This is a genomic window from Pseudomonas sp. W3I7, assembly GCF_030816095.1.
Classification (GTDB): domain Bacteria; phylum Pseudomonadota; class Gammaproteobacteria; order Pseudomonadales; family Pseudomonadaceae; genus Aquipseudomonas; species Aquipseudomonas salomonii.
In genome coordinates this window covers 1546540-1602079 of sequence record NZ_JAUSXP010000001.1, presented here as the reverse complement: position 1 = coordinate 1602079, position 55540 = coordinate 1546540, and the positions used below count along the sequence as shown (strand labels likewise).

Here is a 55540-nt window from a genome sequence, read left to right as displayed (position 1 = left end):
TGGGCAACGCGCCGGGGTTGAGCAGTACCACCACGCTCGGGGCTTCTTGATACGCCTCGGCCACCGCCTGGCGAATCGCTTTGATCAAGGCCTCGGGCGGCAGGATTTTCTGCACGCTGCGGCTGATTTCTGCGGCGATGCCGATGCCTTCCAGGCCTTGGTGATTCACTGCGAACGCCGCGACCCGGCCTTTGCGCACCACTTCGACTTCGCGCTCGACGGTCTGCTCGATGTCCTGCGGATACAGGTTGTGGCCGCGCACGATCAGCAGGTCTTTAAGGCGGCCGGTGATGTACACCTCGCCGTCGCGGATAAAGCCCAGGTCGCCGGTGCGCAGCCAGGTGCGGCCGGCGTGTTGTACGAAGGTTTTGGCGCTGGCTTCGGGGTTGCGCCAGTAGCCGTGGGCGATGCTGGGGCCGGCGGCCCAGAGTTCGCCGACACGGTTGTCGGGCAATTCGGTGAGGGTGTGCGGATCGACGATCAGCACCGCATGCTCCGGCTGGCTTGTGCCGCAGCTCATGATCGCGCTGCCCTGCCCCGGTTCGGCACGGTTGGCGGCCAGCGCCTGCGAATCCACACGCAACGCGGGGATGCCCTGACCACGGCAGCCACCGGCGACGAACAAGGTCGCCTCGGCCAGCCCGTAGGAGGCGAAGAAATTGTTCGGCGTGAAACCACAGACCGCGAACTTTTCGGCGAAGCGTTCCAGGGTGTCGAGGCGGATCGGCTCGGAGCCCGAATACGCCACGCGCCACTTGCTCAAATCCAGACGTTCCAGCGCGGTTTCACTGACCCGCTCACTGCACAGCCGATAGGCGAAATCCGGCCCGCCGCTGATGGTGCCGCCGTATTCGCTGATCGCTTCCAGCCAGCGCAATGGCCGGCCGAGGAAGTACGCCGGCGACATCAACACACAGGGCACGCCACTGAAGATCGGTTGCAGCAAGCCGCCGATCAGGCCCATGTCGTGGTACAGCGGCAGCCAGCTGACGATCACATCATTCGGGTTCAGATCAATGCCAAAGCCGCGACGGATCAGCACTTCATTGGCCACCAGGTTGCCGTGGCTGACTTGCACGCCTTTAGGCAGTGCGGTGGAGCCGGAGGTGTATTGCAGGAAGGCGATGTCGTGCGCGTGCAGCTCGGGTTCGACCCAATTGCCGGTGGTCTGCAGGGTATCGACGCTCAACACCGGCGGCGCGTTCTCGATCTGCGCCAGGCCGTCGGCGAGGCTGGCGATGGTCAGCAGCAGGCGCGGCTCGGCATCGCTGATGATCGACAGCAGGCGCTCCTGATGATGGCGCTTGGTCGACTCCGGCGGATACGCCGGCACCGCGATAACCCCGGCGTACAGGCAACCAAAGAACGCCGCAACGTAATCCGGGCCGCTGGGGAACAACAGCACCGCACGGTCGCCCAATGCCGCATTGGCCTGCAAGGCGGCGGCGATGGTGCGGGCGCGCTGGTCGAGGTCGCGGTAACTGAGCACAACGCTGTCTGCGGCGGATTCGGCCAGGAAGCGCAGGGCGACCTGGTCCGGGGTCTGCGCGGCGCGGTGTTGAAGGGACTGGACCAGGGTGCGGGGAAGTTCGAAGGCGTCCATCATGGGGTTCCTGCCTGAAATCGGCTTACGGGAAAATCGGGAATTAGGGCCGTGCTAAACGTCAGCCAGTTGACGCGCCGCATCATTGCGCCAGCGGGCCAGGTGCTCGTCGGCATAGCGGCGCAGGCAGCGCAGCACCGCGCTTTCGTGCTGCACGAGGAAGAAGTGGTGGCCGTCGAACATGTCGAGGGAAAAGCCGCTGGCGGCATCGAGCTGCCAGTCGAGCAACTGGTCGGCGCGCACACTGTCCTGCTTGCCGCCAAACACATGGATCGGCATGCCCAGCGGCGCGCGCTCGCCATAGGTGAAGCTGCCGCACAGCAGGAAGTCGGCGCGCAGAATCGGCAGCATCAACTGCATCAACTCCGGGTTGGCCAGGGCCTCTTCGGCGGTGCCCTGCAGTTCGCGCAGGCGGGCGATCAGTTGCTCATCGGTTTTTTCGATGGCGTATTCGCTGACATCGCGGCGGGCCGGGCCGGCCGTACCGGAGGCAAATAACGCCAGCGGCGCAGGCAGATTGCGCGCCTTCAGCGCATGCACCAGTTCAAATGCCAGCAGGCCGCCCAGGCTGTGGCCGAACAGTGCATAGGGAGCATTGAGGCCGCTCAGATCGCGACTGATCTCATCCGCCAGTTGCGCCGCCAGGGTTTTGATATCGCGCTGCAACGGCTCATCCATGCGCATGCCGCGACCCGGCAACTCCAGCGGGCACACCTGCAACCAGTCAGGCAGCGCCCGGCGCCAGCGTGCATAGACCATCGCGCTGGCACCCGAGTAGGGCAGGCAGAACAGGCGCAATCGCGTGGAAACGCTCATTGGTCGCGGCCTCCAAGCTGAAACACGCTGCCTGCACGGTAAAAACCCATTTCGCCCTCCTGCGGGTGCTGATCCTTGGCCGTTCGCTAACGGACCTGTCACCCAGAAGAACGGACGGCCCCGGCAAATAATTAGTCGCCGGGGGCGAGCGAGACGTGGTTCACACCCAACAAGAAAGCATAAGATTAGTTCGTCTTCTCATTTGACAATCATTATCATTAAGCATAATTTGTTGCCCGGTGTGTAGGAGGCCTCAGCCAGGACGCCCTCCCCCAACTCTTTCGCGACAAGGTGATTTCCATGACGGAACAAGTATCCACAGGCAGGTGCGACTCACCCCTTTTGCAGGCATTCGTCGACAATCGTCTTATATTGGTGAAGATCGCCGCCCGGATTACCGGCTGCCGCTCGCGTGCCGAAGACGTCGTGCAGGACGCCTACTTTCGGCTGCAATCAGCGCCGACCATCACCTCGTCGTTCAAGGCGCAATTGAGTTACCTGTTCCAGATCGTGCGCAACCTGGCGATCGATCACTACCGCAAGCAGGCCCTGGAGCTCAAGTATTCGGGGACGGAAGAGGAAGGCTTGAATGTGGTTATTCACGGCGCTTCACCGGAAACCTCGCATATCAACTTCAACACCCTGGAAAACATCGCCGACGCCCTGACGGAGTTGCCCCAGCGCACCCGCTATGCATTCGAGATGTACCGTTTGCATGGCGTGCCGCAAAAGGACATCGCCAAGGAGTTGGGCGTATCGCCGACCCTGGTGAACTTCATGATTCGTGATGCGCTGGTGCATTGCCGCAAGGTGTCGGGCAGCCATAGCGATACGTTTGCACGCAGGGTGTGAACCTGTAGGAGCGGGTTTGCCCGCGATAACGGGCGGTCGGGCGGGGGGCATATCCGTTATTTAGGTAACGGCTGCTATTGGTTCCGCTCTTACAGCGGCTCACTTTTGGAAAGACCGGAATGCCGGCCCAGCCAAAAGTAAGCAAAAGGTCTTCGCCCCAACACTCGGTGCCTCGCTGTGGCTCGGCATGCCCGCAATCCGACAGGGATGCCGGTTTACCCCCCAAATCACTGTCAGATTCCGGCCATCGTGTTTGACGGGGCGATTTCAGATCAAGATCAAGGTCAAAAGCGCAGATCAAAAGACCGCTGACTTCGTCATCGAAAAGGATGTAAGGGCCAGAGCAACAGCAACAGCAGAGCCATACTCGGTTAAAGGTGGGAGCTGGCTTGTCGAATCGTCGCACCGCTGCGATGGCATCAACTCTGTGTACCTGACACACCGAGGTGTCTGCATCGCAGGCAAGCCAGCTCCCACAGAAAAGCAGCTCTTCAGTGCATGCAAATCCGCAGCCGACCTCATTTTCAAAACCACATGCGGTCAACTGTGGGAGCGGGCTTGCTCGCGAATGCGGTGGGTCAGTTACAGATGAATTGACTGACCCACTGCATTCGCGAGCAAGCCCGCTCCCACATTTAGACCGAGTTGCATCAGGTAGATAGGCTTTTGCTTTGCACTTGATCTGGCTTTTGATTCAACCACTCAGGTCGGCTTTCAGGCCGCCGTGCTCTGCTTTTGATCTTGCTTTTGATCTGAGGCGCCCCGTCAACCACGATGGCCGAACGCAGGCTTGAATCCGTGGGTAACCCGGCAGGACGCCGGGTTAGCCGCGCTGGGCCAGGGATGGCCCATCGCGGCGGCCCACGGATTCAAGCCGGAGTGCGGGCACACCGAGCCAGAGCGAGGTGCCGAGTGGTGGGGCATAGACCTTTTGGTTACTTTTGGGGCGTTTGCCAAAAGTGACCCGCTGTAAGAGCGGAACCCTAAGTAGCCGTTACCGCAGCAACGGATATGTACTCCGACAAACCGCTATCGCAGGCAAGCCAGCTCCCACATTTGGACCTGTACAGGACGCTAAAGCACCGGCATCACATCAATGCGATACGGCTCGAAGATCTTCAACATCTCCCCGCTCTCACGCAGGTGCTTGAGCAACTCGGCGAACGCCGCGCCGGTGATCGGCGCTTTGGGCCGTACCAACGCATAGTGGTGATACACCTGGTCAATCCGCTCCGAGACCAGGAATTGCCCGGCCATGTCCGCATTACGCACCATGAAATCACTCAGGTACGAACGCGTGACCAGCGCAATATCGGCACGCCCGCGTGCCACCATCAGCAGGTTGCTGTCATGGGAGTAGGTCAACGTGGCGTTGAAGTGTTCGGCCATGTTCTTGGGGTCGGGATTGAAACCGGCGAAGGCGTAGTGATAACCGCTGAACACCGCCAGGCGCTTACCGGCAAGGTCGGTGAAATAGCCTTGGTCGCGGCCGGGTTTACGTTGGGCGACGAAGATTTCTGCATCTTCCAGGCCCATGTCGACACTGGTGTGGGGAATACCCTGCCAACCCCAGTCGGGGTTTTCGAAGATGGCCATGTCGACCCGGCCTTGCTCGAAATCACGAAAGCGCCGTGGAATCGACGTAGGCACCAGCACAAACTGGTAGTCGGTTTGCGCAGCGTTCAGGGCTTCTATCAATTGCGGCAACAAACCGGTGTCGGCGCCCTGCTCGGGTCGAACGGTGTAGGGCGGGAAGTGTGCGGCGCCGATCCTGACCAATTGCGCCGCCGACGCCGGCAGCCACCACGCGGTGCCCAGTGCCCATATAGTCAGTCCTGCAGCCAGCCGCCATGGCGAAAACATTGAGGCACACACCGTTTAACACTCTGATGGCAATAAGCTAGGCGTTTTTGTCAGGTGAGACAACTTTCCGTCGGCAAATTAATAGCTTGCGCCTCAATCGGCTTTAAGCACCATCAACAGCGCCTCCTCGGCCAACTGCTCGAGGGTCAGGCTGCCTTCGGCACGAAACCAGGTGGTGGTCCAGGACAAGGCGCCGGTCAGGAAACGCCGAGTGATAAACACATCGCCGCGGATGTAACCCGCCGCCTTGGCCTCGCCCAGCACCTGCAACCAGATATCCTCATACACATCGCGCAGCGCCAGCACTTGGGCCTGGCCCTCGGCCGACAGCGAACGCCATTCATAAACCAACACCGCCATCGCCTCGCCACTGCCGCCCATGATCGACTGCAACTCGCAGCGGATCAGCGCCAGCACGCGTTCGCGCACGTTGCTGGCCTCTTCAAGTGAAGCGCGCATCATCGCGGTGTTGTAGTGGATGGTTTCCTCCATCACGGCACGCAGGATCTCGTCCTTGCTCTTGAAGTGATGAAAGATACTGCCGGACTGAATGCCCACGGCACTGGCCAGGTCGCGCACGGTGGTGCGCTCGAAACCCTTGTTGCGAAACAGGTGAGCCGCGGTTTGCAGCAACTTGCCCCGGGCACTGTCGGGGTCGGTCAACTGGCCGCCGTCGACCATGGTGCGCATCACCCGCAGGGCTTTGTGCTCATCCATGCTGCTCTCCTTCATCTCTACTGACGTCTTGGGCGGCAATTTAGGCCGTGGCCGCCAGCCAAGCAAGCGCTTGGGCAAAACTTATCTCAACCGTTTACAAACCAAGCGCTTGCTTGGTAGTCTCGACACCAGCCATCGGAGGAAGGATTTCTCATGAGCAAGACGGTTCGTATCGGCTGCGCCAGCGCCTTCTGGGGCGACACCTGCACGGCTGCCGCCCAACTGGTGCACGGCGGCGCCCTGGATTACCTGGTGTTCGACTACCTGGCGGAGGTCACGATGTCGATTCTTGCCGGTGCGCGGATGAAAGATCCCCAAGCTGGTTACGCCACGGATTTTGTCGAGGTGCTCACGCCGTTGCTCGGCGATATCCAGCGCCAGGGCCTGCGCGTGATCAGCAACGCCGGCGGCATCAACCCCCACGCCTGCGCCGCCGCCCTGCAAGCGGCCTGCGACAAGGCAAGTGTGCCGCTGAAAATCGCCGTGCTGCTGGGCGATGACCTGCAACCTCAACTCAAGCAACTGCACAACATTACCGATATGTTCAACGGCGCGCCCCTGCCGCCGGTGTGCGTTTCGGCCAATGCCTACCTCGGCGCCCCCGGCATTGCCCAGGCACTGGCGCTGGGCGCCGATATTGTGATTACCGGGCGGGTGGTCGACAGCGCCGTGGTCAGCGCTGCCTTGGTGCATGAATTCAACTGGTCGTGGCAGGACTACGACCGCCTCGCTCAAGCCGCGCTCGCCGGGCATATCATCGAATGCGGCGCGCAGTGCAGCGGCGGTAACTTCACCGATTGGCGTGATGTACCGGACTACGAGCACATCGGTTTTCCCATCGTAGAGGTCAGCGCCGACGGCCAATTCAGCGTGAATAAAGTCGCCGGCACCGGCGGGCTGATCAGCGAACTCAGCGTGGCCGAACAGTTGTTGTATGAAATCGGCGACCCGCGCGCGTATTTACTGCCCGATGTGATCTGCGATTTCAGCCAGGTCAACCTGCAGCAGCACGGCCCAAACTGCGTGCGCCTGCACGGCGCCAAGGGGTTGCCGCCCACCGACCAGTACAAGGTCAGCGCCACTTACCCCGACGGTTTCCGCTGCACCGCCAGTTGCCTGATCGCCGGTATTGATGCGGTGGCCAAGGCGGAACGGGTCGGCGAGGCGATCATCAACAAAACCTCGGAACTGTTCAGTCAACGCGGTTGGGCACCTTACACCGAGGTCAATATCGAACTGCTTGGCAGCGAAGCCACCTACGGCGCCCACGCCCAGCGCCAGGATTGCCGCGAGGTCGTGGTGAAATTGGCGGTACGCCACCCGAGCAAGCAGGCATTGGTGCTGTTCGCCCGCGAGATCGCCCAAGCGGCGACCGGCATGGCGCCCGGCTTGACCGGCATCGTCGGCGGGCGGCCGACGGTGTACCCGCTGATCCGGCTGTTTTCATTCCTGATCGACAAGTCATCCTGTACACCGCTGGTCGACTTCCAGGGCGAGCGTCACGCCGTTGCGCTGCCTTCATCAGCGCCCATGCGCACACCCGTCGCGCCGATCGATCCGCCCAAGCCCGAAGGCCGCGCCGACGCCAGTGTGCCCCTGGTGAAACTGGCCGTGGCGCGCTCCGGCGACAAGGGCAACCACAGCAATATCGGCGTGATCGCCCGCCACCCCGACTACCTGCCATGGATCGCCGAAGCACTTACGCCAGAGGTGATCGTCGACTGGATGAGCCACGTGCTCGACCCACTTCACGGCCGTGTCGAGCGCTGGTACTTGCCCGGCAGCCACAGCTTGAATTTCCTGCTGGAAAACGCTTTGGGCGGCGGCGGCATCGCCAGCCTGCGCATCGACCCTCAAGGCAAGGCCTTCGCCCAGCAGTTGCTGGAAATCCCCATCGCCGTGCCGCAACACCTAGCCGATCAACTTTCCTAAAGGACCGTCGCCGTGGCCTTCGACTCGATCTTCAAAGCCGACCTGTTCCAGGGGCAAACCGTGATTGTGACCGGCGGCGGCAGTGGCATTGGCCGCTGCACCGCCCATGAACTGGCGGCCCTTGGCGCCAGCGTGATACTGGTGGGGCGCAAGCCGCAGAAGCTGCAAAACGTCGCGGCCGAAATCGCCGAAGACGGCGGCACCGCGCACTGGCACGCCTGCGATATTCGCGAGGAAGAAGCGGTGAAAGCGCTGGTCACGCAGATCCTCCGCGAGCATGGGCCGATCCATGGGTTGGTCAACAACGCCGGCGGCCAATACCCGTCGCCACTGGCGTCGATCAATCAAAAAGGCTTTGAAACCGTGCTGCGCACCAACCTGGTCGGCGGTTTCCTGATGGCCCGGGAAGTGTTCAACCAGTCGATGAGCAAGCACGGCGGCGCCATCGTCAACATGCTCGCCGACATGTGGGGCGGTATGCCCGGCATGGGCCACTCGGGCGCAGCACGCTCTGGCATGGACAACTTCACCAAGACCGCCGCCTTCGAATGGGGTTACGCCGGTGTGCGCGTCAACGCCGTGGCGCCGGGCTGGATCGCGTCCAGCGGCATGGACACCTACGAAGGCGCGTTCAAGGCGGTGATTCCCACATTGCGTGAACACGTACCGCTCAAACGCATCGGCACCGAATCGGAAGTCAGCGCGGCCATCGTGTTTTTGCTCAGCCCCGCCGCCGCCTTTATCAGCGGCAGCACCTTGCGCATCGACGGCGCCGCCAGCCTGGGCAGCCGCGCCTGGCCGCTGCACAAGGCGCAGCCGCCGAGCGAGGCGTTCAATGGTTTCCACCGTGCGTACTTGCCCGATGTGCTGAAGACGGAGCACTAAAACCATGCCGGTGATTGAAAGCCTGATCGACGCCCACAGCCCACAATTCGCGCGCAATCGTGAAGCCATGCTCGCAAGCATCCAACAGTTGCGCCAACTGGAGCACAACCTGCTCGCCAAAGCCCAGGAAGCCAAACCCAAGTTCGACAAACGCGGCCAGTTGTTACCCCGCGAGCGCCTCAACCTGCTGCTGGACCCCGGCGCGCCGTTTCTGGAGTTGGCCAGCCTGGCCGGCTACAAACTCCACGATGACAAAGACGGCAGTGCCGCCGGTGGCGGCCTGATCGCCGGCATCGGCTACGTCAGCGGCGTGCGCATGCTGGTGGTGGCCAACAACAGCGCGATCAAGGGCGGCACCATTTCGCCGTCCGGCCTGAAAAAATCCCTGCGCCTGCAACAGATCGCCATGGAAAACAAACTGCCGGTGGTGACCCTGGCCGAAAGCGGCGGGGCCAACCTCAATTACGCCGCCGAGATTTTCGTCGAAGGCGCACGCAGCTTCGCCAACCAGGCGCGCATGTCGGCCATGGGCCTGCCGCAGATCACCGTGGTACACGGCTCGGCTACCGCTGGCGGCGCATATCAGCCGGGGCTGTCGGATTACGTGGTGGTGGTGCGCGGCAAAGCCAAGCTGTTTTTGGCCGGGCCGCCGCTGCTCAAGGCCGCCACCGGCGAAGTGGCTACCGACGAAGAATTGGGCGGCGCCGAGATGCACGCGCAAACCGCCGGCACGGCCGAATACCTGGCGGAAAACGATGCCGATGGCGTGCGCATCGTGCGCGAAATCGTCGGCCTGCTGCCTTGGGATGATCGCCTGCCACCCGTTGCACAACGGGCTTACAAGGCGCCGCTGTACCCCGCTGACGAGCTGCTGGGTTTGATCCCCGATGACCCGAAAAAGCCCTATGACGTGCGCGAAATCCTCGCACGCCTGGCCGACGGCTCACACTTTCTGGAGTTCAAAGGCGAATTCGACGCCCATACCGTCTGCGGCCACTTGCATATTCAGGGCCGCGCCGTCGGCGTGATCGGCAACAACGGCCCCATTACGCCCAAGGGCGCAAGCAAGGCGGCGCAATTTATCCAACTGTGCGACCAGAGCCGCACGCCGCTGCTGTTCCTGCACAACACCACCGGCTTTATGGTCGGCACCGAATCGGAGCAACAAGGTGTGATCAAGCACGGCGCGAAGATGATCCAGGCGGTGGCCAATGCGCGGGTGCCTAAACTCACAGTAGTGGTCGGCGGCTCTTATGGCGCGGGCAACTATGCGATGTGCGGCCGTGGCCTGGACCCACGGTTTATCTTCGCCTGGCCCAACAGCCGCACCGCGGTAATGGGCGGCGCGCAGGCGGGCAAGGTGCTGCGTATCGTGACTGAGGCCAAGCAATTGAAGGACGGTTTGGTGCCCGACCCCAAGGTGCTGGACATGCTCGAACAGGTCACCGCACAGAAACTCGACAGCCAGTCCACCGCCCTCTATGGCAGCGCCAACCTGTGGGATGACGGGCTGATTGACCCACGCGATACCCGCACGCTATTGGGGTTCCTGCTGGACATCTGCCACGAGGCCGAGGTGCGGCAGTTGCAGCCGAACAGCTTTGGTGTGGCGCGTTTCTGAATTTCACCCGTGACGCTCTGCGTCGCGATAAAAGGGAGAACAACAACAATGATCTTCACCCAGGAACACCAGGAACTGCGGCGCACCGTGCGTGCCTTCGTCGACCGCGAGATCAACCCGCACGTGGACGAATGGGAAAAAGCCGGGCGTTTCCCCATTCACGAGATCTTCCGCAAGGCCGGCGACCTCGGCCTGCTGGGCATTTCCAAGCCGGAACAATTTGGCGGCATGGGCCTGGACTACAGCTACTCCATCGTCGCCGCCGAAGAGTTCGGCACCATCCGCTGCGGCGGCATCCCCATGTCCATCGGCGTGCAGACCGACATGTGCACGCCCGCCCTCGCCCGCTTCGGCTCCGATGAACTGCGCGATGAGTTCCTGCGCCCAGCCATCAGCGGCGAGCAAGTGGGTTGCATCGGCGTCTCGGAAACCGGCGCCGGCTCCGACGTGGCGGGGCTTAAAACCCACGCGCGCAAGGACGGCGACGACTACGTGATCAACGGCAGCAAAATGTGGATCACCAACTCGCCCAGCGCCGACTTTATCTGCCTGCTGGCCAACACCTCAGACGACAAGCCGCATATCAACAAATCACTGATCATGGTGCCAATGAACACCCCAGGCATCAGCGTCAGCCCGCCACTGGAAAAGCTCGGCATGCACAGCTCCGAGACCGCCCAGGTGTTTTTCGATGGCGTGCGCGTGCCGCAACGCAACCGCATCGGCCACGAAGGCGCGGGGTTCATGATGCAAATGCTGCAGTTCCAGGAAGAACGCCTGTTTGGCGCGGCCAATATGATCAAGGGCCTGGAGCACTGCGTCGACAGCACCATCGAGTATTGCAAGGAACGCCAGACCTTTGGCAAGGCGCTGATCGACAACCAGGTCATCCACTTTCGCCTGGCCGAGCTGTCCACCGAAATCGAATGCCTGCGCGCGCTGGTCTACCAGGCCACCGAGCAATACATCAAAGGCCAGGACGTGACCCGCCTGGCCTCCATGGCCAAACTCAAGGCCGGGCGCCTGGGCCGTGAAGTCAGCGACAGCTGCCTGCAATACTGGGGCGGCATGGGCTTTATGTGGGACAACCCGGTGGCCCGCGCCTACCGTGATGTGCGGTTGGTGTCGATTGGCGGCGGCGCCGACGAAATCATGCTGGGCATCATCTGCAAATTGATGGGCACCCTGCCCGGGAAAAAATCATGAACACCCTGCTGCTCGAACCACACAACGGCGTGCTGCACATCACCCTTAACCGCCCCGCCAGCCGTAATGCGATGAGCCTGGAGATGGTCAACGAACTGCATGCGGTCTTGGCACAATTGGACAGCCAGGTGCGCGCCGTGGTGATCAGCGGCGCCGGCGGGCACTTCTGTGCCGGGGCGGATGTGAAAGACATGGTCACGGCGGGCGGGCAGTTGCAGGCACTGAACCGCGCCTTCGGCACCCTGCTGCAAGCCGTCGAAGCCGTGCCGCAAGTGGTGATCGTGGTGCTGCAAGGCGCCGTGCTGGGCGGTGGCTTTGGGCTGGCGTGCGTGAGTGATATCGCGATTGCCGACCACCAGGCACAGTTCGGCCTGCCGGAGACCAGCCTGGGCTTGTTGCCGGCGCAGATTGCGCCGTTTGTGGTCAAGCGTATCGGACTGACCCAGGCGCGGCGACTGGCGCTGACGGCGGCGCGGTTTGATGGGGTAGAGGCGCAGCGATTGGGCGTGGTGCATTACGTCGAGCGCGATGCGCAGGCGCTGGCAGAGCGGTTGGATGAGGTGCTGGGGCAGGTGTTGCGCTGTGCGCCGGGGGCGAATGCGCGGACTAAAGCGCTGTTGCTCGCCAGTGTGGAACAGCCGGTGGGCCCGCTGTTGGATCAGGCCGCAGAATGGTTTGCCGAGGCGGTGAGCAGTGAGGAAGGGATTGAGGGGACGCAGGCTTTTGTGCAGAAGCGAAAGCCCAGGTGGTGCAAATGACGCTATCGCAGGCAAGCCAGCTCCCACACTTGGAATGCATTTCAAACTGTGGGAGCTGGCTTGCCTGCGATAGGGGCCGAACATTCACCCAATGTGCCAAGGGATAACCCCATGCCTGCATTCACCAAAATCCTGATCGCCAACCGCGGCGAAATCGCCTGCCGCATCCAACACACCGCCCAAGCCCTGGGCTACCGCACCGTCGCCATCTACAGCGACGCCGATGCCCAGGCCCTGCACGTGCAAATGGCCGACGAAGCCGTCCCTATCGGCCCCGCCCCCGTCAACCAGTCGTACCTCAACATTGCGGCCATCCTCGACGCCGCCAGACGCACAGGCGCCGACGCCATCCACCCCGGCTACGGTTTCCTTTCCGAAAACGCTGGATTCGCCCAAGCCTGCCTGGATGCCGGCCTCATCTTCATCGGCCCCAGCGTGGCCGCCATCGAGCTGATGGGCAGCAAACGCCAGTCCAAACTCGCCATGCTCGACGCGGGTGTGCCGTGCATTGCCGGTTACCAAGGCAATGCCCAGGATGACGCGACCTTGCAGCAAGAGGCTCAGCGCATCGGCTACCCGCTGATGATCAAAGCCAGTGCCGGCGGTGGCGGGCGTGGCATGCGCCTGGTCCACGACGGCAGCCAACTGCTCGACCAACTGCGCACCGCACGCTCCGAAGCCCTCAACGCGTTTGGCAGCGACGAACTGATCCTCGAACAAGCCCTGATCGACCCACGCCACGTTGAAATCCAACTGTTCGGCGACAGCCACAACAACCTCATTTACCTGGGCGAACGCGACTGCTCGATCCAGCGCCGCCACCAGAAAGTCATCGAAGAAGCGCCCTGCCCGGTGATGACGCCTGCGCTGCGCCAAGCCATGGGTGACGCGGCGCTGAAGGCCGGGCGCGCGGTCAATTACGTCGGCGCCGGCACGGTGGAGTTTCTGCTCGACCGCAACGGCCACTTCTACTTCCTGGAAATGAACACCCGCCTGCAAGTGGAGCACCCGGTCACCGAATTGGTCACGGGGTTGGACCTGGTTGCGTTGCAACTGAACATCGCTGCCGGCGAACCGCTGCCGTTGCAGCAGGCAGACGTGACCCTGACCGGCCACGCCATGGAAGTGCGCCTGTACGCCGAGGACCCGGCCCAGGGCTTTTTGCCGCAAACCGGTGATGTGCTGCGCTGGGAACCGGCTGACGGCGTACGCATCGACCATGGCGTGCTGGAAGGCCAGCGTATCAGCCCGTTCTATGACGCCATGCTCGGCAAAATCATCGCCCACGGCGCCACCCGCGAAGAGGCCCGGCGCAAGTTGCTGCGCGCAGTGCAAGACACGGTATTGCTGGGCGTCACCACCAACCAGGGTTTGCTGGTGGACCTGCTCAGGCACGCAGACTTTATCGCAGGTGAGTTCAGCACCGGGTTTATCGCCGAGCACTTCCATCACATCCCGCGTCAGGCCGCGACAGAGGAGCAGCTTGCCCTGGCCGCCGCGTTGTTTTACCAACACAGCGCCAGCGCCCATCGCCAAGGCTTGTCGGGATGGCGCAACAATGCGCCCTGGCGCTATCACCTGGCGGTGAACGACGAGGTGCGGGACCTCGACGTCAGCGTACTGGAGGGCAACCACCTGCACGCCAACGGCATCGACGTCCGCGACCTGACCACCGATGGCCACTGGGCCACGCTGGTGATCAACGGCATCCGCCGTCGCCTGCCCTACCATCTGGACGACACTCAACTCTGGCTGCCGGGCGTGAAAATCATCAACCGCACCCAACAGGTCGCCAGCCGCCTTGACGACGCCAGCACCGGCGTCGTCAAGGCGCCGATGGACGGCGCGATTGTCGATATCCGCGTGAGCGCAGGTGACCGCGTCAGCAAAGGCCAACTGCTGCTGGTGCTCGAAGCCATGAAAATGGAGCATCCGCTGACGGCCGGCATCGACGGTGTGATCAAGGGTGTGCAGGTCATCGCAGGTGATCAAGTGCGCAATCGCCAGGTTTTGCTGGAGATCGAATAACCCCCTAGGCGGAACTACACGGCCCAGCTACGCTCTATCCCCATCAGGAAAAGACGAGTACGGGAACCTGCACGATGCCCCATTGGCTGATTATTGACCTTGAAGCCACAACGGATGAAGGCGGCTGGCCCGTGACGGAGATGGAAGTCATCGAAATCGGCGCCAGCCTGGTGAACCGCCAGGGCCGCGAGCTGGATCACTTCCAGCGTTTTGTGCGGCCGCTGCGCCGGCCCCTGCTGACGCCGTTCTGTCGCCAACTCACGCATATCACCCAGGCCAACATCGACGCGGCGGCGCCGATCACCGAGGTGTGGCCCTTGTTCGAGCGTTGGCTGGGCCAGCATCAAGCGCGCCTGGAAGGCTGGGCCAGCTGGGGTGACTACGACCGCGCGCAGCTTGAACTTGAATGGCAACGCCATGGCCTGACCAGCGCGCTCGCCCAGACCGCGCATGTGAACCTCAAGCAACGTTTCGCCAAGGCCCGGCGCCTGGACAAACCGTTGGGGCTCAATGGCGCGCTGCAATTGGCGGGGATGCAGTTCCATGGCCAGCAACATCGGGCACTGGAAGACGCGCGCAACACCGCACGCCTGCTACCGTTGATTTTGCCGGTCTAGGCAGCTCCCCTGGCCTTGGGCATACTGGCCGACCTTTACAGACCCTTTTCCGAGGATTCACCCATGTTCAAAGTCAACGAGTACTTCGACGGCACCGTCAAGTCGATCGCTTTCGGCACCGCAGAGGGCCCTGCGACCATCGGCGTGATGGCCCCGGGTGAATACGAATTCGGCACCGCCCAGCGTGAAATCATGCACGTGGTGTCCGGCGCCCTGTCCGTGAAGCTGCCAGACGCCAATGACTGGGAAACCTTCGCCGCCGGCAGCCAGTTCAATGTGCCGGCCAACAGCAAGTTCCAGCTGAAGGTCGCCGTAGACACCGCTTACCTGTGCGAATACCGCGGCTAAGGGTTACAGCGCAAAAAAATGCCCGTCTCGCAGGAGACGGGCATTTTTTATTCCAGAATCGTCACGGGCATCCCGACGGCTAATTCACCACTGCCATCGTTGACCAGGTTCTGGCCGAACAGGACGTTACCGTCCTGCTCACGGTAGGTCTTGAGGGTCGCCAGCGGCTCACGGTCGGCGCTGCGCTCGCCGCTGGCCGGGTCGATGGTGGTGAGGATGCAGCGCGAGCACGACTTGACCACGCGAAACGCCACATCGCCGATACGCAGGCGTTTCCAACCGTCTTCGGCGAAGGCCTCGCTGCCTTCAATCACTAGATTGGGACGGAAACGCAACATCTCCATCGGGCGGCCGATGCGCTGGGACAAGTCGTCCAACGAGGCCTGGCCGATCAGCAGCAGCGGGAAACCATCGGCAAAACCGACCTGATCGTCGTCCTTGCCATAACCCGCTTCAGTGGTACGTGCGCGTGCCAGCGGCACCTGCACCAGCCGCGTGGGCTTGCCGATAAAGTCACTGACCCAGGCCGCCGCCGCATCGCCGGCATCCGGCACACGCAGGGTGTCGCGCCAAATAGTGACGCCGCGCAACTCGGCATCGCTGCCCGGCAGCGCCACGTCCAGCGTGGCAAAGCCAGGCGAATTCAGGGTCAGGCCACCGGCGCTGTTCCACAATGCCGACAACTGGCTCATCTTCGCCACTGCCCGCTGGGTGAGGAATCGGCCGCTGGCTTCGTCCACCAGCATCCAGCGTCGATCCCCGTTCAGCCCGAGTTTATCCAGGCCGATGTGTTGCAAGGTTTCGGCCTTGCCGGACTTCAAGGGGTAACGGTACAGCGCGCGTGAGACGAAGCATGGGCCTGCATTCCTGGGAAACAAAGTGTCATCCTAAAGTCAGGCGGGCACTTCGTCCAACATCAAGCGCTGGCGCACCACATCCACCAGCTTGTCGGGCTGGAATTTGGACAGGAAGTTGTCGCAGCCGACCTTCTTGACCATCGAGTCGTTGAAGCTGCCCGACAGCGAGGTGTGCAGCACCACGTAAAGGCCACGCAGGCGCGGGTCGTTGCGGATTTCGGTGGTCAGGCGGTAGCCGTCCATCTCGGGCATTTCGGCGTCGGTGAAGATCATCAGCAATTTGTCGGTCATGACCTGGCCGCTGTCGGCCCAGGCCTTGAGCATGTTCAGGGCCTTGAGGCCGTCGCTGGCAATGTGCATCTTCACGCCGAGTTGGCCCAGGGTGTCGCGCAATTGCGAGAGGGCCACGTTGGAATCGTCCACCAGCAGCACTTCGCGGCCACGGGCACGTTCCAGCACCGGGTCTTCAAGTTTTTCACGCGAGACTTTGGCGTTATACGGCACGATTTCGGCGAGGACTTTTTCCACGTCGATGATTTCCACCAACTGGTCATCGACCTTGCTGATGGCCGTGAGGTAATGCTGGCGCCCGGCGCTGGCCGGTGGCGGCAGGATGGCTTCCCAGTTCATGTTGACGATGCGATCCACACCGCCCACCAGGAAGGCCTGCACCGAACGGTTGTACTCGGTGACGATAATTGTGCTGTTCGGCCCCGGCACCAGCGGGCGCATGCCGATGGCCTGGGACAGGTCGATCACCGGCAGGGTCTGGCCGCGCAGGTTGACCACGCCGCATACAAACGGGTGACGCTGGGGCATCAGGGTCAACTTTGGCAGTTGCAGGACTTCCTGAACCTTGAACACGTTAATCGCAAACAGTTGCCGCCCGGCCAGGCGAAACATGAGGATCTCCAGGCGATTCTCACCCACCAGTTGCGTGCGTTGATCTACCGTGTCGAGAATGCCGGCCATTAAAAGCTCCTGATGTGGGATTGTGCAGCTCACTTAAGGCTTGTTATCGGCAGCAAGCGCCAGACCTTGACCCTGGTAAAATGCCATGTAAATTCATTGATGTCACACTGACATCATGGTTTACTGCAATCCGCACTCCAGACGGCAGTACAGCGACCTTGCGCGACATTCAAATCGACGCAGGGTTCCGCTGCGTAAGGGATTCCCCTATGCACAATCAGGCCCGACCTGATATTCGCGATATCTAATAGCCATTAATGTGACGCCATTCTCATTGCATGAATGGAGTCAGGCTTTTGTTTGCCATACCAAGCCCTCGGCCCACGGGTCTTCCAGACTTATACGTGGCGGCAACCAAAGTTGTGCAAATGACCCGAATGACCAGGGCCTTCCACGGCTACTCTGATCATTCAAGTAACGGTCCTACTGGAATTTCAGAAGCAGGCTACAGATCTCAGTCATATTTCAGCGGTAGTTTTACGCCATTCACCCAGTGCGGCATCTCATCACCCGACCTTATGTTGCGGAGACTTGTATGATGAACAGCGCAAACGAATGGCAAACTGCACTTCCCGAATTTCTGCTCGAAGCCGAAAAGCTGTTGGCCAAGTCAGAAGAGTGCTTGCACCATTTACATCTGATTCGCAATGACAGCGATGCTATCGACTGCATGAAAACCAGCCTGGCCAAGCTGGCGGAAAAGGCCGAAGGCCTGGCCCTGCAGGCAATCAGCGAGTTTTCCCGACATATCCAATGCCTGATCGCCAACGCCGCCAGCCCCTTGGAGCTGCATGACCAGGCGCTGACTGCCCTGCATGACTGCCTGACGTTACTGGCCTGGCAACTGGAACTGATCGACATCCGTACGGGCGAACTGACGCTGGACGACAGCGAACAAACCACACTGATCGCGACCGTCACCTTGCAGATCCCACAGAAAGACTTCACGCATAAACCACAACAGCGCGTACATCACGCGTCCTGAGTGTCGGCAGGTCGTATTTGATCGTCGAGTTATCTAAAAACGACCGCACATTAAGCGGTCGACAATGTTGCGCGGGCTATATATCAATTAGCCATCACCGCATTATCGATACAAACAAACCCAATTAATATAATTACCCTGGGTAAACGGCTGACTCTTTGAACTACAGAGTCAGGTTCCTCGGCGTTTGGCGCAGATTAAACCGCACCGGGTAAGGCGCCAGGCGACCAACGGTAATAGTGGTGGTACTATGCCCCGCTCGAAGTGACTCAACTTCATCATGTATAAAAAAACGTTCCAGCACCGCATTCCACACAGAGCCCGGTCAGCCGCCATGACCGGTCTTCCCGCAGCGAACCTTCAGTGGCTCCATCCGCTATGTACGCCAGCCTAAAGTCACTCATCGCAAGGTCCGTGTCCCGCAGCAATGCCCGCCGCCTGGTCCTCGCCCTGTGCCTTTGCTCGCTGTTGCTCAGTCTGTGGGCCTACACACGCTCAGCTCCCCTGCCTTTGCTGATCGTGCTGCTCAACCTGGCCACCTTGGTGGTGGTGGGGCTGCAGCAGTGGCGCTCGCGCAAGTCGATCAAGTTCCAGCCGCAGGAACTGGCCGACCGTCTGCTGCAGGTCCAGGAAAACGAGCGCCACCGCCTCAGCCGCGAATTGCATGACGACATCGGCCAACTGCTGACCGCCGCCAAACTGCAAAGCGAATGGCTCAAGCGCCGCCTGCCCGACGACCTGCAAAGCCAATGCACAGTGTTATGCAATACCTTGAACGAAACCCTGGCCAAAGTGCGCGACGTGTCCGCCATCCTCAACCCCCGCCAGTTGGCCAGCCTGGGCCTTGAGGCAAGCCTGCGCGCGCACTTGCTCAAGACCCTGGAAAACACCTCGGTGCACTGGAGCCTGGAATGCCAGCAGCGCCTGACCGGCATCCCGGAAGAAATGGCTGTGGCAGCCTTTCGCATCACCCAGGAAGCGGTGACCAATATGTTGCGCCATGCCCAGGCGCAGAATTTGCTGGTACGCCTGCAACGCCTGCCCGAAGGCCTGTCGCTGATGATCTGCGATGACGGCCTGGGCTTTTCACCGGCGCTCAACCCCAGCCTGGAAGGCCAACGGGGCATGGCCGGCATGCGCGAGCGCATCGACCAACTGGGCGGTGCGTTGTCTGTCAGCAGCCAGCCAGGCAAAGGCACGCGCATCGAAGCGCTTTTCCCCTGGGCGCCCCGCGCCCTCGAACGGGCCAATTCCCCTAAGGTTCTCGAGTGACTTGCAACTTACTCCTGGTGGATGACCACGCACTGATCCGGGCCGGCGTACGCGCGCTGATCCAGGACATTCCAGGCTACAGCGTGATCGGCGAGGCCAGCGATGGCGCGCAATTGCTGGAAACATTCAGCGCCCTGCAGCCGGATATCGTGCTGCTCGACCTGTCGATGAAATACACCGGCGGCCTCGACGCGCTACAGCAACTCAAGGCGGCCTACCCCAAAAGCAAGGTGCTGATCCTGTCGATGCACACCGACCCGGAGCTGATCATGCGCGCGCTGGAGTCCGGCGCCCATGGCTACCTGCTCAAGGACACCACCGCCAGCGAGCTGGAACACGCCCTGCTGGCCTTGCGTAACAACGAGCGCTACCTGAGCCCTGCGATTGCCCACACGGTGATCAACCAGGCGCTGATCCGCAGCCAGGGGCCGATCTCCCCTGCCGCCGACAGCCACAACCTCACGGCGCGCCAGCTGGAGATCCTGCGTTTGATCGTGCGCGGCAAGTCCACGCGGGAAATCGCCCAGGGCCTGGGCTTGAGCATCAAAACCGTGGAAGCGCACCGCTCGCAGATCATGAAACGCCTGCAGATTTTCGACGTGGCGGGCCTGGTGTTATTCGCCGTTCGCGAGCAGATCATCAGCCTGGACGACTAACGGCGAACCCAGCGGCAAGTGCACGCGAAGGGCCTTGGGCAGCGCGGAAAAACGCAGGTCATCGCCTTTCAATGGCTCCCCATCAAGGTTGATGTACAGCCCTTCGGCCACCTTGATCTCGACCCACGGCAGGCGCGCACGGACAAACATATTGTCCAGGCCCCAGCCGTCACTCATCAGGGTCATCAGCGTGCCGACCACTTCCTGGGGCGCCGGCAAAATACTGATATCAAGCAAGCCATCATCGGCCAGCGCGCCGGGGCACAGTACGTGCCCACCGCCCGCCTGGCGGCCGTTGCCGATGCCCAGCGCAAGCAAGTCGCCCTTCCAGTGAAAGCCCGGCCCTTCCAGCTCGCCATACGCCGCCTTCAACTCGCTGAAACGCGACAGACCGGTGAACAGGTACGCCGCGCCGCCCAGCACTTTTTTCAGGTCTTCGGAGGTATTGGCGGTGACCTGGCTGCCAAAGCCGCCAGTGGCCATATTGAGGAACATCTGCCCACCCGCCTGACCAAGGTCGATGGCCCTGGGCGGCACATCCAGCAGCGCCAGCGCGCGTGCAGGCTCCAGCGGCACGCCGGCGGCGCGGGCAAAGTCATTGGCGGTGCCCAGCGGCATCAACACCAGGCTGGCGTCGGTCTTGGCCAGGGCCATGGCCTCGGCCACGTCGCGCAAGGTGCCGTCGCCACCACCGGCGATCAAGTGGGTATAGCCGTCGGCCAAGGCTTCATTGACCAGGCGCTGGGCATCGCCGCCCTCCCACGTCACCCGTACCGCCAGCTCCCAACCCTGCTCGCGCCGGGCCTGCACGGCAGCGCGCACGTCCTCATTGAGGGCTTGCTTGCCGTGCAGGATCAACAGTGCTTTGGGGGTGGTCATGGGGTCATTCTCCTGGGTTCAAGGGTTCCTGAAGGATGTGGACCTTTGAGGAGAAGAAAAAAGCCATCCGCTTGAAAATTAATTCGCTGCCGGGTTACGTCAATTTTTACGCCTGTGACTAAAACCCGACTACATTAAAACCCATGGTGCAGCGTGAACCGCTGGTGAGTCGCCAAAATTTTTGCTCAGGAGAGCCGGAATGAAAGACGACTCAACAGACGATAAGCCTGCAATCACCGCCCCTTTGGCCCGTCGGGACTTTCTCGGCAAAACCGGCCTGCTGGTGGGTAGCGCCGCACTCGGGGCTACGTTTGGGCCGCTGGCACGCGCGGCACAATCGCCCACTCCCACCGATGAACAACTGGAAGTGCCGGCCTGGACAAAAACCCTGGGCGGCCCTACCGGTGTGCCCTACGGTAAACCGTCCAGCTTTGAGACGGATGCGGTGCGCAATCTCTACCCCGGGCTGACTGAGCGCATGTCGGCTTACAGTACTTCGCCCCTGCAGGAACTGGACGGCATCATCACGCCCAACGGGCTGTTTTTTGAACGCCATCACGCCGGTGTGCCAGCGATTGACCCGGCCAGGCACTTCCTGGTGATTCATGGGCTGACCGACACTGCCCTGCTGTTCACCCTTGATGAGCTGCGCCAGTTTCCCGCCGTCTCGCGCATCCACTTCATCGAATGCTCGGGCAATCCTTCATTCCTGCCGCCCTGGGGCAAAACCGCCGCGGAAGTCGCGGGGCTGGTCAGCTGTGCCGAGTGGATCGGCGTGCCGCTGAAAACCTTGCTGCACGCGGCTGGGCTCAAGCCAGGGGCGAAATGGGTTGTGGCTGAAGGCGCCGATGGCGCGGCCATGACCCGCAGCCTGCCGCTCGAAAAATGCCTGGATGACGTGTTGGTGGCCTACAGCCAGAACGGCGAAAGGCTACGCCCCGAACAGGGTTACCCCCTGCGCCTTATCGTGCCGGGTTATGAAGGCAATACCCACATCAAGTGGCTGCGCCGCCTGCATGTTACCGATGCCCCGGCGTACAGCCGTGAGGAAACGGCCAAATACACCGACTTGATGCCGGATGGGCGCGCGAGGAAGTTTTCCTTCGTGATGGAGTGCAAATCGCTCATCACCGCCCCGTCCGGCACCCAGACACTCACCCGCAAAGGCCCGCATGAAATACGCGGAATCGCCTGGAGCGGCAACGGCAAAATCACCCGCGTGGACGTGTCCGTCGACGGCGGGAACAACTGGTATGCGGCCACGCTCCAGGCGCCGGTGCTGAACAAATGCCTCACGGTATTTCGCGCGCCCTTCGACTGGCAGGGCAAAGCAATGCTCATCATGAGCCGCGCCATTGACGAGATCGGCTACGTGCAACCCAGCCTGGAACAACTGAAAGCCGTGCGCGGGGACTTTTCGTTCTACCACAACAATGCCATCCAGCCATGGCGCATCAATGCCAATGGGGAGGTGACCAATGGCCGTGCATAACCTTACCGCCTTGGCACTGGGATTACTGAGCATGGGCGTGGTTTCGTGCGCATCGACGGCTCCGAAACCCGGCTTGGGGCAGCCGGTGACAGAGCACTACATCGCCCGCTGGACCATCGACGTCGCCCCCGACGGCAAGAACCTGCCCGCCGGGCAAGGCACGGTCATGAAAGGCGAAAAAGTCTATCAAACCGCCTGCGTTGGCTGCCACGGCGCCCACCTGGAGGGCGGCACGGGCCCGGCACTAATGGGCGGCGCCGGCTCGCTGCCCACGCCCAAACCGATCAAAACCGTCGGCAGTTACTGGCCCTACGCAACCACCCTGTTCGACTATGTCAGGCGCACCATGCCCTTCCAGCAACCGCAATCGCTGAGCAATGATCAGGTGTACGCAGTGGTGGGTTATATCCTCAACAAAAACCAGATAGTGGAAGCGAACGCCACGGTGGATGCTGCCACCCTCACTCATCTGAAGATGCCCAATCGCGACGGTTTCTACGTCGACGACAGGCCGGATGTGCGTGTGGAGCCTTGCTATAAGGAATGTCTCGGTAGCCCGAAAGCACGTTGATGCGCTTTTGATCGGGCGTGGTACTTTGCAGGTTGAGTGGGGTGCATATCCGTTGCTGCGGTAACGGCTGAGTAGGGTTCCGCTCTTACAGCGGGTCACTTTTGTAAAGACCGGAATGCCGGCCCAGACAAAAGTAACCAAAAAGTCTTCGCCCCAACACTCGGTGCCTCGCTATGGCTCGGCATGCCCGCAATCCGCCAGTGATTTGGGGGGCCGCCGCCACGCGCCATCCATGGCGCGGGGCGGCTAAACCGGCATCCCTGCCGGTTTACCCCCCAAATCACTGTCAGATTCCGGCCATCGTGTTTGACGGGGCGATTTCAGATCAAGATCAAGATCAAGATCAAAAGCGCAGATCAAAAGACCGCTGACTTCGTCAGCGAAAAGGATGTAAGGGCCAGAACAACAGCAACAGCAACAGCAACAGCAGAGCCATACTCGGTCAAAGGTGGGAGCTGGCTTGCCTGCGATAGCATCAACTCTGTGTACCTGACGCACCGAGGTGTCTGCATCGCAGGCAAGCCAGCTCCCACAGAAAAGCAGATCCCAGGTGTATGCAAATCCGCTTTTCGCTTTTGATCCAACCACTCAGGTCGGCTTTCAGGCCGCCGTGCTCTGCTTTTGATCTTGCTTTTGATCTGAGGCGCCCCGTCAACCACGATGGCCGAACGCAGGCTTGAATCCGTGGGTAACCCGGCAGGACGCCGGGTTAGCCGCGCTGGGCCAAGGATGGCCCATCGCGGCGGCCCACGGATTCAAGCCGGAGTGCGGGCACACCGAGCCTAAGCGAGGTGCCGAGTGGTGGGGCACAGACCTTTTGGTTACTTTTGGGGCGTTTGCCAAAAGTGACCCGCCGTAAGGGCGGAACCCTAAGTGGCCGTTACCGCAGCAACGGATATGCACACCAACAAACCGCTATCGCAGGCAAGCCAGCTCCCACAATTAGACCGAGGTGTCTCAGGACAATGGTGATCGAGCAGAAGGCCGCCTTAACGAGCAAGCCCCACATTTTTTAGCCCGCGGTGTCTCAGAGGATCGCCGCGATCAGCCCTTGTGCAACTTGCTCATCAACTGCGCCTCAGCCTGGGTCAACCCACACGACTGCGTCAGTTCATCCACCGTCGCGCCCATGCCGACCAATTTAGCCGCCTGGGCAAACGACAGGCTTGAAGGATCACGCTGCTCAATCTGCGCCAACTTATCCGGCAATGGCCCAAGAATCGCGCGCAGTTCATGCACCTCATCCCCAACCTTCACCGCCGTCTGCTGGAAGTGATCCACGCGCTTGACCAGATCCAGAATCCGCCGGTCACGCACCGCATCGCGCTCGGCCTGTTGCACGGCCAACTCCCGTTGCTGGCGCATATAGCGCAGCAGGAATGCCAAAGTCCCGGCCCACAGCAGGGCCAGGACAATCACCACCGCATCAAGAAACAATCAGATGTTCTCCAGATCCGACCATTCTTCTTCGCTCATCATCTTGTCCAGCTCAACCAGAATCAGCAGTTCGCCGTTCTTGTTGCACACGCCCTGGATAAACTTGGCCGATTCTTCATTGCCCACGTTCGGCGCGGTCTCGACTTCCGACTGACGCAGGTAAACCACTTCAGCCACGCTGTCGACCATGATCCCGACCACCTGCTTGTCGGCTTCGATGATCACGATACGCGTGTTGTCGTTGACCTCGGTCGGCACCAGGCCAAAACGCTGGCGGGTGTCGATCACCGTCACCACGTTGCCGCGCAGGTTGATAATGCCCAGCACGTAGCTCGGCGCACCTGGAACCGGAGCGATCTCGGTGTAGCGCAGCACTTCCTGCACGCGCATCACGTTAATGCCGTAGGTTTCATTGTCCAGTTTGAAGGTAACCCATTGCAGGATCGGATCATCCAAACCTTGTGCGGATGCTGACTTGTTCATACCCCTGACCCCTTCAGTGTGTGCTTCTTCGACCGCGCAACCGCACGGCCCTTATTGTTCAATCAACTGCGTTTGTTCTGTGGCATCGTCTTGACCGCACCGCTGGCGATCAACTCGGCCAGTTCGGCGACGTCGAGCAACGCGCACATATGTTCAATCACGGTGCCTGCCAGCCAAGGCCGTTGGCCCCGTTGGCTGCGCCACTTGATTTCATTCGGGTCCAGGCGCAACGAGCGGCTGACTTGATGCACCGCCAGCCCCCATTCGTAGCCCTGCACCGAGATCACGTATTGCAAGCCCTGGCGAAAGTCATCGCGGTAGCGGTCGGGCATCACCCAGCGCGCCGTGTCCAGCACCTTGAGGTTGCCGGCCTGGCTGGGCAGGATGCCGAGGAACCACTCCGGTTGCCCGAACAGCGGCGTCAACTCCTGGCCTTCCAGCGAGTAAATCGACCCCAGGCATACCAGCGGCACCGCCAGGGTCAACCCGGCGACGTCGAACAGCAGGCACTCGAACGGCTCGGCCGCCCACGCCGGGCGACCATCGCCCGTGGCCGGCGGCGGCGTGATGCTCGGCGGCAGGTGCACTTCCACCACCGGTTCAACCACCACGGGCGCAACCACCACGGGCACAGGCACAATCGGCACCACCACATGGGCATCACGCGCCTGCTCTTCCAGCACCGCCAGTTGGAATTCATCCAGGGCGCTTTCGGATTCGAGGGCAGCAGGCTCCAGGGCAACAGGCTCAATGACAGCAGGTTCAAGTACCAGAATCGGTTCCGGCAATTCCTCGGCCGTCGCTTCCTGCAGCAAGGCGTCCAGGTAGGATTCCAGTGCCAGTTGCGGCCGAGTTTTAAGCTCAACGGGACGGTTCATCACGCCACCTGCGCCACAAGTTGCTGGGACAGCAAATGCTTGAGCAACGCACGGTAAGCCAGTACGCCACGGCTCTTGCCGTCGAACTGCGACGGTGTGAGCCCGGCGCGGCTGGCGTCACGCAGGCGCGTGTCCACCGGAATGTAGCCGTTCCAGATGGTTTCCGGGTACGCATCGCGCAACACCCGCAAGGTGCCCAGTGACGCTTGGGTACGGCGGTCAAACAGGGTGGGCACGATGCTGTACGGCAGCGCCTGTTTGCGCGAACGGTTGATCATCGCCAAGGTGCTGACCATGCGCTCCAGGCCTTTGACCGCCAGGTGTTCGGTCTGCACCGGGATCACCAACTGCTGGCTGGCCGCCAAGGCGTTGACCATCAGCACGCCCAGCAACGGCGGGCTGTCGATAATTGCGTAGTCGAAGTCCTGCCACAGTTGCGCCAGGGTCTTGGCGATCACCAGGCCCAGGCCGCTTTGCCCTGGCGACTGGCGCTCAAGGGTCGCCAGCGCGGTGCTCGACGGCAACAGCGAGATGCTCTCGTTGCTGGTAGGCAGCAGCAATTGCCCCGGTAAATCTGCCGGTACGCTGCCCTTGTGCAGGAACAGGTCGTAGCAGCTGTGCTCCAGCGCATCCGGGTCATAGCCGAAATAACTGGTCATCGAGCCGTGCGGGTCCAGGTCGACCACGACCACACGCTTGCCCGCCTCGGCCAGCAAGCCGGCCAAGGCGATGGACGTGGTGGTCTTGCCGACTCCACCCTTTTGATTGGCAACTGCCCAGACTCTCATTCAGTTGGTTCCTCCCGGTAGGCTAAGGCGCGACCGAGACATTACATAACATTATTGAGCCGGCGACGGAGAATTGACGGCGCTCTGACGAACCGGCGGCTTAACGGTTGGCGGTGCAGTTTGTGTGCCAGCCCGCTTCAAGGCCGCATCCGGTGTTGCATTGGCAGTACCGGTGCCGGTCAGGCTGCGGCGTACATCCAGGTTACGTGACACCACCAGCACCACCCGGCGGTTGCGCGCGCGGCCTTCGGCGGTGGCGTTATTGGCCACCGGCTGGAATTCACCGTAGCCCACCGACGCCAGGCGCCCAGGGTTAATGCCCTGCATCGCGAGCATGCGCACGATGCTTGAGGCCCGCGCCGAGGACAGCTCCCAATTGGTCGGGTACTGCGCGGTGCTGATCGGGAAGTTGTCGGTAAAGCCTTCGACGTGGATCGGGTTCTCAAACGGTTTGAGAATCGCCGCCACCTTGTCGATGATGGTAAACGCCTGATCGCTCGGCAACGCATCGGCGCTGGCGAACAGCAGGCTGGAATTCAGCTCGATCTCCACCCACAACTCATTGCCGCGCACGGTCATCTGGTTGGATTTGATCAAGTCGCCAAACCCGGCACTGATGTCATCGGCGATGCTTTTGAGCGGGTCGCTGGTGCCACCGATGCCGGCGGCGGTTTCGTCGCTGTCATTGACCAGCGGCTTGGCCGGCGTCACGGTCTTGGGCCGCTCCTCGCCAATCGGGATCGGCTTGAGCGAGCGGTCGGTGTCGTTGAATACGCCCACCAGCGCCTGGGAAATAATCTTGTACTTGCCTTCGTTGATCGACGAGATGGAGTACATCACCACAAAAAACGCGAACAGCAAGGTGATGAAGTCGGCGTAGGACACCAGCCAGCGTTCATGGTTGACGTGTTCTTCAGGCTCGCGGCGGCGACGGCTCACAGGCAGATACCTCGCTGAGCGGTATTGATCGCTTCACTGTGGTCCGGTTGACTGGTGCCCGATTTACTGGCACCCGATTCACTGTGGCCCGATTCACTGGCACCCGATTCACTTCGGCCCGCTTCACTGTGGCGAGCGAGCTTGCTCGCGCTGGGGCGCGAAGCGGCCCTACTCCAGGCAGCGCGTTTGTTCAGACAGGTTGCGGTGTATGGTTTTGGGGCTGCTTCGCAGCCCAGCGTGAGCAAGCTCACTCGCCACAACAAGCCTACTCGCCACAACAAGCTCGCTCGCCACAACCACACGCCCGACAGGTCAATGTGCATGGCCATCAATCCATGAAGCCCTGAAGCTTCAATTCGATGGAGCGCGGGTTCTCACCCTCGGCAATCGACAAAATGCCTTCCAACAGCATTTCGCGGTAACGCGACTGGCGCATGGCGATCGACTTGAGCTTGCTGGCCACCGGCAACAACACCAGGTTGGCACTCGCCACGCCGTAGATGGTCGCGACAAAGGCCACGGCAATGCCGCTGCCCAGCTGCGACGGGTCGGCCAGGTTGCCCATCACGTGAATAAGGCCCATCACCGCACCGATGATGCCGATGGTCGGCGCATAGCCGCCCATGCTTTCAAAGACTTTGGCAGCGTTGATGTCGCGGCTTTCCTGGGTGTAGAAGTCCACTTCCAGAATGCTGCGAATCGCCTCGGGTTCGGCGCCATCGACCAGCAGTTGCAGGCCTTTGCGCGCGTAGCTGTCGGGCTCGGCATCGGCCACGCCTTCCAGGCCCAGCAGGCCTTCCTTGCGCGCAGTGAGGCTCCAGTTGACGACACGGTCAATGCCGCCCGGCAAGTCCACGCGTGGCGGGAAGATGATCCACACCAGAATCTGCATGGCGCGCTTGAAGGAACTCAGCGGCGACTGCAACAGCGCCGCGCCCACAGTGCCGCCAATCACGATCAGCGCCGCCGGGCCATTGGCCAAGGCGCCGAGGTGGCCGCCTTCCAGGTAGTTGCCGCCGATAATCGCGACAAACGCCATGGTGATGCCAATCAGGCTCAAGACATCCATCAGAGGCAGGCCTCCACCAGATGTTTGCCGATGTCGTCCAGGCTATAAACCGCGTCAGCCAGGTCCGCCTTGACGATGGCCATGGGCATGCCATAGATCACGCAGCTGGCTTCGTCCTGGGCCCAGATCGCGCTGCCGCCCTGCTTGAGCAGGCGTGCGCCTTCACGGCCGTCGGCGCCCATGCCGGTGAGGACCACCGCCAGAACTTTGTCGCCGTAGGACTTGGCCGCCGAACCGAAGGTGATATCCACACACGGCTTGTAGTTCAGGCGCTCATCGCCCGGCAGGATTTTGATCGCGCCACGGCCGTCGACCATCATCTGCTTGCCGCCCGGTGCCAGCAGCGCCAGGCCAGGACGCAGGATGTCGCCATCCTCGGCTTCCTTGACGCTGATGCGGCACAGCTTGTCCAAGCGCTCGGCGAAGGCCTTGGTAAAGGCGGCGGGCATGTGCTGGATCAACACAATCGGCGCCGGGAAGTTGGCCGGCAGTTGGGTCAGCACGCGCTGCAGGGCCACCGGGCCGCCGGTAGACGTACCGATGGCCACCAGCTTGTAGGCTTTGCGCTTGGGCGCAGGCGAATGCGCGCTCGCTGCCGGGGCACGCACTGGCGCCACCGCAGGCCGGGCGATCGGTGCCGGTGCCGGGCGAGCAAACGTCGAGGTGGTCGACGTCGGCGTCGGCGCGGCTACCGGCGCGGGCGCCGGTGCGCTGAACAGACTGCGACGGTTGCTGCGCGAAATGCTGTGCACCTTCTCGCACAGCATCTGCTTGACCTTGTCGGGGTTGCGCGAGATGTCTTCGAAATTCTTCGGCAGGAAGTCCACCGCACCTGCGTCCAGCGCGTCGAGGGTCACCCGGGCGCCTTCGTGGGTCAGCGAGGAGAACATCAACACCGGGGTCGGGCAGCGCTGCATGATGTGTCGGACTGCGGTGATGCCATCCATCATCGGCATCTCGTAGTCCATGGTGATCACGTCCGGTTTCAACGCAATGGCTTGATCAATCGCCTCTTTACCGTTGGTGGCCGTGCCGACCACCTGGATGGTTGGATCGGCGGAAAGAATTTCCGAGACGCGGCGGCGGAAGAAACCCGAATCGTCCACCACCAGGACCTTGACTGCCATAAACACTCCGTTAGGCGGGGCGGGCATTACCTTTGATGCCCCACCAGAATCAAATACGCCGAGCGGCGTAACGCTTGAGCATGCTCGGAACATCAAGAATCAGCGCGATCCGACCGTCACCGGTAATGGTCGCACCCGACATGCCTGGGGTTCCCTGCAGCATTTTGCCCAAAGGCTTGATGACCACTTCTTCCTGGCCCACCAGTTGATCGACCACAAAGCCGATACGCTGGGTGCCCACGGACAGAATCACCACATGGCCCTCGCGCTGCTCTTCATGCTTGGCCGAAGCCACCAGCCAGCGCTTGAGGTAGAACAGCGGCAACGCCTTGTCGCGCACGATCACCACTTCCTGGCCGTCCACCACGTTGGTGCGCGACAGGTCGAGGTGGAAGATCTCGTTGACGTTGACCAGCGGGAAAGCGAACGCCTGGTTGCCCAGCATCACCATCAGGGTGGGCATGATCGCCAAGGTCAACGGCACCTTGATCACGATCTTGGAGCCCTGGCCCTTGGTCGAGTAGATGTTGATCGAGCCGTTGAGCTGGCTGATCTTGGTCTTCACCACGTCCATGCCCACGCCACGGCCGGACACGTCGGAAATCTCGGTTTTGGTCGAGAAGCCCGGGGCGAAGATCAGGTTGTAGCACTCGGTGTCGGTCAGGCGGTCGGCGGCGTCCTTGTCCATCACCCCGCGCTTGACCGCGATATTGCGCAGAATCGCCGGGTCCATGCCTTTGCCGTCATCGGTGATCGACAGCAGGATATGGTCGCCTTCCTGTTCGGCCGCCAGAATCACCTTACCGTTGCGCGATTTGCCCGAGGCTTCGCGTTCTTCCGGGGTTTCCACGCCGTGGTCGACGGCGTTGCGCACCAAGTGGACCAGCGGGTCGGCCAGGGCCTCGACAAGGTTTTTGTCGAGGTCGGTTTCTTCACCCACCAGTTCCAGGTTGATTTCTTTCTTGAGCTGGCGCGCCAGGTCGCGAACCAGACGCGGGAAGCGGCCGAAGACTTTCTTGATCGGCTGCATGCGCGTTTTCATTACGGCGGTCTGCAAGTCTGCGGTGACCACGTCGAGGTTCGACACGGCCTTTTGCATGGCTTCGTCGCCGCTGTTCAAGCCCAGGCGCACCAGGCGGTTACGCACCAGCACCAGTTCGCCGACCATGTTCATGATGTCGTCCAGGCGCGCGGTATCAACCCGCACGGTGGTTTCGGCTTCACTGGCAGGTTTTTCCGCCACCGGCGCCGCTGCGGCACGCGCCGGTGCGGCAGCCGGTGCCGGTGCCGGTGCCGGCTTGGCAGCCACTGGCGCGGCAGCTTTGGCAGGCACAGGCTTGGCGGCTACCGGCGTGGCAGTCGCCGCGGCGGCCGGGGCCACTTCGGAGAACTTGCCCTTGCCGTGCAACTCGTCCAGCAGCGCTTCGAATTCGTGATCGGAAATCAGGCCATCAGCGCCAGGCTCAACGCTGGCAGGCGCGGCACTGGCCGCAGGTGCGGCCGCGATGGCGGCGACTTCCGGCAAGGCTTCGGCGGCAAACGTGCCCTTGCCATGCAGTTGGTCGAGCAGCGCTTCGAATTCGTCGTCGGTAATGTCGGTGGCGCTTGTAGATGTGGCAGACGCAGCAGGCGCTGCCGGCTCGGCGGCAGGCGCCACGGCGTCCGGCGCGAACTGGCCTTTACCGTGCAACTGGTCGAGCAGCGATTCGAATTCTGCGTCGGTAATGTCTTCACTGGTCGGCACGGCAGGCGCAGTCGCCGCTTGCGGTGCTTCAGCTTCGGCCTTCACCGCGCTCAGGGAGTTGAGCAGCTGTTCGAACTCGCTGTCGGTCACATCCGGCTCGGCTTTAACCACAGGCTCAGGCGCGGCTACCGGCGCAACTGACGTATCGGCAGGTTCGGCCAGACGCGCCAGCGCAGCCAACAGCTCCGGCGTGGCGGCCGTGATCGGCGCACGTTCGCGCACCTCGCTGAACATGCCGTTGACCGCATCCAATGCTTCGAGAATCACGTCCATCAGTTCCGAGTCGACGTGACGCTCACCCTTGCGCAGGATGTCGAACACGTTCTCGGCGATGTGACAGCACTCCACCAGCTCATGGAGCTGGAGGAAGCCGGCGCCCCCTTTTACAGTGTGAAAACCGCGAAAAATTGCATTGAGCAGGTTCGCATCATCCGGTCGGCTTTCCAGCTCGACCAGTTGTTCGGACAGTTGCTCTAAAATTTCGCCGGCCTCTACAAGGAAATCCTGAAGGATTTCTTCATCGGCGCCGAAGCTCATGTGGGTGCTCCTTAGAAGCCTAAACTGGATAACAGGTCATCTACGTCATCCTGACCTGACACAACGTCTTCACGTTTATCGGCATGAATCTGCGGACCTTCACCCTTGGCGAGATGTTTTTGTGGATCTTTTTCCGAGAGGATCGCTGCGCGGTCATGTTCGATGCCGGCAAAACGGTCGACCTGGCCGGCCATGAGCACCAATTTGAGCAGGTTGCTTTCCACTTCGGTGACCAGTTGGGTCACGCGCTTGATCACCTGACCGGTGAGGTCCTGGTAATCCTGGGCCAGCAGAATGTCATTGAGGTTGCTGGCCACCGTGCGGTTTTCCTGTTCGCTGCGCGACAGAAAAGCGTCGATCCGACGCGCCAACTCACGAAACTCCTCAGCCCCCACTTCGCGGCGCATGAAGCGGTTCCAGTCAACGCTGAGCGCTTGTGCTTCGGTGGCCATGCCATTGACCAACGGCGTGGCGTTTTCCACCAGGTCCATGGTGCGGTTGGCCGCCGCCTCGGTCAGCCTGACCACATAGGACAGGCGTTCGGTGGCGTCAGTGATCTGCGAAATTTCTTCGGCCTGGGGCATGTGCGGGTCAATCTGAAAATTGACGATTGCACTGTGCAGCTCGCGTGTGAGCTTGCCCACTTCCTGATACAGGCCGCGGTCACGGGTCTGGTTAAGCTCATGGATCAACTGCACCGCGTCGCCGAACTGGCCTTTTTCAAGGCTGTCGACCAACTGGTGAGCATGCTTTTTCAGGGTCGATTCAAAATCGGCCTGCGATGATTCTTTATGCTCCATAGCTCCCCCGTGGTGATATCAGCCGTGGATGCGTTCGAAGATTTTTTCGATCTTCTCTTTCAAGGCCAACGCCGTGAATGGCTTGACCACGTAACCGTTAACCCCGGCTTGGGCGGCTTCGATGATCTGTTCACGCTTGGCTTCGGCGGTCACCATCAACACAGGCAAGCTGCGCAGTTTTTCATCGGCGCGCACGTGACGCAGCAAGTCGATGCCGGTCATGCCCGGCATGTTCCAGTCGGTTACCAGAAAGTCGATGCTCCCGCTGTTGAGGATCGGAATCGCCGTCAGGCCGTCATCCGCCTCGACCGTGTTGGTGAACCCAAGGTCACGCAACAGGTTTTTTATGATCCGCCGCATCGTTGAGAAGTCATCAACGATGAGGATTTTCATGTTCTTGTCCAATTCGACCTCCAAGCAGTCTTAAACGCGCCCAGCACCTGGACGCGCCATTTCAATCAACAGGCGTTACACAAAAAGGACTGCCCAGGGCACCACGGCACGAACCCGCGAAAGCGTGAAGCCTTCGCGGTAGCGTCTGCAGTGTCCCCACACTGCCTGTCAGCGCGCGCGCCACTCTCCCAACCGCCCCCGCAAGCGGGCTGCGCACTGGCTATGCAGCTGGCTGACACGCGATTCGCTGACCCCCAGGACCTCACCGATTTCCTTGAGGTTCAGCTCTTCGTCGTAGTACAGCGCCAACACCAGTCGCTCACGCTCCGGCAAATTGGCAATCGCCTCCGCCAACGCTCCCTGGAAACGTTCGTCTTCCAGGTCACGCGACGGTTCGAGATGTGCACTCGCGCCGTCCTCGTGCAGCCCTTCGTGTTCGCCGTCCTGCAAAAGGTCGTCGAAACTGAACAGGCGGCTGCCCAAGGTATCGTTCAAAATCCCGTAGTAATCGTCGAGACTCAATTGGAGTTCGGCCGCAACTTCGTGATCTTTAGCGTCACGACCGGTTTTTGCTTCAATTGCGCGAATTGCGTCACTGACCATACGCGTATTGCGGTGTACCGAACGCGGCGCCCAATCCCCTTTACGCACTTCATCGAGCATCGCCCCTCGAATGCGGATACCCGCATACGTCTCGAAACTCGCGCCCTTGCTCGCGTCGTATTTGGTCGACACTTCGAGCAGGCCGATCATACCGGCCTGGATCAAGTCCTCAACCTGCACACTGGCAGGCAGGCGTGCCAGCAAGTGATAGGCAATGCGCTTGACCAAGGGCGCATAGCGCTCGATCAGTTCGCCCTGGCTGTCACGTGCCGACTTTTTGTAAAGGTTGTAGCCGCTGGATGTCATAGCACCGGTCCTGCGCTCGTCTGATGCACCAATCGCTCGACGAAAAACTCCAGATGCCCCCGAGGGTTGGCAGGCAACGGCCAAGTATCGACCTTCTGGGCAATAGCCTTGAACGCCAGTGCGCACTTCGAACGAGGGAACGCTTCATAGACTGCACGCTGCTTTTGCACAGCCTTGCGCACACACTCGTCATAGGGAACTGCGCCCACGTATTGTAAGGCGACATCGAGAAAGCGATCCGTGACCTTGGTCAACTTGGCGAACAGATTCCGCCCTTCCTGCGGGCTTTGGGCCATGTTGGCCAGCACGCGGAAGCGGTTCATGCCGTAGTCACGGTTCAGCAGCTTGATCAGGGCATAGGCGTCGGTGATGGAGGTGGGTTCATCGCACACCACCAGCAGCACTTCTTGCGCTGCGCGCACGAAGCTGACCACCGACTCGCCGATGCCGGCAGCGGTGTCGATCACCAGCACGTCGAGGTTGTCGCCGATATCGCTGAACGCCTGGATCAGGCCGGCATGCTGCGCCGGGCTCAGATGCACCATGCTCTGGGTGCCTGAGGCGGCCGGCACGATGCGAATGCCACCGGGGCCTTGCAGCAGCACATCGCGCAGCTCACAGCGGCCTTCGATCACATCGGCAAGGGTGTGTTTGGGTGTCAGCCCCAGCAGAACGTCCACATTCGCCAGGCCCAGGTCAGCATCCAGCAGCATGACGCGACGGCCAAGCTCTGCCAGGGCCAGGGACAAATTCACTGACACGTTAGTTTTCCCGACGCCACCTTTGCCGCCGGTCACCGCGATCACCTGTACGGGATGCATGCTGCCCATTTTATTTCTTTACCTTGTCTTGCTTAGACGCAGGCTACATGGCTTGGCCGCGTGAATCGCTTGCAGACCATCGATGTAGATACATTTCACGGTGTTCATCCTGCCTTACCCCACCCGCTTAGCCGGGTTGTGGTAAAGGTCGGCGAACATGTCGGCCATCGCTTCCTCGCTAGGCTCTTCTTGCATTTGCACGCTGACAGCACGGCTGACCAACTGATGACGGCGCGGCAGATGTAAATCATCCGGAATCCGCGGCCCGTCGGTCAGGTAAGCAACCGGTAACTCATGACTGATCGCCAGGCTCAACACCTCGCCCAGGCTCGCCGTTTCGTCGAGCTTGGTGAGAATGCAACCGGCCAGGCCGCAGCGTTTGTAACTATGGTACGCAGCGGTAAGAACCTGTTTCTGGCTGGTGGTTGCAAGCACCAGGTAATTTTTCGACTTGATGCCACGCCCGGCCAGGCTTTCGAGCTGCATGCGCAGTGCCGGGTCGCTGGCTTGCAGGCCAGCCGTGTCGATCAACACCACGCGCTTGCGCAGCAGCGGGTCGAGCGCATTGGCCAGGGACTGGCCCGGGTCGACGTGGGTCACCGTCACATTGAGGATGCGGCCCAGGGTCTTGAGCTGCTCCTGGGCGCCAATGCGGTAGCTGTCCATGCTCACCAGCGCGATGTTCTGCGCGCCGTACTTGAGCACATAACGCGCGGCCAGCTTGGCCAGGGTGGTGGTCTTGCCCATGCCGGCGGGGCCGACCATGGCAATCACACCGCCCTCTTCCAGCGGTTCGATTTCCGGGGTGACGATCATGCGCGCCAAGTGCGCCAGCAACATGCGCCAGGCTTGGCGTGGCTCTTCGACTTCAGCCGTCAGTGCGAGCAAATCGCGCGACAACGGGCCAGACAGGCCGATGCGTTGCAGGCGGCGCCACAGGTTGGCCTGTTGCGGTTTGCTGCCTTGCAGCTGCGTCCACGCCAACGAGCCCAGCTGCACTTCGAGCAGCTCACGCAGGCCATTGAGTTCAAAACGCATCGAGTCGAGCGCGCGCTGGTCGACAGCGGCGGCCGGGGCTGGCGCTGCAGGGCGCGGCGGTTCTTTGAAGGTCGGTTCTACCAACGGCTCGGCGGCGGTCAGCGGCAAGCCGGCGAACAATTGGCGATTGGTGCTGGCATCGCTGTCGCCACGCATGCTCAATTCAGCCTGGGCCGAGACAATGCGCGAAGCGGTCTTGCGCAGTTCGTCTTCGAGTTCCATGTTCGGCACGCGCGGCGCCAGCGCCGATGGGGTGTAATCCAGGGCAGCCGTCAGCTCGACACCGCCGGCAATGCGACGGTTTCCAATAATCGCGGCATCGGCGCCCAGCTCATCACGTACCAGTTTCATGGCCTGACGCATATCGGCGGCGAAAAAACGCTTAACTTGCATAACCCACTACCTCAGCCGTTGGGCCCTACTGTCGCGACGATAGTAACTTGCTTATTGTCAGGAATTTCCTGGTAAGCCAAAACGTGCAAATTCGGAACTGCCAGGCGACCAAACCGCGACAACATCGCTCGAACCGGGCCTGCCACCAGCAGAATCACCGGGTGGCCCGCCATTTCCTGACGCTGGGCGGCTTCGATCAACGAACGCTGCAGTTTCTCAGCCATGCTTGGCTCCAGCAGAACGCCTTCTTCCTGGCCAAGTCCGGCCTTCTGAATACTATTGAGCAATATTTGTTCCAACCTTGGTTCCAAGGTGATCACAGGCAGCTCAGACTCAATGCCTACAATGCTTTGCACGATGGCGCGGGACAACCCGACACGCACCGCAGCCACCAAAGCGGCAGTATCTTGACTCTTGGCGGCATTGTTGGCGATGGCCTCGGCGATGCTGCGAATGTCGCGCACCGGCACCTGTTCGGCGAGCAAGGCTTGCAGCACCTTGAGCAACTGCGACAGCGACAGCACGCCGGGCACCAGTTCTTCGGCCAGTTTTGGCGAGGCTTTGGCCAGCAACCCCATCAATTGCTGGACTTCCTCGTGGCCGATCAGCTCGTGGGAGTGCTTGTACAGGATTTGGTTGAGGTGGGTGGCGACCACCGTGCTGGCGTCCACCACGGTGTAACCCAGCGATTGAGCCTGGCTGCGCTGGCTGACTTCGATCCATACCGCTTCCAGGCCAAAAGCCGGATCTTTGGCGGTAATGCCGTTGAGCGTGCCGAACACCTGGCCGGGGTTGATCGCCAACTCACGGTCCGGGTAGATCTCGGCTTCGGCCAGGATCACGCCCATCAGGGTCAAGCGGTAGGCGCTGGGGGCCAAATCGAGGTTGTCGCGGATGTGTACGGTGGGCATCAAGAAACCCAGGTCCTGGGACAGCTTCTTGCGCACACCCTTGATCCGCGCCAGCAATTGGCCGCCCTGGTTGCGGTCCACCAGCGGAATCAGGCGGTAACCGACTTCCAGGCCGATCATGTCGATCGGGGTCACGTCATCCCAGCCCAACTCCTTGGTTTCCTGGGCGCGGGCCGGCGATGGCAGCAAGTCTTGCTGGCGGGCGATTTCCTGCTGAGCCTGGACCTTGACGGCATTTTGCTTGCGCCAGAACAGGTAGGCGCCACCGGCGGCCATGGCCGCCATGCTCAGGAACGACACGTGGGGCATGCCCGGCACGATGCCCATGATCGCCATGATACCGGCGGCCACGGCCAGCGCCTTGGGCGAGGCGAACATCTGGCGGCTGATCTGCTTGCCCATGTCTTCGGAGCCCGAAGCACGGGTAACCATGATGGCCGCTGCTGTGGATAACAACAGTGATGGCAATTGCGCCACTAAACCGTCACCGATGGTCAGCAAGGCGTACACCTTGCCCGCGTCGCCGAAGGTCATGCCGTGCTGGAAGATCCCGACCGCCATGCCGCCGATCAGGTTGATAAACAGAATCAGCAGGCCGGCGATGGCGTCACCGCGCACGAATTTACTCGCGCCGTCCATGGAGCCGTAGAACTCGGCTTCCTGGGCGACTTCCAGGCGGCGGGATTTGGCTTGGTTCTGGTCAATCAGGCCGGCGTTGAGGTCGGCGTCGATCGCCATTTGCTTGCCGGGCATGGCGTCGAGGGTAAAACGCGCGCTCACCTCAGAAATTCGCCCCGCACCCTTGGTCACCACCACGAAGTTAATGATCATCAGGATCGCGAACACCACGATACCGACCACGTAGTTACCGCCGATCACCACCTCACCAAAGGCCTGGATCACCTTACCGGCGGCGGCGTGGCCGTCTTGGCCGTGGAGCATCACCACTCGCGTAGACGCCACGTTGAGCGCCAGGCGCAGCAGGGTCGCGATCAGCAAAATGGTCGGGAATACGGCGAAATCCAGCGGCCGCAGGGCATACACGCAGACCAGCAGCACCACCACCGACAGCGCAATGTTGAAGGTAAAAAACACATCGAGCAGGAACGGCGGCATCGGCAACATCATCATTGCCAGCATCACCAGCAACAACAACGGCACACCCAGGTTGCCCCGCGACAAATCAGTCAGGGTGCCACGGGCCGTGTTGAGCATTTGAGAGCGATCTACCACCGGTATTCCTCGTGTTCCTTGAAGCAAAGTTTTGACGCTGGAGGGCGTCCTGAAGGCGGTATTGCAAGAAGCCTTCCAACTTTTGCTTTGAGGCTTCGATGGCCTCACAAACAACCGGGTGTGCCGAGTGTAAAGCGATTCAACTGTGGGAGCTGACTTGCCTGCGATTGCGGTGGGTCAGGCACTGAAGGGCCAGCTGTGAGTCAGTGATGATCGCTCCTTGATGGTTTGGGCTATACCTTCGGCAGAATCGTCAGCCCCGTCTCCCGGATAGTAAATGAGATCCGTCCCCGCCGGATGACGTGCTATTTCGCAAAAAGCGTCGAGAAGGTCCGCCATCACTTCGAAGCTCCACTATCGTTAGCTACAAATAGCTCCTCTATGAAACTGACAAACTGAGCTTCCGTATATTCAACAATGCTTTTTCCCATGGAGCTGCCTACCTACGAGGTGAATTGCTTCGTGGGCACCCGCCGTCAAGGATGCGCTCGACCTACGCATCCTTAAAGCACGGCAAGCCTTTAGAAAAGCAATAAGCCTTGATGCTCTGAGCTACGCCGCTCGGCGAATCATCTGCCCCCTCTTTTGGATAGAAAAGTAAGTTACTGCCTTCCGGATGAGGGACCACGCTGTTGAAGTGCTCCACCAACTCGCCCCGCGCCTCTTCAGTCCCGGCATCTTCGATGGATCTAATCAGGGCTTCGAACTCCTGTTCTGTGCAGTCGCCAAGTGCGTTCTTGAACTCCATTACTCACTTCAACCTATTGTGTCCTGGGATGCCCGGCTAATTAACGGCAGATAGATCAAGGTAGCGTCAGGCGTTTCTGAAGCCCGGCAAACCTTGAGCAGCACGCCATCCCTTAATCGTTTGGGTTATGCCTTCAGCAGAATCATCAGCACCGTCTTCCGGATAGTAAATTAGATCCGTCCCCGCCGGATGACCTGCAAGCTCGCAAAAATGGTCGAGAAGATCAGACATCACTTCATCCGAAGCACCACTATCGTTAGCTAAAAAGAGCTCTTGCATGAAGCCGACGAATTGAGCCTCTGTGTAATCTGAGATGTTTTTTTTCATTGCTTTACCTACCTATGATTATCAATGTGATTTTTTGGAGTATTAACCCGTAGGTTATCCACGTCATAAACCTTGCCGCCTTCAGATATCCACTCAACGTGATGTAACTCGAATACTTTTCTCTGCCCAACTGCATCGGCATGGCGGGCTGTCGGAGCATATCCCTCTTGCATCCGCTTTATATTTTTCGGAACGAATTGACTGCTCAAGGTTTGGTCATTGGCTACTGCAATCCAAAATGCCTTCCTGAACGCATTAAAAGTGCTGAATCTTTTGCCTCGAAGCTGATCAGCAACACGCGGCGGAATCGGCACACCTAAACCAGCCCCAGCACCGGCTAACCATATCCCCGATACCTCCTCCCCCTGTCCAGTAACCGTGCCCGGATCTAGACGCACATTCACCACGATATACAGCGGCTTCACCCCCGACCCCGCCGGAAACACCAGGATAAAATCCTTGTACTCAGGCGGGTAAAGCGGGCTGACGATAAGGTTATCCGCGCGCTCGGTCGGTGGGTAAATCCAGATTTGCGGGGCTTTCGGCGCGCCTTCCAGCGGCGGAATGCCTGCAGCGCTGGAAGGGTCGACGGCTGGCGTCCAGATCAGGGTCACGCCGTCGCCAAAATCCGCCACTTGCTGCGCGCCACGCGCCTGGAATTGCACGACCGGGATCATTTCCCAGTCGGGGCGTTGCTGGGTGTTGTAGCCATATCCCTTCAAGGTGCCATCGGCTTGTTGCTCGACATGCAAGCGCACGCGGGTACGGCCGTGCTTGAGCGACTTGAGTTGCTCCTCGGTGTACAGGCTGCTATCGCCGAGGCTCGACGGCCACAGCACACCCACTAGTGTGGCCAAGGCGCTGGCAGCCACGCCTCCCGCGGCCGTTGCGCCTACGGTGCACAGACCGCCACAGGAAAGCCCCGCCGTCGCAGCCACCCCGCCCAAGCGTAGCGATCCGAGCGCGCTCGGTAGAGCGCCGCCCCATACCTTCTGGAGCACAACGTTACCGGCTGCGTCGGTTTCCCGGCCACCCAACAGCGCGAAGGTGCCGTACTCACCCACCGCCGCAGCGGGAATCGGCCCGCCGAAGTCCGAGTAATTGATGGCTCCATCGGCCAAGGTGCGCGGCTTGGTGAAGCTGCAAAACCATTGCTTTGCAGCGGGAACAGGCCTTGGCACCTCCTCAAAGTCAGCGCGTGACTGCATTGGTTTTTGTACAGGCGGGGGATAGTAATAACTCTCCAGCGTGTACTTCCCGGTGATCGACGACCAGTGATTGGCAACGTCGCGGCTTAAAGGGCTGAAGGGCTGGTCCAGCACCAGTAACCAATCGCCCCGACCAACCGCTTCAAGCATCTCGCGCACTGCGGATGCGGGGATGTTGTGCCTATCTCGACCCGCGCAACCAAATTCAGCCTTCAGATCACTTAAGCCTTGTGTAGGCGTGTAGGCGTCCAGAAGGCGGCGCACATGGACTTCAGCAAAAAAGGGGTTTTCGATGTACTCCAGGCCAATCCCCAGCTGCACACGATCTTGACGACGAATAAGCCGCTCCCACATACCTCGCTTCCTATGCTCTATCGCCCTCTCCACTCCCAACGCATGGGAGATTGGCTGTGCAGGGGATGCTGCGAAAAGAAGCGCAGCCGAACAACTGACCGTTCGGCTAGGTTTTGGAACAAAGCGAAATTTCCGACAAGGTTTTCGGGTTGCCCCTAGGAACCGGGCTCCCTAGTCTCCGTACACCGCTGCAAATGCAGTGGTCGGGCGTCGCGGCCCGGTTTACTACGGAGTAAAAGCACCATCTCCCTTTCAGTCGACGCTTTTTTATCGTCTACTGTGCGGCGCTATGGCGGCTGTGCGCGGGATACCTTCGGGTATGCCGGGTTGCTCCTAGACCGGTCCGCGAACCTGCGTACAGCTGCCACCTTCAATCGCGTCGCGGCGATCAGTGGCGGCTCCATTTTCGCAAGGAGCTTCACAATGATCAAACCCACCCCAAATCCCCCACCCAGCGTAATCCTCACCCTTATCGACGGCATCAGCACCGAAGACCTGCTGGTCAACCTCACCGAAACTCTGGCATCCGCCCACGCCCTGACCTGCGATTTCGCCTTTGACCTGGAGGGAACACAGCGAGAAGGTGCGCTGGGTATTGCGCAGTTGCTTGAAGTCGGCCGATTGCTGGCTGAGCGACTGCTGGATGACAGGGAGCCGTCACCAGCGACGATCGTCGAGGGGTGACCCGTTCAACTGTGGGGGCTGGCTTGCCTGCGATTGCGGTGGGTCAGGCACTGAAGGGCCAGCTGTGAGTCAGTCATCGCAGGCAAGCCAGCTCCCACAGTTGGATCGGTGTGTATCAGCGCTACTGTGGAAGCCGCCTGGGACGCTCCGCGTCCCGACTTGAGTCTTGCGCAACGGTGACGCAGAGCGTCACAGGAGGCATTCCCACGGGAGCGTGGGAACGATCTTCATAAGGGTTGGATGTTGGACGCTTGCTTGCCTTTGGGCCCTGTCGTTATGTCATAGCTGACTTTTTGGTTCTCTTGCAGCGTTTTGAACCCAGCACTCTGAATCGCTGAAAAATGCGCAAAAAGATCCTCGCTACCATCATCCGGGGTAATAAAACCGAACCCCTTTGTGTCGTTAAACCACTTCACTGTACCCGTTGCCATTGCCATTGCCGTTCTCCTGACATCCCATTCAAAAATGCACCAGGCTCCCTAGATGAGCCTGATACAAAACGCAAACACACCCTGTGGCCGATGAATCCTGGCGAACTGCACCCGCTGGCCTTCTCGCCATCGGGTATACGCCGAACTCAAGCGGTCCAAACACACCGGCTCATCATCGCCATCCAACGCAATCAGCCCTTCGCCGGTCTTGCGGTTATAAACCTTGATCGTCCCCGTTACCGCTTCCATCGCCCTTCCCCTGCATCTCGTTACTACTTGCGTACAGTGCCTGGCACCATAAAACCGCAGGAACGCAAAGCTGGCTACTGTCAGAGTTGACAGGTAGCCGGGGATTAACGACCAGTGGTAGGGATTTTTGGCTGAGCAGCCGGGGGGTTACTTTTTTCGCTTGCGGGGTTTTCGCGCCTTGGGCGGCGGATCGATTTCGCTGGCGGGATTGCCCGTTGCCTGAACGGGTACCGCATTGCCTTCGCGGTCGCGGGCGACAAAACCAATGCCCTTGACCGCGTCAAACCACCTGACCGTAGCCCTGTTCATGACCGCTCTCCCGAGCCGCGCATGAAGGCGCGCCTCGTCGCTCTATCAAACAGTGAAGGCGGTGCAATGGATACTGTCAAAGTTGACAGGTAAGGCTGCATTTAGACCGATGGCAAACGCTGGCTGTTATGCCGCCATCGCGGGCAAGCCCGGCTCCCACAGGGGAATGCATTCAAAGGTGGGAGCCGGGCTTGCCCGCGATGGCGTCAGCGCAGAATGACTCAGCAATCGTGGCGCCACTGCCGGTACGGGCCAACAGGGCTTTGCAGCTATCAGAAAAACCACTTGAATCAACTGTCAACTCTGACAGTAGAAATTGCCGTCAAAGGGGCGAAACATAAGGCAGTACTCGCACTGGAGTGATCGATCATGCCTTACACCGACCGTTCTTTCGCAAACATCTCTGCACGCACCAAGCTTAACGTTTTGCACAACGGTGGAGCCGTACATAAAGGGATCTTTGTATCCGCTACCGATGGCAAATTGAACGTTTATTCACAACTCTACGAAATGAATATGTCGTGGGCCTATGCAGACATTAATGAAGTCGTACTACCAGGCGAACATGATCAAAACCTTAACGAAAACGGATCACTGTATACACCCTCATCCTGACACGCCAAATCAATAGCCCCGCCGCCCGCCGCATACTCAACAATGGCAAGCGGTCAGGAATCGCGGCGCAGTTCCGGTGGAATCGGCAGGTCCTTGAGCGGGTCCGGCCGCTTGCCCTTGCCCGCGCGGTATTGGCGGATCTGATACACGTAGGCCAACACCTGCGCCACGGCCAGGTACAGGCCTGCGGGGATTTCCTGGTCGAGGTCGGTGGAGTAGAAGATCGACCGCGCCAGCTCCGGCGATTCCAGCAGCAGTATGTCGTTGGCCACGGCGATTTCGCGAATCTTCAGCGCGGTAAAGTCGCTGCCCTTGGCCAGCAACATCGGCGCGCCACCCTTCTCCGGGTCGTACTTGAGCGCCACGGCGTAGTGGGTCGGGTTGGTGATGATCACGTCGGCGTCGGGCACCGCCGCCATCATCTTGCGCTGGGACATTTCCCGCTGCAGTTGGCGAATCCGCTGCTTGACCTCGGGGCGGCCTTCCTGGTCCTTGTGCTCGTCGCGCACTTCCTGCTTGGTCATCAGCAGTTTCTTGTGGCTTTCCCACAGCTGGATCGGCGCATCCACGGCGGCGATGATGATCAGCCCGCAGGCCATCCACAGCGCACTCCAGCCCACCACCTGCACACTGTGGATGATGGCCGACTCCAGCGGTTCATGGGCAATGCGCTGCAAGTCGTCGATGTCGGAGGACAACACCGTCAACGCCACAAACAGGATCAGGATGAATTTCGCCAGCGCTTTGAGCAGTTCAACCAGGGCCTTGGTGGAGAACATGCGCTTAAGCCCAGGCCCAGGGTTCATGCGGCTGAACTTGGGCGCCATGCTGCCGGCAGCAAACAGCCAGCCGCCGAGGGACACCGGCCCGATCAGCGCCGCCAGCAACAGTGTGATAAGCACCGGCTGCACCGCCAGAATCGCGATCTTGCCCGAGTGCAACAGGTACTGGCCCATGGCGCCGGGGCTCAGCAGCACTTCGCGCGGCAGCGAAAAGTTGAGCTTCATCAGCTCCATCAGGTCCAGCGCCAGGCCACCGCCGTAAATCAGCAGGCCACCGGCACCGGCGAGCATCACCGCCAGGGTGTTGAGTTCTTTGGAGCGGGCAATCTCGCCCTTTTCCCTGGAGTCCTTTTTACGTTTCTCCGTGGGGTCTTCTGTTTTGTCCTGGCCACTCTCGCTCTCGGCCATGGCTCAACGCGCCCGTGCCAGATCACGTAAGAACTGCAAGGCATCGGTGGCCAGCGGTTGATACTGATTGAGAATGTCGGCCATGCCGATCCAGAAAATCCCCATGCCCAACACCAGGGTCAGCGGGAAACCAATCGAGAAGATGTTCAATTGCGGCGCCGCGCGGGTCATCACGCCAAATGCGATATTGACCACCAACAGCGCGGTGATCGCCGGCAACACCAGCAACAACGAGGCGCCCAGCACCCAGCTGAGGCGCCCGACCAGCTCCCAGAAGTGGTTGACCACCAGCCCCGAGCCCACCGGCAAGGTGGTGAAGCTTTCGGTCATGACCTCGAACACCACCAGATGGCCGTTCATTGCCAGGAAAATCAAGGTCACCAGCATGGTCAGGAACTGCCCGATCACTGCCACCGACACGCCGTTGGTAGGGTCGACCATGGACGCGAAGCCCATGCCCATCTGGATCGAGATGATCTGCCCGGCGATCACAAACGCCTGGAAGAACAACGTCAGCGAGAAGCCCATTATCGCGCCGATCAATATCTGCTCGGCAATCAGCAACAACGCGCTGAGGTCCAGGGCATTCACCGGCGGCATCGGCGGCAAGCCGGGCACGATGACGATGGTAATGGCGAAGGCAAAATACAAGCGGATGCGCCTCGGCACCAAGGTGGTCCCGAACACCGGCATGGTCATCAGCACCGCCGTGACGCGAAACATTGGCAAAATGAAAGACGCCACCCAGGTGCTGATCTGGGTGTCGGTCAAGGCCAGCACAGATTGCATCGGTCAGCCGATCAACTGCGGAATACTGCCGTACAGCTGCAGGATGTATTCCATAAAGGTTTGCACCAGCCACGGGCCGGCGACGATCAGGGTGATCAGCATCACCAGCAAACGCGGGAGGAAACTCAGGGTTTGTTCGTTGATCTGGGTCGCGGCCTGGAACATCGCCACCAGCAAGCCTACCAACAGGCTCGGCACCACCAGCACGGCGACCATCATGGTGGTCAGCCACAGCGCTTCACGGAACAGGTCAACCGCTACTTCTGGCGTCATGTCGCTACACCCCGCCGAAACTGCTGGCCAGGGTGCCGATAATCAGCGCCCAGCCGTCCACCAGCACAAACAGCATGATCTTGAACGGCAACGAAATAATCAGCGGCGACAGCATCATCATGCCCATGGCCATCAGCACGCTCGCCACCACCAGGTCGATGATCAGGAACGGGATAAAGATCATGAAGCCGATCTGGAACGCGGTTTTCAATTCGGAAGTGACGAAGGCCGGCACCAGAATGGTCAGCGGCGCCTGATCCGGCGTGGCAATGTCGGTGCGCTTGGACAGGCGCATAAACAGCTCAAGGTCGCTGGAGCGGGTTTGCGAGAGCATGAAGTCCTTGATCGGACCCTGGGCCTTGTCGATCGCGTCCTGAGCCGAGAGTTTCTCGGCCAGGTAGGGTTGCAAGGCTTGCTGGTTCACCTTGTCGAACACCGGCGCCATGATGAACAAGGTCAAAAACAGCGCCATGCCGGTGAGGATCTGGTTCGACGGCGTCTGCTGCAGGCCCAGGGCCTGACGCAAAATCGAGAACACGATGATGATCCGCGTAAAGCTGGTCATCAGCATGACAAACGCCGGGATAAAACTCAGCGCAGTCATGATCAGCAAAATCTGCAGGCTGACCGAGTATTCCTGCGCGCCGGCCGCGTTGGTGCCCAGGGTGATCGCCGGGATCGACAACGGGTCGGCGGCCAACGCCAGCGGCGCGGCCAGCAACAGCATGAGCGTCAATAAAACGCGCATTACTTCTTATCCTTCTGATCCTTGCCCAGCAACTCCATCAGGCGCTGAGCGAATTCCGGCGTGGCGGCCTCGGTTTTGGTCGCCTCCACCGGCGTCTTGAGTACGTGCAACGGGGTGATGCGACCGGGCGTGATGCCGAGCAGGATTTGCTCTTCGCCCACTTGCACCAGCACCAGCCGATCACGCGGGCCGAGGGCGCGCGAGCCGATCATCTCGATCACCTGGGCATTGCCCGGCCCAATGCGCTGCACGCGGCGCATCAACCAGGCCAGCACGAAGATCAGGCCGACCACCAGCAGCAGGCCGAGCACCAGCTGGGTCAGTTGCCCACCGATACCACTGCTGACCACCGGCGCCGCAGTGACCACTGGCGCGATCGGCTCAGCCGCCATGGCGCTCAATGGCAGCGCCAGAAACAGTCCCGCCATCGAATACTTCATATCAGCGCAACTTCTTGATGCGTTCGCTTGGGCTGATCACGTCCGTCAGGCGGATGCCGAACTTCTCGTTGACCACCACCACCTCGCCATGGGCGATCAGGGTGCCGTTGACCAGTACGTCCAGCGGCTCACCGGCCAGGCGGTCGAGCTCGATCACCGAACCCTGGTTGAGTTGCAGCAGGTTGCGGATGTTGATTTCGGTGCTGCCGACTTCCATGGAGATCGACACCGGAATGTCGAGGATCACATCCAGGTTCGGGCCGTCGAGGGTCACCGGGTCGTTGTTTTTCGGCACGCTGCCGAATTCTTCCATCGGCAGGCGCTTGCCGGCCGGCGACGTGGCGGCGTCGGCGGCCAGCAGCGCGTCGATGTCGTCCTGGCCGACATCGCCGGTTTCTTCCAGGGCTGCAGCCCATTCGTCAGCCAGGGCCTGGTCTTCGGCGGAAGTGTTTTCGTGTTCGGTAGCCATTACATGTCCTCGGCGCAGCAAAAATTCATCGATAGAAGGGGCAGATCAGCGACGGTTGATCGGTTCGATCACTTGCAACGCCAGGTTGCCTTTGTGGGAACCGAGCTTGACCTTGAACGACGGCACGCCGTTGGCGCGCATGATCAGCTCTTCCGGCAGTTCTACGGGGATCACGTCCCCCGGTTGCATGTGCAAAATATCGCGCAAACGCAGCTGGCGACGGGCCACAGTGGCGCTTAACGGCACGTCGACGTCCAGCAGGTCTTCGCGCAGGGCCTTGACCCAGCGCTCGTCCTGGTCGTCGAGGTCGGACTGGAAACCGGCGTCGAGCATTTCGCGCACCGGCTCGATCATCGAGTACGGCATGGTCACGTGCAGGTCGCCGCCACCGCCATCGAGTTCGATGTGGAAGGTGGAGACCACAATGGCTTCGCTGGGGCCGACGATGTTGGCCATGGCCGGGTTCACTTCCGAGTTGATGTACTCGAAATTGACTTCCATGATCGCCTGCCAGGCTTCCTTCAAGTCGATGAAGGCTTGCTCCAGCACCATGCGCACCACACGCAATTCGGTGGGGGTGAACTCACGCCCTTCGATCTTGGCGTGACGGCCGTCGCCGCCGAAGAAGTTGTCCACCAGCTTGAACACCAGCTTGGCGTCGAGGATGAACAGCGCGGTGCCGCGCAGCGGCTTGATCTTGACCAGGTTGAGGCTGGTGGGCACGTACAGCGAGTGCACGTATTCACCAAACTTCATCACCTGCACGCCGCCCACCGCCACGTCCGCCGAACGGCGCAGCATGTTGAACATGCTGATACGGGTATAGCGGGCGAAACGCTCGTTGATCATCTCCAGGGTCGGCATGCGCCCACGGACGATACGATCCTGGCTGGTGAGGTCATAACTTTTGACGCTGCCGGGCTCGGCAGCCATTTCGGTCTGTACCAGACCATCGTCGACACCATGCAACAGCGCGTCGATTTCATCCTGGGACAGCAGGTCTTGCACGGCCATGTCGTGATCCTACTGCAATACGAAGTTAGTGAAGAGCGCCTGCTCGACCACGACTTTGCCGAGCTCTTTCTGGGCCACTTCCTGCACGCTGGCAGTGACCTTCTGGCGCAGCATTTCCTGGCCGACCGGGGTGGCCAGGCTGTCGAAGCTCTGACCGGAGAACAGCATCACCAGGTTGTTGCGGATCACCGGCATATGCACTTTAAGCGCATCCAGGTCCGCCTGGTTACGCGCCAGCAAGGTGATGCTCACCTGCAGGTAGCGTTGGCGACCGTTCTGATTGTAGTTGGCGACAAAGGCCGGCAGCATCGGCTCGAAGATTGCCGGTTGCTTGACGTTAGTGGCGGTTTCGGCGGCGGGTGCCGGCTTGCTCGCACTGCTGTGCATGATGTACCACGTGCCACCAATCGAGGCGCCAATGGCCAGGAGCAGGCCCAGCACAATCAGCAGGATCAGCTTGAGCTTGCCTTTGCCTGCGGGTGGGGTTGCTGCTGCGTCGTCGCTCTTCGCCATGCCAATAATCCGTCACTATTCGGGGATTCATAGATCTACGGGAAGGCAAGAGCAAGTGTTATGCCAGAGTTGTCTGGCAAGCCGGGCAAGAGCGAACACCCCAAATCAAATGTGGGAGCTGGCTTGCCTGCGATGGCGGTGGGTCAGCTGACATTTCTGTCACTGATACACCGCCATCGCAGGCAAGCCAGCTCCCACATTGACCGCGTTTTTGGCTCAAATCAGGCGTAGTAATCGACGGCGCTGGAGCCAACTACTGTCTGAGTCACCGGCGCGACCGCCGCCGCCACTTCAGCAGGGTCACCCGCATCACCGCGCCCGCCACTGCCGCTTATGCCGCGTGCCTGGTTCTGCTGCTGTTGTTCCTGGCCCTGGCCCTGCCAGCCACGGGACTGGTCGGACACATTGACGTCGACCTGCCCCATGCCTTGCTGGGCAAACATCTCGCGCAAACGGCCGGACTGGCTTTCCAGCGCTTCACGCACCACGGCGTGGCCGCTCATGAAGTTGACCTGGGCTTGCTGGTCGGCGGTCATATTGACCTTGATATCCAGGCGCCCCAGTTCAGCCGGTTGCAACTGAATCTCCGCCGACTTGAGGTTGGCGCTGGACAGGTACATCACGCGGTTGACCACTTCTTCGGTCCAGCCGCTCTGGTGCATGGCCAGCGGCGCATTGGCCATGGGCGGCAAGGCATTCGCGGTTTTCGGCGTGGCGGCCTGGGTCAGCGCGGCCAGGCGGTTGGCGAAATCATCCACGCGGGTGTCGCTGCCAGCGTCTTTCAAATCCTTGAGGCGCGCCTTCGATCAGCCCGCTGAAGGCCTTGTCGCCGCCCTGGTCAGTACTGTCTTTGGTGGCTTGCTGGTCGACCATGCTGGCAAGACCTGCGGCAAAGTTTTGCGCGGCGGTCGGTTGATCCTGAGCGGTGGTCGGCGCAGCTTTCTGTGGCGTCTGGCTGCTGGCCGACACATGGCCGCCCTGCTCCATCGCCAGGCGCACGGCCGGCATCGAATCCAGCGGGTCGGCTTCGGGGTCGAAGGCCGGTTGCCTGGCATCTTCGGTTGCCGCAACCGGCGCCGCGACCACCGGCTGGGCCTTGTCATCATTGGCCGCGACCGGCGCTGGCGTGGGCACCGGGACAGGCACCGGCGTCACGGCGGCGACCAATGCCGGGTCAACCACCGGTTCAGCCGCAGGCTGCTGCGCCAGGGCCGGGTCGGCGGGCTTGTCGTCATCACTGCTGGCACTGTCGTCGGCCTTGGCCGGCTTGGCAGGCAAGGGATTGCCGCTATCGGCAACCGCTGGCGTACTGGCGGCAGGCTTGGCGCTGGTGTCCGCAGGCTTGTCACGTGTGACTTTGGCCGGGCTGTCGTCGGGCTTCAGCGTGGGCTTGGGGCTTTGGTTGGCAAACACTTGAGCGAAGCCAGGGCCCTTGTCCTGTGGGGTCGCAACCGCTACCGGGGAAGTAGCGGCAGGCGCTTGAGGCTTGGCCGCGGGGGCAGCCTGAAGGAGCGAATTGGGGGCGACTGGCATAGGTAAAGGTCTCCACTGCACGGGGGGTCGGGGATGCAGTATTGGGAGGTAGAGCAAGAGTTGGGCCAGGTTTGCGGGGCAAAGACAGATGACAGGTAAAACGCCATCTAAATGTGGGAGCGGGCTTGCTCGCGAAAGCGCAGTGTCAGTCGATGAATTCGTTGCTGACACACCGCTTTCGCGAGCAAGCCCGCTCCCACAGTTTGATCCGCATAGGACTGATACAACTGCGGTGATTCAGAGACCGAAGCGCTGCCTTTCCGACTCATACAGCGGCCGCACCAACGCAAACTCATGATCAATCTGGTCAACCAGCGCACCCAAATCCGCCGTCAGCTCGACAGACTCCGCCTCCAACCGCTGACACAACTGCGCCAGCCGCATCGCCCCAAGGTTGCCACTGCTGCCCTTGAAGCTATGGGCAATGCGCCCCAACGCCTTGGCATCATCACGCGACTTGCGCAACGCTTCGACGCGCTTTTGCGAATCGTCCAGAAAGGTATCCAGCAGTTTCGGATACTCGCTTTCCATCACTTCCTGCAGGCCCATCAGCACATCAGGGTCCAGATGAATCTCAAGCACTTGTTCGCTCCTTGATCAAGAATCGGCGGATTATGCCAGAGCCCCCCAGCAAAACTCCACGCATACACTGCGCCCGCCATCGGTCCAGCGTACATCGCTGCTCAGTTGCCGTACCAGGCTCAGCCCCCGGCCAGACAGGCGGTCGATATCCAGCGGCCGCGCCAGCACCTGCTCCACGTCAAACCCCGGGCCACTGTCCTCGATACGCAGCGTCATTTTGCCGCCCGTGGCAGTCGGCACCACCTGCACATGCACCCGCACATAGCCGCTGTTCAACTGCGCCAAGCGCTGGTTGCGCTGGCGGTAATACTCGGCAAACCCCTGGGCATCACGCTTGAGTCGCGAATCCAGGCCCAGCACGCCGTGCTCCAGCGCATTGGAATACAACTCGGCCATCACGCTGTACAGCGCCCCGCTCTGCCCGCGCAGGCCGTGAATCTCCAGCAACAACTGCAACAGGTACGGCAACGGGTTGTAGCTCTTGAGGGTGCGCGCACGAAACTCGAAGCTCACCGACCAATCCAGCGGGCACGACTGGCCACTGTCGGCGTACAGCGGCTCAGCCGCCCGCGACGGCTGCCCCGCCTGCAAGGTGATCTCCACCATGCTCACATCATCGCGCGCCTCGCCCCGGAACGCCGCCAGGGCGTGCTCAATATCCTCAAACAAGCGGTCGGGCTTGCGATTGCTGGCAAATACCTGCTGCAAGCGCGCCGCGCCAAATAACTGATCATTGGCGTCGGCAGTGTCCAGTACCCCGTCGGACAGCAAGAACACCCGGTCGCCCAGGGCCATGGGCCAGACTTCGGTGCTGTCATCAAACGCCTGCGCCGACAGCACACCCAGCGGCAAGTGCCGCGACACCAGCGGCGTGCGCTTGCCGCTGGCGATCTCATGCACATAGCCGTCGGGCATGCCGCCGTTCCACACCTCTACCACGCGCCGCTGGGCACTCAGGCACACCAGGGTGGCGCAGCAGAACATGTCCACCGGCAGGATGCGCTTGAGCTTGGCATTCATCTCGCGCAGGGTCTGCGCCAGGCCGTAGCCCTTGGCGGTCATGCCGTAGAACACTTCCGCCAATGGCATGGCGCCCACGGCGGCCGGCAGGCCATGGCCGGTGAAGTCACCGAGCAGCACATGCATGTCGCCGGACGGTGTGTAGGCCGCCAGCAACAGGTCGCCGTTGAACAGCGCATAAGGCGATTGCAGGTAACGAATGTTCGGTGCCGCATTGATGCAACCCGAATGCGCCACCTTGTCGAACACCGCCTTGGCCGCACGTTGCTCATGCAACAGGTAATCGTGGTGCCGGGCGATCTGGTCGCGCTGGCGCAGCACCATGGCCTGCAGACGCCGCAGGCGGTCCATGGCATTGATCTTGGCGGCCAGGATCAGCGGGTTATAGGGCTTGGGCAGGAAATCATCGCCACCGGCATCCAGGCACTGGGCCAGGGCTTCACTCTCGCGCAGCGAGGTGAGAAAGATGATCGGCACCAGCGCCTCACCCGCCAACTGCTTGATCCGCCGTGCCGCCTCAAAGCCGTCCATCACCGGCATCAGGGCGTCCATCAACACCAGTTGCGGGCGTTCACGGGTGAACACCTCGACGGCTTGCGCGCCATTCGTGGCGGTGAGCACCTGATGGCCCTGACGCCGAATGATCGTCGACAGCAACAGCAAATCGGCGGCGCTGTCTTCGGCGATGAGGATCGTCAGCGCCTCGAGTACGGGGGCCAGGGTGTTCAACTGATGTCGAACAGTTTGTCGAAGTTGGAGATGCCGAGGATCTTGCGCACATCGGTGTTGCTGTTGATGACCTGCACTTCGGCGTTATCGCCACCGGCGTGGTCACGCAACAGCAGGAGCATGCCCAGGGCCGAGCTGTCCATGTAGGTGGCGTCCTTCAGGTCCACCACGTAGATCTCGGGCACTTTGTAGAACCGTTCGTACGCATCACGAAAGGCTTGGTGGCTACCGAAATCGAATCGGCCTTTTACTTTAATCGTCAACTTCGTCCCATCCAGGGACACTTCTGACTCGACTGACATGCGACTGCTTCCTTGTCATTGGCAATATGCAACAAGGTTTAGCAGCTGAACCGGCTATGAGCAACACAGAGCACTAAATGTGGGAGCTGTTAGTACTGTGACTGGCGGGGAAGTCGCTGTGATAGCTCGTCGAGCAGCTTTTGCTCGCGCTTGTCTTCGAGGGCCCGCGCTTCGTCGATATAACGCTGCACCAGCTTGCGCAACCCTTCAACCCGGGCAAACGCCGCTTGCCAGGCCTCACGGGCCTTATCGAGATTATTCTGGTGCCAGGCCAGGCTCTGGCGCTGCTGGCCCACGGCAGTTTCCAGCTGGTTGAGAAAGCCCTGATAACCCATCAGCCATTGGCCGGACACGCCCTTGCTGCCGCGTTCGATCCATTGCTGCTGGTACTCGCCGCGAAAACGCTCCAGGTCACCCAGTTTGCTTTCAGCCAGGCGCACCTGACCCTGGAAATACCCCAGGCGTTGCACGGCGGTTTTCTCGGCCTTTTCGGCCATGTCCACCACTGGGGCCAGGCGTGAAGAACGGGTGCTGGCCATGGCTTAACCGCCCGGCGCCGGGGCGAAGATCGAGCCCAGGTGGGCCTCGCTTTCGCCCATGCTGATTTTGTCGTTAAGGCCCTGGCGCAGGTAGCTCACCAGTTGCGGTTGCAGCGCGATGGCCAGGTCGGTTTCGCGATCACCACCGGCCACGTAGGCGCCGACGCTGATCAGGTCGCGGCTCTGCTGATAACGCGACCACAGTTGTTTGAAGTGCTGCGCCCGGGCCATGTGCTCCGCGGTGACCACCGCCGGCATCACCCGGCTGATCGAGGCTTCGATGTCGATGGCCGGGTAGTGCCCTTCCTCGGCCAGGCGCCGCGACAGCACGATGTGGCCGTCGAGCACGCCCCGCGCCGAGTCGGCAATCGGGTCTTGCTGGTCATCGCCTTCGGACAACACGGTGTAGAACGCGGTGATCGACCCCCCGCCGGCTTCGGCATTACCGGCGCGCTCCACCAGCTTGGGCAGCTTGGCGAACACTGACGGCGGGTAGCCTTTGGTGGCGGGCGGCTCGCCGATGGCCAGGGCGATTTCCCGCTGGGCCTGGGCAAAACGCGTGAGCGAGTCCATCAGCAGCAGGACATTCTTGCCCTTGTCGCGAAAATATTCGGCGATACGCGTGCAGTACATGGCAGCACGCAGGCGCATCAGCGGCGCATCGTCCGCAGGCGACGCGACCACCACCGAGCGTTTGAGACCTTCTTCACCGAGGCTGTGCTCGATGAACTCTTTCACTTCACGGCCGCGCTCGCCGATCAGCCCGACCACGATAATGTCGGCCTCGGTAAAGCGCGTCATCATGCCCAGCAACACCGACTTACCCACGCCGGTACCGGCAAACAGGCCCAGACGCTGGCCGCGACCGACCGTCAATAAACCGTTGATGCTGCGAATGCCTACGTCCAGCGGCACGCTGATGGGGTTGCGGTTGAGCGGGTTGATGGTCGGGCCGTCCATCGGCACCCAGTCTTCGGCCTTCATCCCGCCTTTGCCGTCGAGTGCGCGACCGGCGCCATCGAGCACGCGACCGAGCATGCTCATGCCCATGGGCAGGCGGCCGGTGTCGGCCAAGGGCACCACGCGAGCACCGGGGGCGATGCCCGCCAGGCTGCCGACGGGCATGAGAAAAATCTTGCTGCCGGAAAAGCCCATCACCTCGGCCTCGACCTGCACCGGGTGGTAGCTGTCGTCGTTGATCACCAGGCAGCGGCTGCCCATGGCGGCGCGCAGGCCTTCGGCTTCGAGGGTCAGGCCGACCATGCGCAGCAGGCGCCCTTCAAGAATCGGCTGGCCTGGCAACTCCGTGGCTTCGGCGTAGCCACTCAGGCGCTTGGCGAAGCTGGTGCGATCAAGGCGCATCGGCGGCGTCCAGGTCCACACTCAGGTCAGGCTCGGCCGGGTGCAGGGCTTGTTCATGCAGTTGATCAAACAGCTTGGCCATGATCTGGCTGATGCGGGTTTCCACCGTGGCATCGATGCGGCTGTGTTCGGTTTCGACGCGGCAGCCGCCGGGTTGCAGGCTGGCATCTTCGACGATGCGCCAGGTTTCTTCATGGCGCTCGCGCAGGGCTTTGACCTGTTCGAAATCCTGCGGGTTGATGTACAGGCGCACATTGCCCACGCCCAAAGGCAGCAGCTTGAGGGCTTCGCGCATGACACTTTCGATATGGCTGGAATCAAGCACCAGTTCGCGCTGGATCACCTGGCGAGCAATGTGCTCGACCAGGCCGACCATGGCTTTTTCGATCTGCGTATCCTGCTCGGCAATCGGGTCGAACAGCGTGCCCATCAACCGCTCAAGGCTGGAGAGTTTGACGCTGAGCGCCTCTTCGGCTTCCTGGCGCACCTTGAGGGTGGTGCTGCGAAAGCCGTCTTTTTCGCCGGCGGCAAAGCCTTCGTTGTAGGCTTCCTGGCGGATGGCCTCCAACTCTTCAAGGGTCAGTGGCTGGACTTCATCCAGCGGCACTTCTTCCATCTCCACCGGCGTTTCAACCACCGGTTCAGGTTCAGGCTCCGGCACATGCGGATCGAAGCTGGGCAG

Annotated in this window: 59 protein-coding genes and 1 pseudogene (2 of these 60 running past the window's edge); 17 read left to right on the top strand and 43 right to left on the bottom strand. The window is 61.0% G+C overall.

What is annotated here, in order from left to right; genetic code table 11:
- Positions 1-1606, bottom strand: partial view of a non-ribosomal peptide synthetase gene (locus QF043_RS07580; protein WP_307418017.1) — the 5' end (the start) only. 11285 nt of this gene lie to the left of the window's left edge; 1606 of the gene's 12891 nt are visible here — the first part of the coding sequence; it begins with the start codon at positions 1604-1606; the stop codon falls past the left edge of the window.
- 51 nt (positions 1607-1657) lie between these two features.
- The gene (locus QF043_RS07575) at positions 1658-2419 is read right to left on the bottom strand and encodes a thioesterase II family protein (RefSeq protein ID WP_307418016.1); all 762 of its coding nucleotides are present in this window, start codon (positions 2417-2419) and stop codon (positions 1658-1660) included.
- A 300-nt stretch (positions 2420-2719) separates the two neighbouring features.
- On the opposite strand from QF043_RS07575, the gene QF043_RS07570 reads away from it, so the two are divergent.
- On the top strand, positions 2720-3271 hold the full coding sequence (locus tag QF043_RS07570; RefSeq protein ID WP_005789991.1) for an RNA polymerase factor sigma-70: 552 nt from the start codon (positions 2720-2722) through the stop codon (positions 3269-3271).
- Positions 3272-4345: 1074 nt separating this feature from the next.
- On the opposite strand, the gene QF043_RS07565 is transcribed toward QF043_RS07570, so the two are convergent.
- Positions 4346-5134: an ABC transporter substrate-binding protein gene (locus QF043_RS07565; RefSeq protein ID WP_307418015.1), complete on the bottom strand. Its 789-nt coding sequence runs from the start codon at positions 5132-5134 to the stop codon at positions 4346-4348.
- 93 nt (positions 5135-5227) lie between these two features.
- Positions 5228-5851: a TetR/AcrR family transcriptional regulator gene (locus tag QF043_RS07560; RefSeq protein ID WP_056861083.1), complete on the bottom strand. Its 624-nt coding sequence runs from the start codon at positions 5849-5851 to the stop codon at positions 5228-5230.
- A gap of 153 nt (positions 5852-6004) precedes the next feature.
- On the opposite strand from QF043_RS07560, the gene QF043_RS07555 reads away from it, so the two are divergent.
- The 8 genes from QF043_RS07555 (at position 6005) to QF043_RS07520 (ending at position 15246) form a co-directional block, all read left to right on the top strand.
- Complete coding sequence (locus QF043_RS07555) at positions 6005-7783, top strand: acyclic terpene utilization AtuA family protein (RefSeq protein WP_307418014.1); 1779 nt, start codon at positions 6005-6007, stop codon at positions 7781-7783.
- A gap of 12 nt (positions 7784-7795) precedes the next feature.
- A complete protein-coding gene (locus tag QF043_RS07550; RefSeq protein WP_307418013.1) occupies positions 7796-8668 on the top strand; it encodes an SDR family oxidoreductase in 873 nt (290 codons plus the stop codon).
- Between the two features lie 4 nt (positions 8669-8672).
- On the top strand, positions 8673-10289 hold the full coding sequence (gene atuC, locus QF043_RS07545) for a geranyl-CoA carboxylase subunit beta (protein ID WP_307418012.1): 1617 nt from the start codon (positions 8673-8675) through the stop codon (positions 10287-10289).
- Between the two features lie 48 nt (positions 10290-10337).
- Complete coding sequence (gene atuD, locus QF043_RS07540; protein ID WP_307418011.1) at positions 10338-11495, top strand: citronellyl-CoA dehydrogenase; 1158 nt, start codon at positions 10338-10340, stop codon at positions 11493-11495.
- A complete protein-coding gene (locus QF043_RS07535; RefSeq protein WP_307418010.1) occupies positions 11492-12253 on the top strand; it encodes an enoyl-CoA hydratase/isomerase family protein in 762 nt (253 codons plus the stop codon). Before atuD ends, QF043_RS07535 begins: the two co-directional genes overlap by 4 nt.
- A gap of 111 nt (positions 12254-12364) precedes the next feature.
- Positions 12365-14281 carry an acetyl/propionyl/methylcrotonyl-CoA carboxylase subunit alpha gene (locus QF043_RS07530; RefSeq protein ID WP_307418009.1) on the top strand — a complete coding sequence of 639 codons (1917 nt, stop codon included), beginning with the start codon at positions 12365-12367 and terminating at the stop codon, positions 14279-14281.
- A 74-nt stretch (positions 14282-14355) separates the two neighbouring features.
- A complete protein-coding gene (locus QF043_RS07525) occupies positions 14356-14898 on the top strand; it encodes an exonuclease domain-containing protein (protein WP_017134973.1) in 543 nt (180 codons plus the stop codon).
- A gap of 63 nt (positions 14899-14961) precedes the next feature.
- Complete coding sequence (locus QF043_RS07520; protein ID WP_027603886.1) at positions 14962-15246, top strand: pyrimidine/purine nucleoside phosphorylase; 285 nt, start codon at positions 14962-14964, stop codon at positions 15244-15246.
- Positions 15247-15293: 47 nt separating this feature from the next.
- On the opposite strand, the gene QF043_RS07515 is transcribed toward QF043_RS07520, so the two are convergent.
- Both QF043_RS07515 and QF043_RS07510 read right to left on the bottom strand, forming a co-directional pair.
- Entirely contained in the window at positions 15294-16124 is an 831-nt protein-coding gene (locus QF043_RS07515) for an MOSC domain-containing protein (protein WP_307418008.1), read from the bottom strand.
- A 15-nt stretch (positions 16125-16139) separates the two neighbouring features.
- Positions 16140-17075 (bottom strand): chemotaxis protein CheV, encoded by a 936-nt coding sequence (locus tag QF043_RS07510; protein ID WP_017134971.1) that lies wholly within the window; start codon positions 17073-17075, stop codon positions 16140-16142.
- Positions 17076-17610: 535 nt separating this feature from the next.
- On the opposite strand from QF043_RS07510, the gene QF043_RS07505 reads away from it, so the two are divergent.
- From QF043_RS07505 to QF043_RS07495, 3 genes are all read left to right on the top strand, one after another.
- On the top strand, positions 17611-18060 hold the full coding sequence (locus QF043_RS07505) for a hypothetical protein (RefSeq protein ID WP_183144530.1): 450 nt from the start codon (positions 17611-17613) through the stop codon (positions 18058-18060).
- Between the two features lie 378 nt (positions 18061-18438).
- A complete protein-coding gene (locus tag QF043_RS07500; protein ID WP_307418006.1) occupies positions 18439-19332 on the top strand; it encodes a sensor histidine kinase in 894 nt (297 codons plus the stop codon).
- Positions 19329-19988: a response regulator transcription factor gene (locus QF043_RS07495; RefSeq protein ID WP_056861073.1), complete on the top strand. Its 660-nt coding sequence runs from the start codon at positions 19329-19331 to the stop codon at positions 19986-19988. The genes QF043_RS07500 and QF043_RS07495 overlap by 4 nt, the downstream gene beginning before the upstream one ends.
- Here the strand turns inward: QF043_RS07495 and yegS are convergent.
- Positions 19947-20867 (bottom strand): lipid kinase YegS, encoded by a 921-nt coding sequence (gene yegS, locus QF043_RS07490; RefSeq protein WP_200434035.1) that lies wholly within the window; start codon positions 20865-20867, stop codon positions 19947-19949. The two genes, QF043_RS07495 and yegS, sit on opposite strands and share 42 nt — an antisense overlap.
- A 199-nt stretch (positions 20868-21066) precedes the next feature.
- Between yegS and soxC the strand changes: the two genes are divergently transcribed.
- Positions 21067-22359, top strand: a complete 1293-nt coding sequence (gene soxC / locus QF043_RS07485) for a sulfite dehydrogenase (RefSeq protein WP_307418004.1) — start codon at positions 21067-21069, stop codon at positions 22357-22359.
- Positions 22346-22930, top strand: a complete 585-nt coding sequence (locus QF043_RS07480; RefSeq protein ID WP_307418003.1) for a c-type cytochrome — start codon at positions 22346-22348, stop codon at positions 22928-22930. Before soxC ends, QF043_RS07480 begins: the two co-directional genes overlap by 14 nt.
- Before the next feature lie 1044 nt (positions 22931-23974).
- On the opposite strand, the gene QF043_RS07475 is transcribed toward QF043_RS07480, so the two are convergent.
- The 5 genes from QF043_RS07475 to motD form a co-directional block, all read right to left on the bottom strand.
- Complete coding sequence (locus QF043_RS07475; RefSeq protein ID WP_056861069.1) at positions 23975-24367, bottom strand: DUF2802 domain-containing protein; 393 nt, start codon at positions 24365-24367, stop codon at positions 23975-23977.
- Positions 24368-24850, bottom strand: a complete 483-nt coding sequence (locus tag QF043_RS07470; RefSeq protein ID WP_056861068.1) for a chemotaxis protein CheW — start codon at positions 24848-24850, stop codon at positions 24368-24370. It abuts the gene before it with no gap.
- Positions 24851-24912: 62 nt separating this feature from the next.
- Positions 24913-25728 (bottom strand): CheW domain-containing protein, encoded by an 816-nt coding sequence (locus QF043_RS07465; protein ID WP_307418002.1) that lies wholly within the window; start codon positions 25726-25728, stop codon positions 24913-24915.
- On the bottom strand, positions 25728-26516 hold the full coding sequence (locus QF043_RS07460; RefSeq protein ID WP_065911550.1) for a ParA family protein: 789 nt from the start codon (positions 26514-26516) through the stop codon (positions 25728-25730). The genes QF043_RS07465 and QF043_RS07460 overlap by 1 nt, the downstream gene beginning before the upstream one ends.
- A 51-nt stretch (positions 26517-26567) precedes the next feature.
- Positions 26568-27455 carry a flagellar motor protein MotD gene (gene motD / locus QF043_RS07455; protein ID WP_307418001.1) on the bottom strand — a complete coding sequence of 296 codons (888 nt, stop codon included), beginning with the start codon at positions 27453-27455 and terminating at the stop codon, positions 26568-26570.
- A 38-nt stretch (positions 27456-27493) separates the two neighbouring features.
- On the opposite strand from motD, the gene QF043_RS30735 reads away from it, so the two are divergent.
- Positions 27494-27802, top strand: a complete 309-nt coding sequence (locus QF043_RS30735; protein ID WP_373460664.1) for a pentapeptide repeat-containing protein — start codon at positions 27494-27496, stop codon at positions 27800-27802.
- Here QF043_RS30735 and QF043_RS07450 read toward each other — a convergent pair.
- The 13 genes from QF043_RS07450 to QF043_RS07390 all read right to left on the bottom strand — a co-directional run bounded on the left by QF043_RS07450 (position 27784) and on the right by QF043_RS07390 (position 41067).
- The gene (locus QF043_RS07450) at positions 27784-28524 is read right to left on the bottom strand and encodes a flagellar motor protein (RefSeq protein WP_005790033.1); all 741 of its coding nucleotides are present in this window, start codon (positions 28522-28524) and stop codon (positions 27784-27786) included. The genes QF043_RS30735 and QF043_RS07450 overlap by 19 nt on opposite strands.
- The gene (locus QF043_RS07445; protein WP_307418000.1) at positions 28524-29651 is read right to left on the bottom strand and encodes a chemotaxis response regulator protein-glutamate methylesterase; all 1128 of its coding nucleotides are present in this window, start codon (positions 29649-29651) and stop codon (positions 28524-28526) included. The genes QF043_RS07450 and QF043_RS07445 overlap by 1 nt, the downstream gene beginning before the upstream one ends.
- Before the next feature lie 49 nt (positions 29652-29700).
- Complete coding sequence (locus tag QF043_RS07440; RefSeq protein ID WP_307417999.1) at positions 29701-31932, bottom strand: chemotaxis protein CheA; 2232 nt, start codon at positions 31930-31932, stop codon at positions 29701-29703.
- A gap of 11 nt (positions 31933-31943) precedes the next feature.
- A complete protein-coding gene (locus tag QF043_RS07435) occupies positions 31944-32732 on the bottom strand; it encodes a protein phosphatase CheZ (RefSeq protein ID WP_307417998.1) in 789 nt (262 codons plus the stop codon).
- A gap of 18 nt (positions 32733-32750) precedes the next feature.
- Complete coding sequence (locus QF043_RS07430) at positions 32751-33125, bottom strand: chemotaxis response regulator CheY (protein ID WP_003192908.1); 375 nt, start codon at positions 33123-33125, stop codon at positions 32751-32753.
- Between the two features lie 168 nt (positions 33126-33293).
- Positions 33294-34034 carry an RNA polymerase sigma factor FliA gene (fliA, locus tag QF043_RS07425; RefSeq protein WP_016973417.1) on the bottom strand — a complete coding sequence of 247 codons (741 nt, stop codon included), beginning with the start codon at positions 34032-34034 and terminating at the stop codon, positions 33294-33296.
- Positions 34031-34864: a flagellar synthesis regulator FleN gene (gene fleN, locus QF043_RS07420; RefSeq protein WP_003192912.1), complete on the bottom strand. Its 834-nt coding sequence runs from the start codon at positions 34862-34864 to the stop codon at positions 34031-34033. The genes fliA and fleN overlap by 4 nt, the downstream gene beginning before the upstream one ends.
- 105 nt (positions 34865-34969) lie before the next feature.
- Entirely contained in the window at positions 34970-36286 is a 1317-nt protein-coding gene (flhF, locus tag QF043_RS07415) for a flagellar biosynthesis protein FlhF (protein WP_056861061.1), read from the bottom strand.
- Between the two features lie 11 nt (positions 36287-36297).
- Entirely contained in the window at positions 36298-38412 is a 2115-nt protein-coding gene (gene flhA / locus QF043_RS07410; protein ID WP_056861060.1) for a flagellar biosynthesis protein FlhA, read from the bottom strand.
- Between the two features lie 195 nt (positions 38413-38607).
- Positions 38608-38769: a bacteriocin immunity protein gene (locus QF043_RS07405; RefSeq protein WP_307417997.1), complete on the bottom strand. Its 162-nt coding sequence runs from the start codon at positions 38767-38769 to the stop codon at positions 38608-38610.
- A gap of 154 nt (positions 38770-38923) precedes the next feature.
- Positions 38924-39178 carry a bacteriocin immunity protein gene (locus QF043_RS07400; protein ID WP_307417996.1) on the bottom strand — a complete coding sequence of 85 codons (255 nt, stop codon included), beginning with the start codon at positions 39176-39178 and terminating at the stop codon, positions 38924-38926.
- Between the two features lie 66 nt (positions 39179-39244).
- Positions 39245-39505 carry a bacteriocin immunity protein gene (locus QF043_RS07395; protein WP_307417995.1) on the bottom strand — a complete coding sequence of 87 codons (261 nt, stop codon included), beginning with the start codon at positions 39503-39505 and terminating at the stop codon, positions 39245-39247.
- An 8-nt stretch (positions 39506-39513) separates the two neighbouring features.
- Positions 39514-41067: an S-type pyocin domain-containing protein gene (locus tag QF043_RS07390; RefSeq protein WP_307417994.1), complete on the bottom strand. Its 1554-nt coding sequence runs from the start codon at positions 41065-41067 to the stop codon at positions 39514-39516.
- Positions 41068-41490: 423 nt separating this feature from the next.
- Between QF043_RS07390 and QF043_RS07385 the strand changes: the two genes are divergently transcribed.
- On the top strand, positions 41491-41751 hold the full coding sequence (locus QF043_RS07385; RefSeq protein WP_307417993.1) for a DUF6124 family protein: 261 nt from the start codon (positions 41491-41493) through the stop codon (positions 41749-41751).
- A 227-nt stretch (positions 41752-41978) separates the two neighbouring features.
- Here QF043_RS07385 and QF043_RS07380 read toward each other — a convergent pair whose 3' ends face one another.
- The 3 genes from QF043_RS07380 to QF043_RS07370 all read right to left on the bottom strand — a co-directional run bounded on the left by QF043_RS07380 (position 41979) and on the right by QF043_RS07370 (position 42740).
- On the bottom strand, positions 41979-42182 hold the full coding sequence (locus QF043_RS07380; RefSeq protein ID WP_307421328.1) for a cold-shock protein: 204 nt from the start codon (positions 42180-42182) through the stop codon (positions 41979-41981).
- Between the two features lie 48 nt (positions 42183-42230).
- The gene (locus QF043_RS07375; protein ID WP_065929742.1) at positions 42231-42431 is read right to left on the bottom strand and encodes a cold-shock protein; all 201 of its coding nucleotides are present in this window, start codon (positions 42429-42431) and stop codon (positions 42231-42233) included.
- Between the two features lie 147 nt (positions 42432-42578).
- Positions 42579-42740, bottom strand: coding sequence for a cold-shock protein (locus QF043_RS07370; protein ID WP_307417992.1), 162 nt, complete (start codon positions 42738-42740; stop codon positions 42579-42581).
- A 369-nt stretch (positions 42741-43109) separates the two neighbouring features.
- Here QF043_RS07370 and QF043_RS07365 point away from each other — a divergent pair, with 369 nt between their 5' ends.
- On the top strand, positions 43110-43355 hold the full coding sequence (locus tag QF043_RS07365; protein WP_307417991.1) for a hypothetical protein: 246 nt from the start codon (positions 43110-43112) through the stop codon (positions 43353-43355).
- A gap of 53 nt (positions 43356-43408) precedes the next feature.
- Here the strand turns inward: QF043_RS07365 and flhB are convergent, their stop codons facing one another.
- The 15 genes and pseudogenes from flhB to fliH form a co-directional block, all read right to left on the bottom strand.
- Entirely contained in the window at positions 43409-44545 is a 1137-nt protein-coding gene (flhB, locus tag QF043_RS07360; protein ID WP_307417990.1) for a flagellar biosynthesis protein FlhB, read from the bottom strand.
- Between the two features lie 3 nt (positions 44546-44548).
- Positions 44549-45334: a flagellar biosynthetic protein FliR gene (fliR, locus tag QF043_RS07355; protein ID WP_065929743.1), complete on the bottom strand. Its 786-nt coding sequence runs from the start codon at positions 45332-45334 to the stop codon at positions 44549-44551.
- A gap of 3 nt (positions 45335-45337) precedes the next feature.
- The gene (gene fliQ / locus QF043_RS07350) at positions 45338-45607 is read right to left on the bottom strand and encodes a flagellar biosynthesis protein FliQ (protein ID WP_003214552.1); all 270 of its coding nucleotides are present in this window, start codon (positions 45605-45607) and stop codon (positions 45338-45340) included.
- 4 nt (positions 45608-45611) lie between these two features.
- Positions 45612-46355: a flagellar type III secretion system pore protein FliP gene (gene fliP, locus QF043_RS07345; RefSeq protein WP_056859761.1), complete on the bottom strand. Its 744-nt coding sequence runs from the start codon at positions 46353-46355 to the stop codon at positions 45612-45614.
- The gene (gene fliO, locus QF043_RS07340) at positions 46355-46795 is read right to left on the bottom strand and encodes a flagellar biosynthetic protein FliO (RefSeq protein WP_307417989.1); all 441 of its coding nucleotides are present in this window, start codon (positions 46793-46795) and stop codon (positions 46355-46357) included. The genes fliP and fliO overlap by 1 nt, the downstream gene beginning before the upstream one ends.
- Position 46796: 1 nt before the next feature.
- Entirely contained in the window at positions 46797-47264 is a 468-nt protein-coding gene (gene fliN, locus QF043_RS07335) for a flagellar motor switch protein FliN (RefSeq protein ID WP_016973409.1), read from the bottom strand.
- A 45-nt stretch (positions 47265-47309) separates the two neighbouring features.
- Positions 47310-48278 (bottom strand): flagellar motor switch protein FliM, encoded by a 969-nt coding sequence (fliM, locus tag QF043_RS07330; RefSeq protein WP_010166091.1) that lies wholly within the window; start codon positions 48276-48278, stop codon positions 47310-47312.
- A gap of 9 nt (positions 48279-48287) precedes the next feature.
- Positions 48288-48791 carry a flagellar basal body-associated protein FliL gene (gene fliL / locus QF043_RS07325; RefSeq protein ID WP_017134945.1) on the bottom strand — a complete coding sequence of 168 codons (504 nt, stop codon included), beginning with the start codon at positions 48789-48791 and terminating at the stop codon, positions 48288-48290.
- 221 nt (positions 48792-49012) lie between these two features.
- Positions 49013-50324 (bottom strand): annotated as a pseudogene (locus QF043_RS07320) (flagellar hook-length control protein FliK).
- A 237-nt stretch (positions 50325-50561) separates the two neighbouring features.
- A complete protein-coding gene (locus QF043_RS07315; RefSeq protein ID WP_307417988.1) occupies positions 50562-50906 on the bottom strand; it encodes an Hpt domain-containing protein in 345 nt (114 codons plus the stop codon).
- 30 nt (positions 50907-50936) lie between these two features.
- On the bottom strand, positions 50937-52655 hold the full coding sequence (locus tag QF043_RS07310; protein ID WP_307417987.1) for a fused response regulator/phosphatase: 1719 nt from the start codon (positions 52653-52655) through the stop codon (positions 50937-50939).
- A complete protein-coding gene (locus tag QF043_RS07305; RefSeq protein WP_307417986.1) occupies positions 52652-52957 on the bottom strand; it encodes an STAS domain-containing protein in 306 nt (101 codons plus the stop codon). The genes QF043_RS07310 and QF043_RS07305 overlap by 4 nt, the downstream gene beginning before the upstream one ends.
- Positions 52958-53046: 89 nt before the next feature.
- Positions 53047-53496: a flagellar export protein FliJ gene (fliJ, locus tag QF043_RS07300; protein ID WP_056859755.1), complete on the bottom strand. Its 450-nt coding sequence runs from the start codon at positions 53494-53496 to the stop codon at positions 53047-53049.
- 3 nt (positions 53497-53499) lie between these two features.
- Complete coding sequence (fliI, locus tag QF043_RS07295) at positions 53500-54858, bottom strand: flagellar protein export ATPase FliI (RefSeq protein WP_099548875.1); 1359 nt, start codon at positions 54856-54858, stop codon at positions 53500-53502.
- Positions 54848-55540, bottom strand: partial view of a flagellar assembly protein FliH gene (gene fliH / locus QF043_RS07290; RefSeq protein ID WP_307417985.1) — the 3' portion only. Its footprint extends 72 nt past the window's final position; the window shows 693 of its 765 coding nt (coding positions 73-765); its start codon lies off the right edge, out of view; its stop codon occupies positions 54848-54850. Before fliH ends, fliI begins: the two co-directional genes overlap by 11 nt.

What these genes read in the sequence shown, in the direction of transcription:
- QF043_RS07380 (WP_307421328.1), bottom strand. Translation starts at nt 42,182, where the DNA reads ATGGCAACGGGTACAGTGAAGTGGTTTAACGACACAAAGGGGTTCGGT.
- QF043_RS07430 (WP_003192908.1), bottom strand. Translation starts at nt 33,125, where the DNA reads ATGAAAATCCTCATCGTTGATGACTTCTCAACGATGCGGCGGATCATA.
- soxC (WP_307418004.1), top strand. Translation starts at nt 21,067, where the DNA reads ATGAAAGACGACTCAACAGACGATAAGCCTGCAATCACCGCCCCTTTG.
- QF043_RS07445 (WP_307418000.1), bottom strand. Translation starts at nt 29,651, where the DNA reads ATGGCAGTCAAGGTCCTGGTGGTGGACGATTCGGGTTTCTTCCGCCGC.
- yegS (WP_200434035.1), bottom strand. Translation starts at nt 20,867, where the DNA reads ATGACCACCCCCAAAGCACTGTTGATCCTGCACGGCAAGCAAGCCCTC.
- fliL (WP_017134945.1), bottom strand. Translation starts at nt 48,791, where the DNA reads ATGGCGAAGAGCGACGACGCAGCAGCAACCCCACCCGCAGGCAAAGGC.
- QF043_RS07530 (WP_307418009.1), top strand. Translation starts at nt 12,365, where the DNA reads ATGCCTGCATTCACCAAAATCCTGATCGCCAACCGCGGCGAAATCGCC.
- QF043_RS07560 (WP_056861083.1), bottom strand. Translation starts at nt 5,851, where the DNA reads ATGGATGAGCACAAAGCCCTGCGGGTGATGCGCACCATGGTCGACGGC.
- fliQ (WP_003214552.1), bottom strand. Translation starts at nt 45,607, where the DNA reads ATGACGCCAGAAGTAGCGGTTGACCTGTTCCGTGAAGCGCTGTGGCTG.
- atuC (WP_307418012.1), top strand. Translation starts at nt 8,673, where the DNA reads ATGCCGGTGATTGAAAGCCTGATCGACGCCCACAGCCCACAATTCGCG.
- fliA (WP_016973417.1), bottom strand. Translation starts at nt 34,034, where the DNA reads ATGACATCCAGCGGCTACAACCTTTACAAAAAGTCGGCACGTGACAGC.
- QF043_RS07305 (WP_307417986.1), bottom strand. Translation starts at nt 52,957, where the DNA reads ATGTCAGTCGAGTCAGAAGTGTCCCTGGATGGGACGAAGTTGACGATT.
- QF043_RS07575 (WP_307418016.1), bottom strand. Translation starts at nt 2,419, where the DNA reads ATGAGCGTTTCCACGCGATTGCGCCTGTTCTGCCTGCCCTACTCGGGT.
- QF043_RS07505 (WP_183144530.1), top strand. Translation starts at nt 17,611, where the DNA reads ATGATGAACAGCGCAAACGAATGGCAAACTGCACTTCCCGAATTTCTG.
- QF043_RS07480 (WP_307418003.1), top strand. Translation starts at nt 22,346, where the DNA reads ATGGCCGTGCATAACCTTACCGCCTTGGCACTGGGATTACTGAGCATG.
- QF043_RS07570 (WP_005789991.1), top strand. Translation starts at nt 2,720, where the DNA reads ATGACGGAACAAGTATCCACAGGCAGGTGCGACTCACCCCTTTTGCAG.
- QF043_RS07400 (WP_307417996.1), bottom strand. Translation starts at nt 39,178, where the DNA reads ATGGAGTTCAAGAACGCACTTGGCGACTGCACAGAACAGGAGTTCGAA.
- QF043_RS07525 (WP_017134973.1), top strand. Translation starts at nt 14,356, where the DNA reads ATGCCCCATTGGCTGATTATTGACCTTGAAGCCACAACGGATGAAGGC.
- QF043_RS07470 (WP_056861068.1), bottom strand. Translation starts at nt 24,850, where the DNA reads ATGAACAAGTCAGCATCCGCACAAGGTTTGGATGATCCGATCCTGCAA.
- QF043_RS07365 (WP_307417991.1), top strand. Translation starts at nt 43,110, where the DNA reads ATGCCTTACACCGACCGTTCTTTCGCAAACATCTCTGCACGCACCAAG.
- QF043_RS07465 (WP_307418002.1), bottom strand. Translation starts at nt 25,728, where the DNA reads ATGAACCGTCCCGTTGAGCTTAAAACTCGGCCGCAACTGGCACTGGAA.
- fliM (WP_010166091.1), bottom strand. Translation starts at nt 48,278, where the DNA reads ATGGCCGTGCAAGACCTGCTGTCCCAGGATGAAATCGACGCGCTGTTG.
- QF043_RS07565 (WP_307418015.1), bottom strand. Translation starts at nt 5,134, where the DNA reads ATGTTTTCGCCATGGCGGCTGGCTGCAGGACTGACTATATGGGCACTG.
- QF043_RS07375 (WP_065929742.1), bottom strand. Translation starts at nt 42,431, where the DNA reads ATGGAAGCGGTAACGGGGACGATCAAGGTTTATAACCGCAAGACCGGC.
- fliP (WP_056859761.1), bottom strand. Translation starts at nt 46,355, where the DNA reads ATGCGCGTTTTATTGACGCTCATGCTGTTGCTGGCCGCGCCGCTGGCG.
- atuD (WP_307418011.1), top strand. Translation starts at nt 10,338, where the DNA reads ATGATCTTCACCCAGGAACACCAGGAACTGCGGCGCACCGTGCGTGCC.
- QF043_RS07395 (WP_307417995.1), bottom strand. Translation starts at nt 39,505, where the DNA reads ATGAAAAAAAACATCTCAGATTACACAGAGGCTCAATTCGTCGGCTTC.
- QF043_RS07385 (WP_307417993.1), top strand. Translation starts at nt 41,491, where the DNA reads ATGATCAAACCCACCCCAAATCCCCCACCCAGCGTAATCCTCACCCTT.
- flhF (WP_056861061.1), bottom strand. Translation starts at nt 36,286, where the DNA reads ATGCAAGTTAAGCGTTTTTTCGCCGCCGATATGCGTCAGGCCATGAAA.
- QF043_RS07460 (WP_065911550.1), bottom strand. Translation starts at nt 26,516, where the DNA reads ATGAGAGTCTGGGCAGTTGCCAATCAAAAGGGTGGAGTCGGCAAGACC.
- QF043_RS07435 (WP_307417998.1), bottom strand. Translation starts at nt 32,732, where the DNA reads ATGGAGCATAAAGAATCATCGCAGGCCGATTTTGAATCGACCCTGAAA.
- QF043_RS07440 (WP_307417999.1), bottom strand. Translation starts at nt 31,932, where the DNA reads ATGAGCTTCGGCGCCGATGAAGAAATCCTTCAGGATTTCCTTGTAGAG.
- fliR (WP_065929743.1), bottom strand. Translation starts at nt 45,334, where the DNA reads ATGCAATCTGTGCTGGCCTTGACCGACACCCAGATCAGCACCTGGGTG.
- QF043_RS07535 (WP_307418010.1), top strand. Translation starts at nt 11,492, where the DNA reads ATGAACACCCTGCTGCTCGAACCACACAACGGCGTGCTGCACATCACC.
- QF043_RS07510 (WP_017134971.1), bottom strand. Translation starts at nt 17,075, where the DNA reads ATGGCCGGCATTCTCGACACGGTAGATCAACGCACGCAACTGGTGGGT.
- QF043_RS07405 (WP_307417997.1), bottom strand. Translation starts at nt 38,769, where the DNA reads ATGGCGGACCTTCTCGACGCTTTTTGCGAAATAGCACGTCATCCGGCG.
- QF043_RS07500 (WP_307418006.1), top strand. Translation starts at nt 18,439, where the DNA reads ATGTACGCCAGCCTAAAGTCACTCATCGCAAGGTCCGTGTCCCGCAGC.
- fliJ (WP_056859755.1), bottom strand. Translation starts at nt 53,496, where the DNA reads ATGGCCAGCACCCGTTCTTCACGCCTGGCCCCAGTGGTGGACATGGCC.
- fliI (WP_099548875.1), bottom strand. Translation starts at nt 54,858, where the DNA reads ATGCGCCTTGATCGCACCAGCTTCGCCAAGCGCCTGAGTGGCTACGCC.
- QF043_RS07370 (WP_307417992.1), bottom strand. Translation starts at nt 42,740, where the DNA reads ATGAACAGGGCTACGGTCAGGTGGTTTGACGCGGTCAAGGGCATTGGT.
- fleN (WP_003192912.1), bottom strand. Translation starts at nt 34,864, where the DNA reads ATGGGCAGCATGCATCCCGTACAGGTGATCGCGGTGACCGGCGGCAAA.
- QF043_RS07390 (WP_307417994.1), bottom strand. Translation starts at nt 41,067, where the DNA reads ATGTGGGAGCGGCTTATTCGTCGTCAAGATCGTGTGCAGCTGGGGATT.
- fliO (WP_307417989.1), bottom strand. Translation starts at nt 46,795, where the DNA reads ATGAAGTATTCGATGGCGGGACTGTTTCTGGCGCTGCCATTGAGCGCC.
- QF043_RS07450 (WP_005790033.1), bottom strand. Translation starts at nt 28,524, where the DNA reads ATGGATGTCTTGAGCCTGATTGGCATCACCATGGCGTTTGTCGCGATT.
- fliN (WP_016973409.1), bottom strand. Translation starts at nt 47,264, where the DNA reads ATGGCTACCGAACACGAAAACACTTCCGCCGAAGACCAGGCCCTGGCT.
- QF043_RS07520 (WP_027603886.1), top strand. Translation starts at nt 14,962, where the DNA reads ATGTTCAAAGTCAACGAGTACTTCGACGGCACCGTCAAGTCGATCGCT.
- QF043_RS07555 (WP_307418014.1), top strand. Translation starts at nt 6,005, where the DNA reads ATGAGCAAGACGGTTCGTATCGGCTGCGCCAGCGCCTTCTGGGGCGAC.
- flhB (WP_307417990.1), bottom strand. Translation starts at nt 44,545, where the DNA reads ATGGCCGAGAGCGAGAGTGGCCAGGACAAAACAGAAGACCCCACGGAG.
- flhA (WP_056861060.1), bottom strand. Translation starts at nt 38,412, where the DNA reads ATGCTCAACACGGCCCGTGGCACCCTGACTGATTTGTCGCGGGGCAAC.